Annotated in this window: 56 protein-coding genes, 1 other RNA gene and 1 pseudogene (2 of these 58 cut by a window edge); 17 read left to right on the plus strand and 41 right to left on the minus strand. The window is 33.2% G+C overall.

Annotated features, from left to right (window positions below; all coding sequences use genetic code 11):
- The 3 genes in view from greA to carA are tightly spaced (at most 6 nt apart) and all read right to left on the minus strand, a layout consistent with a single transcriptional unit that may run on beyond the window.
- A protein-coding gene (greA, locus tag M9C82_04400; GenBank protein URQ73200.1) for a transcription elongation factor GreA crosses the window boundary here: on the minus strand, nt 1–414 show its 5' portion. Its footprint begins 63 nt before the window's first position; the window shows 414 of its 477 coding nt (coding positions 1–414); the start codon lies at nt 412–414; the stop codon falls past the left edge of the window.
- Nucleotides 415–420: 6 nt separating this feature from the next.
- Entirely contained in the window at nt 421–3,612 is a 3,192-nt protein-coding gene (carB, locus tag M9C82_04405) for a carbamoyl-phosphate synthase large subunit (protein ID URQ73201.1), read from the minus strand.
- Between the two features lie 5 nt (nt 3,613–3,617).
- On the minus strand, nt 3,618–4,739 hold the full coding sequence (carA, locus tag M9C82_04410; protein ID URQ73202.1) for a glutamine-hydrolyzing carbamoyl-phosphate synthase small subunit: 1,122 nt from the start codon (nt 4,737–4,739) through the stop codon (nt 3,618–3,620).
- A 132-nt stretch (nt 4,740–4,871) separates the two neighbouring features.
- Here carA and map point away from each other — a divergent pair, with 132 nt between their 5' ends.
- The 4 genes from map to M9C82_04430 are packed head-to-tail and all read left to right on the plus strand — an operon-like array spanning nt 4,872 to nt 8,140.
- Nucleotides 4,872–5,639, plus strand: coding sequence for a type I methionyl aminopeptidase (map, locus tag M9C82_04415; protein ID URQ74127.1), 768 nt, complete (start codon nt 4,872–4,874; stop codon nt 5,637–5,639).
- Nucleotides 5,636–6,802, plus strand: a complete 1,167-nt coding sequence (locus M9C82_04420) for an aminotransferase class I/II-fold pyridoxal phosphate-dependent enzyme (protein URQ73203.1) — start codon at nt 5,636–5,638, stop codon at nt 6,800–6,802. The genes map and M9C82_04420 overlap by 4 nt, the downstream gene beginning before the upstream one ends.
- Nucleotides 6,799–7,707, plus strand: coding sequence for a tetrahydrodipicolinate N-succinyltransferase N-terminal domain-containing protein (locus tag M9C82_04425; protein URQ73204.1), 909 nt, complete (start codon nt 6,799–6,801; stop codon nt 7,705–7,707). The genes M9C82_04420 and M9C82_04425 overlap by 4 nt, the downstream gene beginning before the upstream one ends.
- On the plus strand, nt 7,697–8,140 hold the full coding sequence (locus M9C82_04430) for an RDD family protein (protein URQ73205.1): 444 nt from the start codon (nt 7,697–7,699) through the stop codon (nt 8,138–8,140). The genes M9C82_04425 and M9C82_04430 overlap by 11 nt, the downstream gene beginning before the upstream one ends.
- Here the strand turns inward: M9C82_04430 and M9C82_04435 are convergent.
- Nucleotides 8,133–9,158, minus strand: a complete 1,026-nt coding sequence (locus M9C82_04435; protein ID URQ73206.1) for an LptF/LptG family permease — start codon at nt 9,156–9,158, stop codon at nt 8,133–8,135. The genes M9C82_04430 and M9C82_04435 overlap by 8 nt on opposite strands.
- Nucleotides 9,155–10,285 carry an LptF/LptG family permease gene (locus tag M9C82_04440; protein URQ73207.1) on the minus strand — a complete coding sequence of 377 codons (1,131 nt, stop codon included), beginning with the start codon at nt 10,283–10,285 and terminating at the stop codon, nt 9,155–9,157. Before M9C82_04440 ends, M9C82_04435 begins: the two co-directional genes overlap by 4 nt.
- A 90-nt stretch (nt 10,286–10,375) precedes the next feature.
- Between M9C82_04440 and M9C82_04445 the strand changes: the two genes are divergently transcribed.
- Genes M9C82_04445 through M9C82_04460 form a run of 4 tightly spaced genes read left to right on the plus strand, consistent with a single transcriptional unit; the run spans nt 10,376 to nt 15,447 of the window.
- Nucleotides 10,376–11,887, plus strand: coding sequence for a leucyl aminopeptidase (locus M9C82_04445; GenBank protein URQ73208.1), 1,512 nt, complete (start codon nt 10,376–10,378; stop codon nt 11,885–11,887).
- A complete protein-coding gene (locus M9C82_04450) occupies nt 11,888–12,349 on the plus strand; it encodes a DNA polymerase III subunit chi (GenBank protein ID URQ73209.1) in 462 nt (153 codons plus the stop codon).
- Nucleotides 12,333–15,068 carry a valine--tRNA ligase gene (locus M9C82_04455; protein ID URQ73210.1) on the plus strand — a complete coding sequence of 912 codons (2,736 nt, stop codon included), beginning with the start codon at nt 12,333–12,335 and terminating at the stop codon, nt 15,066–15,068. Before M9C82_04450 ends, M9C82_04455 begins: the two co-directional genes overlap by 17 nt.
- 7 nt (nt 15,069–15,075) lie before the next feature.
- Nucleotides 15,076–15,447 carry a cold shock domain-containing protein gene (locus M9C82_04460; GenBank protein ID URQ73211.1) on the plus strand — a complete coding sequence of 124 codons (372 nt, stop codon included), beginning with the start codon at nt 15,076–15,078 and terminating at the stop codon, nt 15,445–15,447.
- Here M9C82_04460 and M9C82_04465 read toward each other — a convergent pair.
- The 4 genes from M9C82_04465 to M9C82_04480 are packed head-to-tail and all read right to left on the minus strand — an operon-like array spanning nt 15,444 to nt 17,742.
- Nucleotides 15,444–15,887, minus strand: a complete 444-nt coding sequence (locus M9C82_04465) for a GNAT family N-acetyltransferase (GenBank protein URQ73212.1) — start codon at nt 15,885–15,887, stop codon at nt 15,444–15,446. The two genes, M9C82_04460 and M9C82_04465, sit on opposite strands and share 4 nt — an antisense overlap.
- Nucleotides 15,888–15,896: 9 nt before the next feature.
- Nucleotides 15,897–16,937: an aldo/keto reductase gene (locus M9C82_04470; protein URQ73213.1), complete on the minus strand. Its 1,041-nt coding sequence runs from the start codon at nt 16,935–16,937 to the stop codon at nt 15,897–15,899.
- A gap of 3 nt (nt 16,938–16,940) precedes the next feature.
- Nucleotides 16,941–17,471, minus strand: coding sequence for a ribosomal protein S18-alanine N-acetyltransferase (rimI, locus tag M9C82_04475; protein URQ73214.1), 531 nt, complete (start codon nt 17,469–17,471; stop codon nt 16,941–16,943).
- The gene (locus tag M9C82_04480; protein ID URQ73215.1) at nt 17,449–17,742 is read right to left on the minus strand and encodes a hypothetical protein; all 294 of its coding nucleotides are present in this window, start codon (nt 17,740–17,742) and stop codon (nt 17,449–17,451) included. The genes rimI and M9C82_04480 overlap by 23 nt, the downstream gene beginning before the upstream one ends.
- Before the next feature lie 58 nt (nt 17,743–17,800).
- Between M9C82_04480 and leuA the strand changes: the two genes are divergently transcribed.
- Nucleotides 17,801–19,471, plus strand: coding sequence for a 2-isopropylmalate synthase (leuA, locus tag M9C82_04485; GenBank protein URQ74128.1), 1,671 nt, complete (start codon nt 17,801–17,803; stop codon nt 19,469–19,471).
- Here leuA and tilS read toward each other — a convergent pair.
- The 23 genes and pseudogenes from tilS to fur form a co-directional block, all read right to left on the minus strand.
- Nucleotides 19,464–20,429, minus strand: a complete 966-nt coding sequence (tilS, locus tag M9C82_04490; GenBank protein URQ73216.1) for a tRNA lysidine(34) synthetase TilS — start codon at nt 20,427–20,429, stop codon at nt 19,464–19,466. The genes leuA and tilS overlap by 8 nt on opposite strands.
- Nucleotides 20,430–20,432: 3 nt before the next feature.
- The gene (locus M9C82_04495; GenBank protein URQ73217.1) at nt 20,433–21,380 is read right to left on the minus strand and encodes an acetyl-CoA carboxylase carboxyltransferase subunit alpha; all 948 of its coding nucleotides are present in this window, start codon (nt 21,378–21,380) and stop codon (nt 20,433–20,435) included.
- Complete coding sequence (gene dnaE / locus M9C82_04500) at nt 21,381–24,851, minus strand: DNA polymerase III subunit alpha (GenBank protein ID URQ73218.1); 3,471 nt, start codon at nt 24,849–24,851, stop codon at nt 21,381–21,383.
- Nucleotides 24,844–25,407, minus strand: a complete 564-nt coding sequence (locus M9C82_04505) for a ribonuclease HII (protein URQ73219.1) — start codon at nt 25,405–25,407, stop codon at nt 24,844–24,846. The genes dnaE and M9C82_04505 overlap by 8 nt, the downstream gene beginning before the upstream one ends.
- Nucleotides 25,404–26,525 carry a lipid-A-disaccharide synthase gene (gene lpxB / locus M9C82_04510; GenBank protein ID URQ73220.1) on the minus strand — a complete coding sequence of 374 codons (1,122 nt, stop codon included), beginning with the start codon at nt 26,523–26,525 and terminating at the stop codon, nt 25,404–25,406. Before lpxB ends, M9C82_04505 begins: the two co-directional genes overlap by 4 nt.
- A 7-nt stretch (nt 26,526–26,532) precedes the next feature.
- A complete protein-coding gene (lpxA, locus tag M9C82_04515; protein URQ73221.1) occupies nt 26,533–27,303 on the minus strand; it encodes an acyl-ACP--UDP-N-acetylglucosamine O-acyltransferase in 771 nt (256 codons plus the stop codon).
- Nucleotides 27,303–27,740: a 3-hydroxyacyl-ACP dehydratase FabZ gene (gene fabZ / locus M9C82_04520; protein URQ73222.1), complete on the minus strand. Its 438-nt coding sequence runs from the start codon at nt 27,738–27,740 to the stop codon at nt 27,303–27,305. The genes lpxA and fabZ overlap by 1 nt, the downstream gene beginning before the upstream one ends.
- Nucleotides 27,737–28,714 (minus strand): UDP-3-O-(3-hydroxymyristoyl)glucosamine N-acyltransferase, encoded by a 978-nt coding sequence (gene lpxD / locus M9C82_04525; protein ID URQ73223.1) that lies wholly within the window; start codon nt 28,712–28,714, stop codon nt 27,737–27,739. Before lpxD ends, fabZ begins: the two co-directional genes overlap by 4 nt.
- 9 nt (nt 28,715–28,723) lie before the next feature.
- Nucleotides 28,724–29,257 carry an OmpH family outer membrane protein gene (locus tag M9C82_04530; protein ID URQ73224.1) on the minus strand — a complete coding sequence of 178 codons (534 nt, stop codon included), beginning with the start codon at nt 29,255–29,257 and terminating at the stop codon, nt 28,724–28,726.
- A 71-nt stretch (nt 29,258–29,328) separates the two neighbouring features.
- Complete coding sequence (gene bamA, locus M9C82_04535) at nt 29,329–31,650, minus strand: outer membrane protein assembly factor BamA (protein URQ73225.1); 2,322 nt, start codon at nt 31,648–31,650, stop codon at nt 29,329–29,331.
- Nucleotides 31,651–31,654: 4 nt separating this feature from the next.
- Nucleotides 31,655–32,992, minus strand: a complete 1,338-nt coding sequence (rseP, locus tag M9C82_04540) for an RIP metalloprotease RseP (GenBank protein URQ73226.1) — start codon at nt 32,990–32,992, stop codon at nt 31,655–31,657.
- Nucleotides 32,989–34,134 carry a 1-deoxy-D-xylulose-5-phosphate reductoisomerase gene (dxr, locus tag M9C82_04545; protein URQ73227.1) on the minus strand — a complete coding sequence of 382 codons (1,146 nt, stop codon included), beginning with the start codon at nt 34,132–34,134 and terminating at the stop codon, nt 32,989–32,991. Before dxr ends, rseP begins: the two co-directional genes overlap by 4 nt.
- Entirely contained in the window at nt 34,131–34,757 is a 627-nt protein-coding gene (locus M9C82_04550) for a phosphatidate cytidylyltransferase (GenBank protein ID URQ73228.1), read from the minus strand. The genes dxr and M9C82_04550 overlap by 4 nt, the downstream gene beginning before the upstream one ends.
- Before the next feature lie 3 nt (nt 34,758–34,760).
- On the minus strand, nt 34,761–35,468 hold the full coding sequence (gene uppS / locus M9C82_04555) for a polyprenyl diphosphate synthase (protein ID URQ73229.1): 708 nt from the start codon (nt 35,466–35,468) through the stop codon (nt 34,761–34,763).
- Between the two features lie 2 nt (nt 35,469–35,470).
- Entirely contained in the window at nt 35,471–36,028 is a 558-nt protein-coding gene (gene frr / locus M9C82_04560; GenBank protein ID URQ73230.1) for a ribosome recycling factor, read from the minus strand.
- Nucleotides 36,021–36,746 (minus strand): UMP kinase, encoded by a 726-nt coding sequence (gene pyrH, locus M9C82_04565; protein URQ73231.1) that lies wholly within the window; start codon nt 36,744–36,746, stop codon nt 36,021–36,023. Before pyrH ends, frr begins: the two co-directional genes overlap by 8 nt.
- Before the next feature lies 1 nt (nt 36,747).
- Nucleotides 36,748–37,605 carry a translation elongation factor Ts gene (gene tsf / locus M9C82_04570; protein ID URQ73232.1) on the minus strand — a complete coding sequence of 286 codons (858 nt, stop codon included), beginning with the start codon at nt 37,603–37,605 and terminating at the stop codon, nt 36,748–36,750.
- 20 nt (nt 37,606–37,625) lie between these two features.
- Nucleotides 37,626–38,501, minus strand: coding sequence for a 30S ribosomal protein S2 (gene rpsB, locus M9C82_04575; protein ID URQ73233.1), 876 nt, complete (start codon nt 38,499–38,501; stop codon nt 37,626–37,628).
- Nucleotides 38,502–38,678: 177 nt separating this feature from the next.
- Nucleotides 38,679–39,407: a hypothetical protein gene (locus tag M9C82_04580; protein ID URQ73234.1), complete on the minus strand. Its 729-nt coding sequence runs from the start codon at nt 39,405–39,407 to the stop codon at nt 38,679–38,681.
- A gap of 66 nt (nt 39,408–39,473) precedes the next feature.
- Nucleotides 39,474–40,484: pseudogene (gene dnaJ / locus M9C82_04585) on the minus strand (molecular chaperone DnaJ).
- A gap of 17 nt (nt 40,485–40,501) precedes the next feature.
- On the minus strand, nt 40,502–42,418 hold the full coding sequence (dnaK, locus tag M9C82_04590; protein ID URQ73235.1) for a molecular chaperone DnaK: 1,917 nt from the start codon (nt 42,416–42,418) through the stop codon (nt 40,502–40,504).
- Nucleotides 42,419–42,480: 62 nt separating this feature from the next.
- The gene (gene grpE, locus M9C82_04595; protein ID URQ73236.1) at nt 42,481–43,041 is read right to left on the minus strand and encodes a nucleotide exchange factor GrpE; all 561 of its coding nucleotides are present in this window, start codon (nt 43,039–43,041) and stop codon (nt 42,481–42,483) included.
- Entirely contained in the window at nt 43,034–43,444 is a 411-nt protein-coding gene (gene fur / locus M9C82_04600; protein URQ73237.1) for a ferric iron uptake transcriptional regulator, read from the minus strand. The genes grpE and fur overlap by 8 nt, the downstream gene beginning before the upstream one ends.
- A gap of 128 nt (nt 43,445–43,572) precedes the next feature.
- On the opposite strand from fur, the gene M9C82_04605 reads away from it, so the two are divergent.
- Nucleotides 43,573–43,890, plus strand: a complete 318-nt coding sequence (locus M9C82_04605) for an outer membrane protein assembly factor BamE (protein URQ73238.1) — start codon at nt 43,573–43,575, stop codon at nt 43,888–43,890.
- On the opposite strand, the gene M9C82_04610 is transcribed toward M9C82_04605, so the two are convergent.
- Nucleotides 43,887–44,588 (minus strand): DUF1295 domain-containing protein, encoded by a 702-nt coding sequence (locus M9C82_04610; protein URQ73239.1) that lies wholly within the window; start codon nt 44,586–44,588, stop codon nt 43,887–43,889. The genes M9C82_04605 and M9C82_04610 overlap by 4 nt on opposite strands.
- A gap of 41 nt (nt 44,589–44,629) precedes the next feature.
- The gene (locus tag M9C82_04615) at nt 44,630–45,967 is read right to left on the minus strand and encodes a sodium-dependent transporter (protein ID URQ73240.1); all 1,338 of its coding nucleotides are present in this window, start codon (nt 45,965–45,967) and stop codon (nt 44,630–44,632) included.
- Nucleotides 45,968–46,012: 45 nt separating this feature from the next.
- On the opposite strand from M9C82_04615, the gene smpB reads away from it, so the two are divergent.
- The 4 genes from smpB to rpsT all read left to right on the plus strand — a co-directional run bounded on the left by smpB (nt 46,013) and on the right by rpsT (nt 49,296).
- A complete protein-coding gene (smpB, locus tag M9C82_04620) occupies nt 46,013–46,489 on the plus strand; it encodes an SsrA-binding protein SmpB (protein ID URQ73241.1) in 477 nt (158 codons plus the stop codon).
- Nucleotides 46,490–46,511: 22 nt separating this feature from the next.
- Nucleotides 46,512–46,861, plus strand: a transfer-messenger RNA (tmRNA) gene (gene ssrA / locus M9C82_04625).
- Between the two features lie 81 nt (nt 46,862–46,942).
- Complete coding sequence (locus tag M9C82_04630) at nt 46,943–48,964, plus strand: M3 family metallopeptidase (protein URQ73242.1); 2,022 nt, start codon at nt 46,943–46,945, stop codon at nt 48,962–48,964.
- Nucleotides 48,965–49,026: 62 nt separating this feature from the next.
- The gene (rpsT, locus tag M9C82_04635; protein URQ73243.1) at nt 49,027–49,296 is read left to right on the plus strand and encodes a 30S ribosomal protein S20; all 270 of its coding nucleotides are present in this window, start codon (nt 49,027–49,029) and stop codon (nt 49,294–49,296) included.
- On the opposite strand, the gene proB is transcribed toward rpsT, so the two are convergent.
- From proB to rplU, 4 genes are read right to left on the minus strand one after another with little or no spacing between them, the layout of a single operon-like run.
- On the minus strand, nt 49,283–50,053 hold the full coding sequence (gene proB / locus M9C82_04640; protein ID URQ73244.1) for a glutamate 5-kinase: 771 nt from the start codon (nt 50,051–50,053) through the stop codon (nt 49,283–49,285). The genes rpsT and proB overlap by 14 nt on opposite strands.
- Nucleotides 50,046–51,056, minus strand: a complete 1,011-nt coding sequence (obgE, locus tag M9C82_04645; protein URQ73245.1) for a GTPase ObgE — start codon at nt 51,054–51,056, stop codon at nt 50,046–50,048. Before obgE ends, proB begins: the two co-directional genes overlap by 8 nt.
- A gap of 4 nt (nt 51,057–51,060) precedes the next feature.
- Complete coding sequence (gene rpmA, locus M9C82_04650) at nt 51,061–51,321, minus strand: 50S ribosomal protein L27 (GenBank protein URQ73246.1); 261 nt, start codon at nt 51,319–51,321, stop codon at nt 51,061–51,063.
- 2 nt (nt 51,322–51,323) lie between these two features.
- On the minus strand, nt 51,324–51,638 hold the full coding sequence (gene rplU, locus M9C82_04655; protein URQ73247.1) for a 50S ribosomal protein L21: 315 nt from the start codon (nt 51,636–51,638) through the stop codon (nt 51,324–51,326).
- A gap of 78 nt (nt 51,639–51,716) precedes the next feature.
- Here rplU and fabA point away from each other — a divergent pair, with 78 nt between their 5' ends.
- Nucleotides 51,717–52,244 carry a bifunctional 3-hydroxydecanoyl-ACP dehydratase/trans-2-decenoyl-ACP isomerase gene (gene fabA, locus M9C82_04660; protein URQ73248.1) on the plus strand — a complete coding sequence of 176 codons (528 nt, stop codon included), beginning with the start codon at nt 51,717–51,719 and terminating at the stop codon, nt 52,242–52,244.
- Nucleotides 52,245–53,465 carry a beta-ketoacyl-ACP synthase I gene (locus M9C82_04665; GenBank protein URQ73249.1) on the plus strand — a complete coding sequence of 407 codons (1,221 nt, stop codon included), beginning with the start codon at nt 52,245–52,247 and terminating at the stop codon, nt 53,463–53,465. It abuts the gene before it with no gap.
- On the opposite strand, the gene ssb is transcribed toward M9C82_04665, so the two are convergent.
- Nucleotides 53,462–53,881 (minus strand): single-stranded DNA-binding protein, encoded by a 420-nt coding sequence (ssb, locus tag M9C82_04670; protein URQ73250.1) that lies wholly within the window; start codon nt 53,879–53,881, stop codon nt 53,462–53,464. The two genes, M9C82_04665 and ssb, sit on opposite strands and share 4 nt — an antisense overlap.
- 71 nt (nt 53,882–53,952) lie before the next feature.
- Here ssb and uvrA point away from each other — a divergent pair, with 71 nt between their 5' ends.
- On the plus strand, nt 53,953–56,754 hold the full coding sequence (gene uvrA / locus M9C82_04675) for an excinuclease ABC subunit UvrA (protein ID URQ73251.1): 2,802 nt from the start codon (nt 53,953–53,955) through the stop codon (nt 56,752–56,754).
- A 5-nt stretch (nt 56,755–56,759) separates the two neighbouring features.
- Here the strand turns inward: uvrA and rplQ are convergent, their stop codons facing one another.
- The gene (rplQ, locus tag M9C82_04680) at nt 56,760–57,146 is read right to left on the minus strand and encodes a 50S ribosomal protein L17 (protein URQ73252.1); all 387 of its coding nucleotides are present in this window, start codon (nt 57,144–57,146) and stop codon (nt 56,760–56,762) included.
- On the minus strand, nt 57,146–57,671 hold the 3' portion of the coding sequence (rpoA, locus tag M9C82_04685; GenBank protein URQ73253.1) for a DNA-directed RNA polymerase subunit alpha. Its footprint extends 467 nt past the window's final position; the window shows 526 of its 993 coding nt (coding positions 468–993); its start codon lies beyond the right edge, outside the window — the gene reads right to left on this strand; its stop codon occupies nt 57,146–57,148. Before rpoA ends, rplQ begins: the two co-directional genes overlap by 1 nt.

The following is a 57,671-nucleotide window of genomic DNA, read 5'->3' on the forward strand; positions in this document are numbered from 1 at the left end:
GATTTCGCCTTCTTCTTTGCCTATAAGAGCTTTAGATATGGGAGATGAATAAGATATTTTCCCCTTTTTTACATCGGCTTCATCCTCACCAACAATTATATAGGTCACCTTTTTTTCTGAGCTCATTTCAAAAAGTGTAACAGTCGCTCCAAATATAACTCTTCCAGATTCAGGGATATTCTTTACCTCTATTATTTGAGATCTGGATAGTTTTGATTCTATTTCTCTAATCCTTGCCTCTGCTAAGCCTTGTTGCTCCTTTGCTGCATGGTATTCAGCATTTTCTTTAAGATCCCCAAATTCTCTGGCTTCTGCGATGGCTTTTGATATTTTTGGCCTTTCAGTTAAAAGTTTTTGAAGCTCTTCTTGCAAAGCAACCTCTCCTTCTTTTGTCATGGGTTCTCTGTCATGCATAATTAACTATATATCTTGTAATTTTCTATAAGACCAATCAACCTTTTTTGTAATTACTTCACAAATAGCTTTCGCACCTTTAATTGTTGTAGTGCAACAAATTTTTTCATCTAATGCAGTCCTTCTTATTGAAGCAGAATCTAAAATTGATTCTCTACCCTCTGTTGTGTTTATAACAAGATTGACTTCTTTATTTTTCATCAAATCTACTATATTTGGCCTACCTTCTATAACTTTTTTTATTTGGCTTACTTTAAAGCCCATATTTTTTATAACACTCGCGGTTCCTTTAGTTGCAAACAAGTTGAAATCTTGTTCAACCAGCGAAGGTACTATTTCTGATAAAAATTGTTTATCCGTATCTCTTACACTTATAAAAACTGATCCTTTTTTTGGAATTTCTACTCCTGCACCAACCTCAGCTTTTTCAAAAGCCTCTGCAAATGAATTCCCTATCCCCATTACTTCGCCCGTAGATCTCATTTCCGGGCCAAGTATAGGATCTACGTTTTGAAACTTATTGAATGGCATCACTGCTTCTTTTACAAAAAAACCTTCTAAGCTAGGTATCTCTTGAAATTTTAAATCTTTCAGACTTTTTCCGGCCATTATTTTTGCGGCTATCCTTGCGAGAGGAATTCCTAATGCCTTAGAAACAAAAGGAATGGTCCTAGAAGCTCTAGGATTTACTTCTAAAAGATAAACATTGTTATTGACATATGCCAACTGGACATTAACCAAGCCAATTATTTTCATATTAGATATTACTTTTTCAACTTCAATTTCAATCTTATTGATCGCATCTTTTGAAATATCATAGGGAGGAATTGAGCAAGCTGAATCACCAGAATGGACCCCGGCTTGTTCAATATGTTGTAGGATTCCGCAAATGACAAATTCTTTTCCATCGCTAATTGCTTCGACGTCAAATTCAATTGCTACATCTAAAAATTTATCCAATAGGACTGGATTGGAATCATTCACTTGAAAAGCGCTGCTTAAATATTTTTTAAGATCTTCGTCATCGTATACTATTTCCATTGCTCTTCCTCCCAAAACATAAGAAGGTCTTACAACTAATGGGAATCCTATTAAATTTGCAACTTCGATAGCCTCTGTTTCATTTGAAGCCATTCCATTTGGTGGTTGAGACAGATCATATTTTTCTACAAAATTTAAAAATCTTTCTCTATCTTCAGCTAAATCTATCTGATCCGGAGATGTTCCTAGTATAGGAATGCCCAAATTATCAAGTTCATTTGCAAGCTTTAAAGGAGTTTGTCCACCATATTGAACAATCAAACCTTTTGGTTTCTCAAGTTCAACTATTTCGATAACGTCTTCAAGTGTAATTGGCTCAAAATATAAACGGTCGGAAGTGTCATAATCGGTTGAAACTGTTTCGGGGTTACAATTAACCATTATAGTTTCGTAACCATCTTCTTTGAGAGCTTGTGCGGCATGAACGCAACAATAATCAAATTCTATACCTTGCCCTATCCTATTTGGCCCTCCCCCCAAAACCATAATTTTTTTATTTTTAGAGGGTTCTGCCTCGCACTCATCTTGATAAGTAGAATACATATAAGCAGTAGATGTTCTAAATTCAGCTCCACATGTATCAACCCTTTTGAAGACTGGATTTATATTCAAACTTTTTCGAGCTTTTCTTACTTCTGCCTCATTAATATTTAATAATTGAGATATTCGTTGATCAGAAAAACCTCTTTTTTTAGCACCAAGAAAATCAGATTCATTTGCCAAAAATCCTTTTTTCATTATTAGGTTTTCATAGCTAACTAATTCTTGTAATTCACTTAAAAACCAAGGATCAATTCCTGATGCATCATAAATTTCCTCAACTTCATAACCTCTTCTGAAAGCTTCAGCGATATAAAAAATTCTTTCAGGAGAAGGAGAAATTAATTTAGATCTAATTTCAGTTTTTGTCGGCTTAGCGTCAAAACCCTCTAATCCACTCTTCCCAATTTCTAGACCCCTAATTGCCTTTTGAAAAGATTCTTGAAAAGAAGAGCCAATAGCCATCACTTCGCCTACGGATTTCATCTGTGAAGTTAAAACTTCATCTGCGCCAGGAAACTTTTCGAAATTAAACCTTGGAATTTTTGTGACCACATAATCTATGGTGGGCTCAAAAGAAGCGGGAATTCCATCGCCACTGATATCATTTTTTAACTCATCTAAAGTAAATCCTACAGCCAACTTCGCCGCTATTTTAGCTATTGGAAATCCTGTAGCTTTTGAAGCAAGAGCTGATGATCTTGAAACTCTTGGATTCATTTCAATGATAACCATCTCGCCATTTTTAGGGTTTACAGAAAATTGAACATTCGAACCTCCTGTTTCAACGCCTATTTCTCTTAAAATTGCCATAGAAGCATTTCGCATTTTTTGATATTCCTTATCAGTTAAAGTTTGAGCTGGTGCTACAGTAATTGAATCGCCAGTGTGAACTCCCATTGGATCAAAATTTTCTATGCTGCATATTATTATGCAGTTGTCTGCTTTATCCCTTACTACTTCCATTTCGTATTCTTTCCAGCCAGATAAATATTGGTCAATATAAAGTTCAGATGTTGGAGAAAGATCAAGTCCCCTTTCGCAAATTTCTTCAAATTCGTCCGGATTATAGGCAATACCACTTCCAGAACCGCCCATAGTAAAATTTGGACGAATAATGCAAGGAAAGCCGACATCTTCTAAAATTTTTTGCGCTTCCGATAAATCATGAGCGAGCCCAGCTTTTGGTGTTTTAAGCCCTATTTTTTTCATGCATGAAGCAAAAAGTTCTCTATCCTCAGCTTTGTCGATTGCTTCTTTTGTAGCGCCTATTAACTCAACATTAAATTCCTTTAAGACTCCATGTTTGTTTAGATCGAGAGCTGCATTGAGTCCTGTTTGTCCACCCATAGTAGGTAATATTGCATCTGGTCTTTCTTGAGCGATTATTTGTTTTAATGATTTCCAGTTTATAGGTTCAATATAAGTCGAATTGGCTAATTCAGGATCAGTCATAATAGTAGCGGGATTAGAGTTAACTAAGATAACTCTGAAACCTTCCTCTCTCAAAGCTTTGCAAGCTTGAACGCCCGAGTAATCAAATTCACAGGCTTGACCTATTACAATTGGACCGGCTCCAATTATCAATATCGAGTTAATATCTTTTCTTCTTGGCATATTTTTTAAATACCCATGTTTTGAATAAACTTATCAAACAATTTTCTAATATCCTGTGGTCCTGGGCTAGCTTCTGGATGCCCTTGAAACCCAAATACTTTGCCTTCATCATAAGATATTCCCTGTATTGTGTTGTCAAATAATGACCTATGGGTAACCTCAACATTATTATTGTTTTTAATGCTGCTATCACTAATTGTAAAACCATGATTTTGACTAGTTATAAAAACTTCATTTGTTTTTAAATCTTTCACTGGATGGTTAGCTCCATGATGTCCAAATTTCATTTTTTCTGTCTTTAACCCAAGAGCAAGTCCGAGCAATTGATGCCCTAAACAGATTCCAAAAATTGGTATCTTTTTTTCCAAGAAAACCTTTATTGCATCTATAGCGTATCTACAAGGATCTGGGTCTCCTGGACCATTTGATAAAAAAATACCATCGGGCTTCATTTTCAAAACTTCTTTAGCCGAGGTCTTTGCTGAAACTACAACTACCTCGCAACCTCTATCTACCAAAAGACGCAAAATGTTATGTTTCACTCCAAAATCATAAGCAACTACTTTGAGAATATTTTTTTTTGAATTTTCATTTTCTGTTCCTTCTTTCCAAACATATTTATTGGAGCAAGTTACTTTTTGCGCTAGATCCTTTCCTTTTAGATCTCCAAAAGAATCAAACATCGAGTCAATTTTAGTGTTAGGGAGATTCTCTTTCGAAATCACTGCGGGTTGTGAGCCCTCCTCTCTTAAAATTCTTGTAAGTTTTCTGGTATCTATTCCAGCAATACCAATAATTTTTTTCTTTTTTAAAAAACTATTCAGACTTTCTTCATTCCGCCAGTTACTTGTAAATTTTGTCTGCTCTCTTATGACGATCCCTTTACACCCTCCAGTAAAAGATTCTAGATCTAGGTTATTTGTACCTACATTGCCAATATGTGGGTAAGTAAAACAAACAATCTGATCTGTATAAGAAAGGTCTGTTATTACCTCTTGGTACCCCGACATAGAAGTATTGAAAATTATCTCTCCGACTTGAGGTTCATCTGAACCAAAAATCTCCCCAAAAAAAACATTCCCAGATTTTAAAGTGAGTTTTGCTTCTTTATTTTTTTTATTATTCAAAGCTATTGATTAAAAAAAATCGCGACATAGAAGAAAATCTAAGTATCGCGATAGTTACGTCTAATGCCGATTGCATTAAAAAACGACTATAATGAAATATATACGTTTAGTCCATGGATATCTCAAAAGAAAATGATAAAAAGTTCAGAAGACATAAAAAAAATGAGAGAAGCAGGCAAAATAGCTGCTAAAACTCTTGAAATGATCGAAGAATTCATCAAGCCTGGTGTAAGTACAGGAGAACTTGATAGCATTTGTCATAAATTCATCACGGAAGACCAAAAATGTATTCCAGCACCGCTCAATTATAAAGGCTTCCCTAAGTCTATTTGCACTTCTGTCAATCAAGTGGTGTGTCATGGAATTCCAAGTGAAACAAAAATTTTGAAAAACGGTGACATAATGAATATCGACGTTACCGTTATCAAAGATGGGTTCCATGGAGATACGAGTAAAATGTTTTTTGTTGGAAAAGAAAAGCCCCATACTAAAAAATTAGTAGAAACGACTCAAAAATGCATGTACGAAGCCATCAAAATTGTTCGTCCGGGAGTAAGACTAGGAGACATTGGACACAAAATCCAGACAATTGCAGAAAATAATCATTATTCTGTCGTAAGAGACTATTGTGGTCACGGAATTGGAAGAGTCTTTCACGAAGATCCTCAAATACTTCATTATGGCCAGCCAAATACTGGTTTAGCATTAAAAGAAGGAATGTGTTTTACGATAGAGCCAATGATAAATATCGGAACATACAAAACTAAATTATCTAAACAAGATGGATGGACAGTTGAAACACTCGATGGGAGGCTGTCCGCTCAATGGGAGCACACAATATTAGTTACTCCTGATGGATTCGAAGTTCTAACAATTCGTGAAGAAGAATTAATACAATGAACCCTCTTATTTCTGAAGTAAATTCTTATCCATTTGATAGATTGCGAAAACTTTTGAGTAAATCATCGCCAAAAAGATATAAAAACAACTTCATAAATTTATCTATAGGAGAACCTAAGCAAGATTCAAACAAAGAAATCTTAAAAATTTTAAAAAAAAATGAAAAACTTTTTTCTCAGTACCCTCCAATTGAAAGTATTCGAGATCTAACCAATAGTTATAAAACGTATTTGAATAAAAGATTTGGTGTTTCAAATATCGAAAATGAAAATATTCTAAATTTAGGTGGAACTAGAGAAGGCACCTTTTCAGTTATTCAATCTTTGTTTAACAGATCTTTAAAATTAAAAAAGCCGTTTATTTATATGCCGAATCCTTTCTATCAAATTTATGGAGGTGCATCTTTATTTGCTGGTGCAATTTCTAAATATATAAATTTAAATGAAGAAAAAGATTTTATCCTTGACCTAGATTCTGTTAGTGAAAACCAGTGGCGAAAGTGTCAAATTCTAATAATGTGCTCCCCTTCCAACCCCACAGGAAGCGTCATGAAGAGAGAAGAAATTTTAAAAGTTATTAAACTTTCTAGGAAATATAATTTTTATATTGTCAGTGATGAATGTTACATAGATATCTATCGTAAAAAACCTCCAGAAAGTTTTATTCAAGTATCCATTGAAAAGTACGGAAACATGAGGAATATTGTTTCTCTCCATAGTTTATCCAAAAGATCAAACCTACCGGGATTTAGGTCTGGAATGATTTGTGGAGACAAAAAACTCATAAACAATTTTAAAAAGTATAGAGCCTTTCATGGGGTAAGCATTCCTTTGCCAATTCAGATGGCGAGTTCAGCTGCTTGGAAGGATGAAAAAACAGTATTTAAGAATCGAGATTTTTACAAAAAAAATTTTGAACTTGCAAAGAAAATTCTTAATTATGACGCTCCTGAAGGAGCCTTTTATATGTGGTTAAAAACTGAAGATGGTGAAAAATTTTCTAAAACTTTGTTTATTGAAAAGAATATTGTTACTCTTCCTGGAAAATACCTTGCTGTTTCCAAAAATGGTAAGAATCCAGCTGAGAACTATGTAAGAATTGCTTTAGTTCACAACAAAAAAATAGTTAAAGAGGCTTTGGAAAAAATTTCAGAAATTTTATGACAAATAAGACTTGGCGAGGTTATGGCTTGGGTACCAAAAACAAGAAAGGTGCCTTTATTGAAATGTATTTTGCACCAGAAAATATTGCAGAAACAACGAAAGTAGTCGTTGATCCCGATGATGAAATTATTAAAAAATTTGAAATAGTTTTTGTATCGGACGATAAGCCGCCTGAAACAGTCAGCGAGGCTTATCTAAAACTTCATTTATTATCTTTAAGAAAGGTTAAGCCAAATGAGACAAACTTGGATGGTATTTTTAACATTCTTCCAAATGTTGCCTGGACATCTCTTGGACCTGTTGATGCTGAAGAGCTTTCTAATTTTCTCTTTAAAAACAAAGAAAAAGGTATTCCGGTTAAAGTTTTCTCTATAGATAAATTCCCTTGTTTGACCGACTATGTTTCTTTGAGTGATGTTAGAATTGCAGATGCAAGTCGTGTAAGGCTAGGAGCATATCTTGGTCCAGGGACTACCGTAATGCATGAAGGATTCGTCAACTTTAATTCCGGAACACTTGGTGAAGCTATGGTTGAAGGAAGAATTTCTCAAGGAGTTGTAGTAGCTGAAAATTCTGACATTGGAGGAGGTGCCTCTACTATGGGTACTCTTTCAGGAGGAAATGAAATCAAAATTTCTGTTGGAAAAAATTGTCTTTTAGGAGCAAATTCCGGATTGGGTATTCCTTTAGGCGATAGGTGCACTATAGAAGCAGGATTGTATTTAACAAGTGGTTCAAAAGTTGAAATTCTTGGCGAAAATGGTGATGTAGAAACTTCTTCAAAAGCCAGCGACTTAGCAAATAAACCTGACCTTTTATTTTTTAGAAATTCATTGACTGGTGCTATCCAGTGTAAAAGAAATAAAAATGTAAATAAGCTTAATAAAGATCTGCATGACAATTGAAGAGTCTTATGAAGAAGAATATAAGCCAGCTAGCTTTTTAAGAAGAATATTAGCTCTTTTCTACGATACTCTGTTACTGACCGGAATCATATTGGGGTACTTGCTGGTAGTTACTCTAATGTTTGGTGATACTTTTGAAAGCATTTCAGAAAGAATATTTTTACAATTTTCTTACTTAATCTTAGGCGTAATTTTTTTTACTTATTTTTGGAAAGTTAACAAAGGACAAACGTTGGGAATGCAAGTCTGGAAAATAAGAATAGTTGGAGATGAGAATAAAGAACCCTCTACAAAAAATCTAATTTATAGAAGCTTATTTGGTTTGGTTTTCAATCTAGCTTTTGGGTCAAATTATTTGTTTATTTTTTTTAATAAAGATAAAAAATCCATCAACGATTTGCTGTCAAAAACAAAAACAATAAAAATTAATTAATTTTTAACATTCTTATACCGATCAGAGCTACTAAAAGCGAAGGAAGAAGTATCGCCAAAGATGGTGAAATATTGTTGATGATTGCCACGTTTCCAAAAATCTTTAATATCAAATTGAAACCAAAAGCCATCAAAGAACCGAAAAGGAGTCTTTCGAGATTTTTATTTTTTGTGAATAAGATAAGCGATAGAGATAAAGATAATAAAATTATTGCAATAGCAGAAAATGGTTCAAGAAGTTTTTTCCAAAATTCATATGAAATTTTTTTTCTTTCTCTTTCCGGTCCAGTTTGCGTGAGAATTTTAAATACCTGAGAGAGAGATAGTTCTTTGAGTCCTAATTTTTCATTAATCCCGACGACAGGAGCATTTTTCCAATTAAAGACCTCATACCCTTCCCTATTTATATTTTCAAAAGCGTTATTTAATTGCCAACTATTATCTTGAATTTCAAAAGATTCAGCTTCGACTATAGTTGAAAGTTTTTTATCTGGGCCTAAAAAATAAAGAACAACGTTAGAGCCGCGATTTTTTTCAAAAGAAAAATTAGCCATGACATTGTCCTTTTGTAGCCATTGAGAGGTTTTATCAATGTCTTCTTTTTTATACTTCAAGTTATTTGCTGCACTTTCTAAAGTTGGCGTCAAAAATTCAAAACTTAATAATGTTAAAAGTAAAACAATTATGATGGGTTTCAATATATTCAAAACACTAATACTTAATGATTTTCCTAAAATTTGTGCTGCAACTAATTCTCCTGAGTCGCTTAAAAATCCAAAAGTTAAAATGGCCGAAATTACAGCACACAGAGGTAGAATTTCACATAATCTTCCCAATGAAATTAAAAAAAGATATTCAAAAATTTTAGCGAAACTGTAATCGTTATTTAAATCTTCTAACTCTTTTACAAAATTTAAAAGTAAATCTAACGAAAGAACTAAAAAACACACAAAAAAAAGAATTTTGAGAGATTCCCAAAAGAATATCTTGTCTATAGTGTCTCCAAAAATTGTTTTCAACTTATAACCTCATAAAAAATGATATTGAAAATTACCGAAACTAAAATGACAAGCAACAAAAGTTGTAAAAACCACCTCTTAGAATATTTTTTCGCGATGAGTGAATTGAAATTGAAAATAAATTTGTCAAATCCAAAGAGAAATATTGCGAGCATTGCAAATAAGCTGTGAATGATTAAAAAAATTTGCGTAGGTGTAAAAATATTCTCCTCAATAAAGGCTTTTTGGCCTATCACTAGGCCATAGTATGATAAAAAAATTACCAAACCAGAAAAGACCAAAATAAATCTACCGTTTTCCTGCATTCTTAAGCTGAGAGGCGAGGCAATCAACACAGATATAATTAACATCAAACTTAATGAAAATCTTTCTAAAATTTCTGTTACATAAATTTGATTATCGGTCTCTTTTGATAATTCATTCCAAGTTTTAGTTTTAATTTCCTTACTGGTTTGTATTTCACTTTTTGGAAAAAGGAAAAAAAGACTTTCAAAATCTAAAAAAAAATTATTCTCTTCAAGGGGGATAAATAACTCCCCATTCTCGAATAAAATTTTGTTGTAAATTTGATCATTTGAATTAGCAGAAACCTCCTCGGAATTAAGTATGTAATTTAAATCTTCTGATTCAATTTTTGCAAAAATGTTTTGGAATCCAAGATCTGACGCGCCTTCAGCAAAAAAAATACCATTTAATTCTTCTATTTCGTTAATTTTGCCTTCTCCCATAAGTTTAAAATTATCAGCAAAAGATTGAGATTTAGACAAAAAGCTGAGCTGTTGATTTGATGTGGGAGCTAAAAAGAAAGAATTAAAAATAAGAAAAATGGATAGAAAAATTGATGGAACTAGGCAAATTAATACTATTCCTGATTCACCTAATCCAGCTTGGTTGGCAAAGGTTATTTCATTTGTTTTTTTTAAATTATAAATAGCAATTAAAGTGCCAATGAACAAAGACGTTGGGATAGCAATTTCTAGTAACGATGGTATTGAAAAAATTAAAACTAAACTTACAAGACTAGGATAAAGTTCACCATTTGATGCTTTCTCAAGAAATCCTATTGATTCATTAAAAAATAATATTCCAAAAAGTATAAAAAAAGTTATAAGTAACGTTTTTAGCAATTGGTTTAATATATAAAACGATATAATTTTTGGCATAATACTTTTAATTATCTTACACACATTATCTAACAAATTTAGATTGGAGCAAAAATGAAAAAATTAATTTCTATTTCAATGAACTTAAAAAAAATTGAGGCTTTGAAAAGTTTAAACTCAGAATGTTTAGTGATCGGCATATATGAGGACAAAAATTTAAATGAGATTACAAAAATATTAAATTCCGACTCCTCTGGTCTAATAAAAAAACTTTTAACTAGAAAAGAGCTTACCGGAGCCTTAAAAAATCAATTGTATTTACCCGACATGAGTGGTTTTAAAGCCAACAAGGTTTTTCTTGTGGGTCTTGGTAAGAAAAACAAGGAACTAAATGAAGACGAATTTTCCCAGTTGAGTAGCTCAATTTCTAAAATAACAATTTCTTCTAATGCTAGAAACGTTGATATTTTCCTTCCCGAAATAAAAGTCAAGTCAAAAAAACCTTCTTGGATTTATAAAATCTTATCCAGAGACCTAGAGTCTGGATGTTATCAATACTTTTTTGAAGGAAAAAAAACACAGCCAAAAAATAAATTAAAAAAAGTAAACTTTCTTAGTTTGGCAGGTAATGAGAGTAAAGCAAAAATACTTTCTTCTATTAAAATGGGACATGTTATTGGTGCCGGGATGAACACATCCAAAGATCTTGCTAATACTCCTGCAAATATATGCACACCAAGCCACTTAGCTAATCAAGCCAAACTCATAAGTAAGACTTTTCCTTCAATTAAAACAAAAGTTTTAGGTGAGAAGGAAATGAAAAAATTAGGAATGGATTGTTTACTATCTGTCGGTAACGGGAGTGCTCAAGAATCTAAATTTATTATCATGCAGTACTCTGGAGGAAAAAAAACCTCGAAACCTCATATCATAGTTGGCAAAGGAATCACTTTTGATACTGGAGGTATAAGCATTAAACCAAGCCCTAACATGGACGAAATGAAATATGATATGTCAGGTTCTGCTAGTGTTTTTGGAACTATGAGGGCGATAGCTGAAATTAAACCTAAACTTAATATTATTGGAGTAGTAGCTTCAGCTGAAAACATGCCAAGTAGCACAGCGACAAAGCCTGGGGATGTGGTGAATACCTTGTCTGGACAAACTGTTGAAATTTTAAATACTGACGCCGAAGGTAGATTGGTTCTATGTGATGCACTTACATATATTGAAAGGTTCAAACCAGCGAGTGTAATAGACATTGCAACTCTAACAGGTGCTTGCGTTGTTGCCTTAGGTCATCAAGCAACAGGGTTATTATCTAATGATCAAAATTTAGCCGATAATATTTTAGAAAGCGGATATTCTAGTTGCGACAAAGCTTGGCAACTCCCCCTATGGGATGAATATCAGAGTGATATAAATAGTAAATATGCAGACATCGCAAATATTGGTGGGAGAGCAGGAACGATTACCGCAGCTTGCTTCCTTTCAAGATTTACTCGATCTTATAAATGGGCTCATTTAGATATTGCTGGTACTGCTTATGGAGGGCGCGTAGGTAAAACTTCTAGCGGAAGACCAGTACCACTCTTAACGGAATATCTGTTGTCTAGAAAACAATAGATGAGTTCTGTAAGTTTTTTACAAGCCGGATTTTCAGAAGATTTAGCCATAGACTATGTCTGCGATCTCACTGGAAAGATAATTCAAAAAAATTTACATGATTCAACTTCAAAAAAAATTTTTATCAGATGTAACGATGCCGAACAAGCAATTAAGTTAGATGAAAGAATGTGGGGATATCCAAAACATATATTTATTCCTCATAAAATTTCTACCGAAAAAAACTCCAAAGATTGTGAAGTCTCAATTTCTTATCCAGGGATTAAAAACAATGAAGAATTTTATTATTTGGTAAACCTTAATCCTCAATTACCATCTAATTATAGCGAATACAAAGAAACTCTTCAGATAGTCATAAAAGATAATTCAACCAATCAAGAAATTGCAAGAGAGAGTTACAAAAAATGTCTTGGCGATGGGATAAAACCAAAATATATAGAAGAAAATGAAGAAAGTATTTGAACCAAAACAAATTGAGAGAAAATGGTACAAATTTTGGGAACAAAACAACCTCTTTAGTCCAAAGATATCTTCCAAGAAAAAACCCTTCAGCATGATGATCCCTCCTCCAAACGTTACAGGAAGTCTCCATATGGGTCATGGTTTTCAGAATACATTGATGGATACTATATGTAGATATAAAAGACAAAAAGGATTTGAAGTCCTTTGGCAACCTGGTACTGACCATGCAGGAATTGCTACTCAACTTGTTGTAGAAAGAAATTTAGAACAAAAGGGACTATCCAGAGAAGAAATTGGCAGAAAGAGATTTGAAGAAGAAGTTTGGAAATGGAAGTCAACTTCAGGAAATATAATCACAAAACAGCTAAGACGATTAGGAGCCTCTTTAGATTGGAATAGAGAAAAATTCACAATGGATAAGGATTTTAACAATGCAGTGATAAAAGTCTTCTGTTCTCTATATGATGAGGGCCTTATCTATAGAGGTTATAGATTAGTTAATTGGGACGTTAGCTTGCAATCTGCAATTTCAGATCTTGAAGTCATGAATGAAGAAGAGACAGCAAAAATTTGGTACATCTCTTATAAGAATAAAAATGACTCTGTTACTGTTGCCACCACGAGGCCCGAAACAATGTTCGGAGACGTTGCAATTGCAGTCAATCCAAAAGATAAGAGGTATAAAAAATTAGTAGGACAAGAATTTGAAATACCTCTTTCTGGAAAAAAAATTAAAGTGATAACTGATAGTTACGTTGATCCTGATTTTGGGACTGGATGTCTAAAAATTACTCCAGCCCATGACTTCAATGATTTTGAAATAGGCCTCAGAAATAAATTACCCATGGTAAATATCTTAAATAAAAATGGTACGCTCAATGAAAATGTCCCCAGTAAATTTCAAAGTCTTTCCACACTTGAGGCTAGAAGACAGATACTGATTGATCTAGAAAAAAACGGAAATCTTATCAATGAAAAAGAACATAAGGTTAGCGTTCCTAAAAGTGAAAGAACTGGAGAAATACTAGAACCGCTATTAACTAAACAGTGGTATCTCAAATCAACAAAACTATCCAAAAAAGCGATTAGTTTAGTCAAAACAAAAAAAATAAAATTTATTCCTAACAATTGGGATAAAACTTATTTTTCTTGGATGAACGAAATTAAAGATTGGTGTATCTCAAGGCAACTTTGGTGGGGTCATAGAATCCCAGCCTGGTATGATAAAAATTCTAATGTTTATATTGGCGCGTCTGAAAAAGAGGTCAGAAATAAATACAAATTAAGTAAAGGTATAAAATTAGAAAGAGATAATGACGTTTTAGACACTTGGTTTTCTTCTCAATTATGGACATTTGCTACCTTAGGATGGCCAAAAAAATCAACATTACTTGAAAAGTTTCACCCATCCTCGGTATTAGTGACAGGATTTGACATAATTTTTTTCTGGGTAGCCAGAATGATTATGATCTCTCAAAAGTTTTTAAATGAAGTGCCTTTTCGAGAAGTTTATATTCATGGATTAGTTAGAGACAGTGAGGGTCAAAAGATGTCTAAATCTAAAGGTAATATTTTAGATCCAATAGATATAATTGACGGGATAAGTCTAGATGAATTAATTTTGAAGAGAACTTCAAACCTCTTGAGTTCCAAGCAAGTACAAAAAGTTGTAAATTCTACAAAAAAAGATTTTCCTAAAGGAATATCTCCTTATGGAGCTGATGCAATAAGATTTACATTTTGTTCTCTTGCATCCGGTAGTAGGGATATTAACTTTGATTTGAATAGAGTTGAAGGTTACAGAAATTTTTGTAACAAGTTATGGAACGCATCAAGATTTATCATTTTGCAATGTAACGCTAAAAAAGTTTCAAAAAATAAATCTAATAACGAAGAAGATCAATGGTTATTAAACGAAATGAATAAAACCTTAAAAATTTATTCTGATCATATAGAAAACTACCGATTTGATTTAGCTGTTCAGTCTATTTATGAATTTGTTTGGGAGATTTACTGTGATTGGTATATTGAATTTTGTAAAATAAGACTTCAAGACGAAAATTTATCAATTTCTAAAAAGAGTGAAATTCTTAACTCTTTAGTAAATTCATTGGAGTCAATTTTGGTAGCTTTACATCCCATAATTCCATTTATTACTGAAGAAATATGGCAACAAACGAAAAGCTTACATAAGTACAAAGAAAAAAGTATTTCTCTCAGAAAATTTCCTAAAATATCAAGTTCAAAAGGATCTTTTCGAGACATTGAGTTTTTAAAAAATTCAATCGTAGGTATTAGAAATTTAAGGGCTGAAATGCAATTGTCTCCTAAAATAAAAATCGATTTAATTCTCATTAAAAAAAATAAAACTTATAAAATTCTAAATAAATACAGAAATTATTTAAGCAATCTTTGTGGTATCACAAATTTAATGGTTTTACCTTCGCCTCCTCCATCATCAATTGTCCTAGTTTCGGATGAGAAGCTTTTTGTTCCATTAAAGGGGTTAATAGATCCTTATAAAGAGATTGCAAGAAACTCAGAAAATCTTAGTAAGTTAAATAAAAACTTTGAAAATTTGAAATCACAATTGCAAAACAAAAAATTTCTAAAAAATGCGCCCAAACTTTTAGTAAAAGAAAGAAAACTACAATTAAAAGAATTAAGTCAAAAAATATCTAAAACTATAAAGCACCTTAAAGTACTAGAAAAAGTATAATAATTTTATGTGGTTAAGAGGAGCGACAGCAGGAATAATAGTAAGTCTTACTTCTGCTTTTTTATATAACTACTTTTTTCAAGAAGGATTTTTAAGAATTTTTTTCTTCATATTCTTTTCGACATATATCTCCAGCATGATAATTGTTTATGGTAGGCAAATTAAATATAGACTGAGAAGAGAGAAAGGAACTATAAAATGGTTCGATCCTAGCAAAGGTTATGGTTTCTTAGAAAGAGATAAAGGAGGAGATTTGTTCATCCATTTTGCCTCGGTTGCTGAAAAAGATAGAAAAAGTTTGAAAGAAAATACTCGGGTAAGTTACACGGTTATTAATAGCGTAAAGGGACCTCAAGCTAATGAAATAAGAGTTATTTAAAAATCTCTCTTCATATAAAATCTATCAAGACTATTTTCATTTTTTATATCGTATACTTCAAAATCATATTTTTCGTAGAATTCTTTTGTTTTAAGTCTTGAAGTTAAAATAAGCGAAGATTTATTAAAAATCTTTTTTGCGTTTAAAAAAATAAAATTCATAAGAATTTTTGATACACCAATATTTCTGTATTTCTCAGCAACGGAAAATCTTTGTAAAGACACTTCGTAATCTGAAGTTTGATATAAACGAGAGTAAGCAATCAAATCTGATTTCAAAAAGATTGTTAGATGGAAACTTTCTTTATCTATTTGATTATCATCATATACTTTGTCTCCCTTTACGGAATCCCTTAAATTTTTTATTTTTTGAAAAAGCTCTTTTTCAATATCTTCAAATTTTTTACACTCCTTAAAAAAAGAGTCTTCTGTTATCTTCATTCAGTCAAATTAAGGGCAGGGATTAGGGCATTCGGAATGAATCTTGTCTAATTCCCCTAAAACATCATCAGACAATTTAGTAAGCCCACTTTTAATTGCTATTTCAAGTTGTTCCATTGTGGTTGCCCCAATAATATTAGAAGTAACAAATTCTCTAGAGTTTACAAAAGCATTAGCCATCAAAGATGGATCTAAATTGGATTGATCAGCAAGATCAATGTATTTTCTAATTGCAGCTTCGGCGCTTGGTGTTTCGTATCTTTGACCTCTACCAAAAAGTTTTGTTCTGGATCCCTCTGGAAGTTTTCCATCTAAATATTTACCTGATAAATAACCTTGCGCTAAAGGAGAATAGGCTAATAATCCTACTGAGCTTCTATGAAAAAATTCTGACATACCCGATTCATAGGATCTGTTCAATAAATTATATGCGTTTTGAACCGACTGTACTCTTGGCAGATTATCTCTTTCAGATACATTTAAAAATTCAGATAGGCCCCATGGTGTTTCATTTGACAACCCTATGTGTCTAACCTTGCCTGTTTCAACAATTTGGTTTAAAACATCTAAAGTTTCTTCAATTGGGACAGACTCAAGATCATAATGTTTATAAAGTCCTAAGCCTCCACCAAATATATTTAAAGCTCTATCTGGCCAATGTAATTGATAAAGATCTATGTAATCTGTTTTCAATCTTTTTAAGCTTCCTTCAATCGCTTTTTCTATGTTTTCCTTGTTTAGTCTGGTCTCTCCGCCCCTAAACCATTTCATGCCACTTCTTCCGGCTACTTTAGTTGCAAGAATAATATCTTGCCTGCACCCTTTTTTCTCAAACCAAGAACCAATTATTCTTTCTGTGCTGCCCTGGGTTTCTTTTTTGGGAGGTATGGAATATAGCTCAGCTGTATCAAAAAAATTCACTCCATTTTCAACGGCGTAGTCCATTTGCTCATGACCTTCTTCTTCAGTATTTTGCTGGCCCCAAGTCATTGTCCCTAAACAAATTAAACTTACATCAATATCAGTATTCCCAAGTTTTTTATACTCCATAGACTAACCTCGATTGAAATTTAACATCTTTCTTAAAAAAAATAATGAAAATCTTGAAATACTTTCTAAGGAAGATAGGTTCATATGCTTGGTAAAAATTAATCCGTCTTCTCTCCCTTGAGATAATCTATAGTAATTTTTTCTTTTACCAACGTTTTTATAATTATTCTTTTTATAAAACTTAATTGCTCTATCATTACTATCTCTAACCTCCAAAAAAATATCGGAAACGCCCTTTTTTTTTGCATCTTGTTCGGATTTATTTAAAAGCAACTGACCCATACCTTGAGATCGAAACTGAGGATGCACAGATATATTTAGTAAATGAGATTCTGTAAAGTTAATAGTAGAAATGCAGAACCCTATTATTTCTTCTTGTTTAATTAATAATATATTTTGGTAGTTGGAATTTATACAATCTATAAAGCTTCCAATAGACCAAGGTGTAGGATTCGAAAGTCTTTCAATTTCCATTACTCTTTCAAGATCCTTAAAATCAAGAATTTTAAATTTAAAGCTTTCTTTCCCAGACATTTTTTCTTGCTTTTGAATCCGACATGAATTCACTAAGTTTATCTAATTGAATAAGATTTTGGTCTACGAAAAAGTTATAAATTTTTAATGAATCTTTTTCTTCAAAGTTTAGTCCAAATGCTGAAGACATAGAAAACAAGAAGGAAATCTCTTCTTTAGTAAATTTTTTCGTTTCGATTTTAAAAACCTTATTTTTTTCAAACGAATAACTCGAGTTTAATTCCCATTTATGTATTTTTAAATCTTCAAATATATAGTCGTTAAATTTCATTTAATTAATCCTATATAATATTTTAATTCAAATTTAAGAATAAAAATTGAAAGAAATTATAAATAGCTCTGCTTCAAAGTATTCACCATTCAAGAAGATTGAGTTGGCCAATAGAAAATGGCCTGAGAATCAGATTACACATCCGCCAATTTGGTGCAGTGTTGATTTAAGAGATGGTAATCAGGCATTAATAGAACCTATGGGTATAGATAAAAAGTTAAGGTTTTTTTCTATGCTAGTAGAACTAGGATTTAAACAAATTGAAATCGGCTTCCCTTCTGCTTCTGAAACCGAATTTAAGTTTGTGCGGGAACTTGTGAACCAAAATCTCATTCCGGATGATGTTCAAATTCAAGTTTTAACTCAATCAAGAGAGCACTTAATAGAAAAAACTTTTGAATCAGTTGCTGATTGTAAAAAAGTGATACTGCATTTATATAATTCAACATCAACTCTTCAAAGAAAGGTAGTTTTTAATAAAGACAAAAAAGGGATCACTAAAATAGCCACAGAAGGAGCAGCTTTAGTAAAGAAATTATCAGAAGAAGCGAAAAACACAAATTGGCAATTTCAATATAGCCCAGAAAGTTTTACGGGAACCGAATTAGAGTATGCTCTAGAAGTTTGCAACGAAGTAAATGAGATTTGGCAACCAACTAAAAATAGAAAATCAATCATGAACCTTCCGGCTACTGTTGAATTGTCTACTCCAAATATTTATGCAGATCAAATTGAATGGATGTCTGAAAACTTAAAAAATAGAGAAAGTATAATTTTGAGTCTTCATCCTCATAATGATAGAGGAACTGCTGTTGCAGCTGCAGAGCTTGGTTTAATGGCAGGCGCAGACAGAATAGAAGGAACTTTATTTGGTAATGGAGAAAGAACTGGAAATGTTGATATAGTCTCGCTTGCCTTAAATCAACTGACTCAAGGAGTTGATCCTAAACTTGATTTTTCTAACATCAATAAAATTATGAGAGAAGTTGAGTATTGTAATCAACTACCCGTTCATCCTAGGCACCCTTATGCTGGAGACTTGGTTTTCACTGCATTTTCAGGTTCACATCAAGATGCAATAAAAAAAGGTTTTGATGCAATGAGAGAATCTAACGATCCCAAATGGGCGGTTCCGTACCTCCCGATAGATCCAGAAGATGTCGGAAGATCTTATGAGGCAGTAATAAGAATTAATAGTCAATCAGGAAAAGGAGGAGTTGCATATTTGCTTGAGAAAGATCATGGTTTGTCCTTGCCAAGAAGATTACAAATTGACTTCTCTAGGGTAATTCAAAAAATCACAGATTCCACGGGACAGGAAATAGAAGCGGAGGAGATTTGGAAAGTTTTCAAAGAGAACTATGTTGAATTAGGCGATGACATGAAGTACTTAAGTCATAGTATCAATTCAAAGAGCTCCCCTAATGGAGAAAACTTAGATTTATTAAAATTAAAAATTCATTACAAAGATAAAGAAATTTTAGTCGAAGGAGAAGGAAATGGACCCATTGATGCATGCATTAAAGCTTTAAGCAAGTTACTTGGAATTTCACTTAAAATTTCAGATTACCAGCAACATGCCATATCATCGGGAGCAGACGCTTCTGCAGCAGCTTATATTGAAATTACGATCGATAATAAAAGCTTTTGGGGGATTGGAATAAACTCAAACACAGTTGCTGCGTCCTTTGAAGCAATTATGAATGGTATAAAAAAATCATTTAGCTAGCCTCAACTGACATTATTCCCTTTTTTATCATCAGGCAAACCTCATTCCCTTTATTTTTAGATCCCCAAATATGCTTAGGACAACTTGTCTTTTCTGAATGGATAAACTTATTTATTATTTCTTCTAAAACAGAACTATTTGGTAAATTGCATTTTTTATTTTCCAGCCAACTGAGAATTAAAATTTTTTGAAAATTTACATCATATTTTTTCAACTCATTGATTTTAATATCTTCTCCCTTAACAATTTTAGCCAACTCTTTCTTTGAAATTTCAGTTAAAAATTCGAATGAGTTTTTTTGATTATCTATAGACTTAGAGATACTCTTTCTATAATTTGGCCACCTCTCAGAAATTTTCGGAATCACTATATTTCTCAAATAATTTCTATCGAAATCGTTATTGTTGTTTGAATCGTCCTCTACGTAACTTAAATTATTATGGATAGCATTTTGAATAATTTCCTCTTTTGCAACTTTTAAAAATGGTCTTACAATGAATCCATTCCCTAAATTACGTTTAAGCGGTATTGAAGAGGCACCTTTTAAACCTGTGCCCCGAATCAATCTAAAAAATAAGGTTTCTATTTGATCGTCCAAGTGATGGCCCATAAACAATAGAGAAGTTTTATCTATAAGAATTTTTTGAAAAATTTCGTATCTTCTCTCTCTCATCAAGGATTCCAAGCTTGCTCCCCGTAAATTTTTTGAATCCATTTGAAATGATTTGAAGGAAAAACCTTTTTTTTTACAAAAAACTTTACAATGTTCTTCCCAAGATTCTGAAGATTTAGAATATCCATGATTCACATGTACTGCTTCTACTTCAGAATTTAATTCATTGGCAGCCTTTCCAACTTCATTAAGTAAAACAGTAGAATCTACTCCTCCGCTATATGCAACGAAACACTTCTTGCCCTTAATTAGATGTGGAGTAATTAGAGATTTTAGATTGAACAAGATTTAAACCAATCCATAGGACATAATTTTTTGATATCTTTGATTTAATATTTCCTCAATATCCTTGTCCTTAAGAGATTCTAAAGACTTCTCAATTGAATCAGAAATAATATTACAAGCACCTTTTACGTCTCTATGTGCTCCTCCAAGGGGCTCGCTTATAACCTCATCTATAAGACCGAAATTAATTAAATTTTCTGCATCAACTTTCATTGCTTTTGCAGCCTCATTTGCCTTGGATTTATCTCTCCAAACAATTGAAGCGCATGCTTCTGGAGAGGCAACCGCGTAGATGGAATATTCAAGCATACAAATACGATCCCCTATTCCAATTGCAAGAGCTCCTCCCGATCCACCTTCTCCGGTGATAATAACAATAATAGGTGTTTTTAATTTTGCTAAAACGCTTAAATTTTTTGCAATCGCTTCACTCATTCCTCTTTCTTCACTTTCTATTCCTGGGTATGCCCCTGGCGTATCCACAAAAGTTATCAAAGGTAAATTAAAATCTTCTGCTAGTTTCATCAGCCTTTCAGCTTTTCTATAACCCTCTGGCTGAGCCATACCAAAATTTCTCAAGATCTTATCATCCGTACTAGCGCCTTTTTCATGACCGATAAGAACAACTGGCATTTTTTTAAACATTGCTAGCCCCCCAATAATGGCTCTATCATCGCCAAATGTTCTGTCGCCATGAAGCTCATCAAAGTTAGTAAAAATATTTTCTATGTAATCTGAAAAATGAGGTCTATGTGGATGCCTTGCTACTTGAACTTTCTGCCAAATGTCTAAGTTGCCATAAATTTCTTTTGTAATAGACTCTATTTGGTTACTAATTTTTGAAATCTCTTCCGATACTTGGTTATCTTCTTTAGAAGAGGTTTTAAGGTTTTCGATTTTACTTTCTAAATCGCTAATTGGTTTTTCAAATTCTAAGTATGTATAAGCCATTTACTGCCTCGAATAATAATGCAAATCAATATTTTTCATACCACAAGCTTTCTTCAAGGATTCAAAATTATCATTAGTTAAAGAAATATTAAAGTTTTCTTTAAGTTCCATGCCAACTTTTCCATCTTTAGTATGATAATTAATTTCAACGGGGCATCCATTAGTACTTTCTTCTTTAGAAAAATCTTGAAGTTGCTCTATCAATTGTTCTATTTTCTTCGTTTGATTTTCCGAAATGTTTATAGATAATTTTCTAGCAAATTTTATTCTTAATTCTTCGAGAGTATTTAATTGGGTTACTCTCATTTTTTTTGATAAGCCAAATTCTTTGTTCCCTTTTCCGTCTTCCTCAATGACCTCTCCATCAGCAATAATTATTTCTTGGCCGTTAAAAGATAAGTTGGAATCTTCTAAAACCTCTTGATTAATGATTAATTCGATCCTTCCAGAATTATCATCTAGGGTTGCAAATACTATTGTTCCCCTTCGAGTTTGAATTCGATTATGAGAAATGATGACTCCGCTACATCTCTGATTATTATTACTTAATGAAAGATCTTTTATTTTTATTGGAGAGATTTTTTTTAATTCCCAGTAATTCTCTTCCACTGGATGGTGTTGCAGATGATATCCCAAAGATTCAAATTCTAAAGTTGAGAGACCAGATGAAGGGAAAGACTCTTTTAAAACTGACTTACTTTCTACTGAAAATTCTTGAACTCCGAACATATCGGATTGACCGTTTTCTTTATTTTCTATTTCTTGTCTTGCTAACTTTAATATATCTTCAACTTGATCCAATAGTTGAAATCTATCTATGTTAAATGCATCCATTGATCCACTTTTTATTAAGGGCTCGATACACCTCTTATCAACTTTTGAAAGATCAACTCTAAAACAAAAGTCTTTAAGACTCTCAAAATCGCCTTTTTTTCTTTGTTCTACAATATTTTCTATAGCATTTTCTCCAACTCCTTTTATCGATCCAAGGCCAAATAAAATAGTTTCTTCATTAAGAGAGATAAAGTCTCTGAAACTTTTATTTATGTCTGGAGGTTCTATTTTTAATCCTAAAGAAGACGCATCATCAATCAAAACTTTAATTTTATCTGTGTCGTCTAATTCTGATGATAAAGCTGAAGCCATAAATTGAGATGGATAATGAGATTTAAGCCATGCAGTCTGATAGGAAATTAAGGCATAAGCAGCAGAATGAGATTTATTAAATCCATACCCAGCAAAAGTTTCAATTTGATCCCATAAATCTTCGGCTACTCTGCTTATCTTTTGATTTTTTTTTGCACCGTCAATAAAGGCTTGTCTTTGACCCTCCATTACTTCAGGAATCTTTTTTCCCATTGCTTTTCTCAAAATATCAGCCTGACCTAAGGTAAATTCCGAAAATTCTTGAGCTAATTGCATTACCTGTTCTTGGTAAACAATTACTCCATAAGTACTTTTTAAAATTTTCTCTATATCTTGATCTTTAGAGTAATCAATTTTTTCTATTCCATTTTTCCTGTTGATATAAGTATCGACCATCTTCATTTCTAAAGGGCCAGGTCTATAAAGAGCAATCATCGCAATAATGTCTTCAAAAGTATTGGGTTTTAGTTTGATTAGGTACTCTCTCATACCTCGCGATTCCATTTGAAAAACTGCCGTAGTAATACCTTTCTGAAGCAACTCAAATACTCCTTTATCGTCTAATTTAAGCTCATCAAGATTGATTGGTTCTAATTTTATGGATTCTCTATATTTATTTATTTCAATCAGAGCTTTATTGATAACGGTTAAAGTTTTTAAACCTAAAAAATCAAATTTTTGTAGTCCTACTGCTTCAATATCTTCCATACTATATTGAGTTGCATAACTTTGAGGAACAGATTCATCATAAGTATCGGCATCTAAATACAAAGGAGAATAATCATTAATTTTTGAAGGAGCTATAACTACTCCAGCTGCATGTTTTCCCACACTTCTAGCAGTACCTTCTAACTTAAGTGCCATATCAAATATTTCTGAAGCATCCTCATCTAATTTTAAAATCTGTTTTAATTCTTTATTTTCATTAAGGGCTTTTTCCAGAGTCATTTCAGGACTAAAAGGAATTAGTTTTGCTATTCTATCTCCCAAACTGTAAGACTTGCCTTGAGCTCTGGCAACATCTCTAACTACAGCCCTAGCCGCCATGGTTCCGAATGTGCAAATTTGTGCTACTGCTTGGTTACCATACTTATTTGTTACATAGTCTATGACTTTCTCTCTTCCATCTCTGCAAAAGTCAATATCAAAGTCAGGGTTACTTATTCTGTCCGGATTCAAGAAACGTTCAAATAATAAATCGTATTTCATTGGGTCTAATCCAGTAATGCCCAAAGAATAAGCAATTAAAGACCCTGCTCCGGAGCCCCGTCCAGGTCCCACAGGAACCTGATTTTTTTTAGCCCAATTAACAAAGTCAGCTACTATTAAAAAATATCCCTCATAGCCCATTTTTAAAATTGTCTCTAATTCGTAATTGAATCTTTGTAAATACAATGAAGGCAGTTGATCAAAGTTTTTTAACTTCATTTTTTCCAAAATACCTTCGACTGCTAATTTTCTAAGGTAATCCGATTCTTTTAAATTATTAGGTGTTTCGAAATCAGGTAGAACATAAATACCCGTTTTTATTTCCAAATTACATTTCTTTGAAACTTCATAAGCGTTTTCTATTGCTTCAGGAATATCAGCGAAGTCATCCAACATCTCTTCGGCTGATTTAAAATATTGAGCTTCTTTGTAATCTCTTTTTCTTCTTGGATCGCTTAGTACATAACCCGATTGGATGCTTACTCTAGTTTCGTGAGATTCATAATCATTTTCATTTAAAAATCTAACTCGATTTGAAGCAATTACAGGGATCTCTAAAGATTTTGATAAGTCTAAAAGAGCGCTATTGCTCCTACTTTCATCTTCAAAACCTAATCTAGTAATTTCAAAGAAAAAATCTTCTTTAAAAATTTCTTTAAAAAATTTAGCTTGCTTCTCAGCCAGTTCAAATTTATCCGACAATATGGAGTCTGAAATTTGACTTCCTAAACCCCCCGAAAACATTATGAGTCCTTCATAGTTATCCTTTAGTATTTTTGTATTAATTAAGCATTCTTTATTTTTTTTTCCTTTTGTATTCGCATGAGATATTAACCTCATCAAATTTTTATATCCTTTGTGATTTTTAGCTAAAAATGTCAAATTACCTCTAGAATTTTCCCCTTCTAAAATCATTTCAGAGCCACAAATAGGTTTTAACCCTTTCTTCCTCATGTTTTCGTAAAAATTAACAAACCCGAAAAGATTAGAACAATCCGTTAATGCAACAGAATCAAATCCTAATTCTGAACTTTTATCTGCCAAATCTTTCATATTAATTAAACCGTCATTAATGGAAAATTCTGAGTGAAGACTAAGATGACAAAATTTATTCATTTATATTTTTTACAATTCCAAAGCTTTTTCTATGTTCTTTTATTATTCCATATGAATTTATAGCGTCTATATGTTTTTTAGTTGCATAGCCTTTATGAGAGCCAAAAGAATATTTAGGATATTTGCAATCTAAAAGCATCATTAATTCATCTCGGAAAACCTTTGCAATTATTGAAGCAGCCATAACTTCGGGTACTAAGTTATCAGCTTTCACTAAAGTACTTACTGGATGTTTTGAGTTTAAAGAATCCCTTCCATCTACAATTATTTTTCTAGGCGAATGTTTTAGACCGTCTATAGCTTTTTCCATGGCTAGAATAGATGCGTTTCTAATGTTAACTTTGTCGATTATCCTGGCAGAGACTGTAGCGATAGAAAAGGCATGAGCCTTTAGTTTTATTATGTTTGAAAGTTCAGTCCTTTTTTTTTGGGATAATTTTTTTGAGTCTGATAATCCTTTTACGTTATTTTCACCAAGAATTACTGCTGCTGCAACAACTGGCCCTGCAAGACTACCCCTTCCGACTTCGTCAACTCCGGCTAAAAACCTTTTCAATTTTTTTTTATTGAGTGGATTACTTCGTAAAATTTTGTTTTTTTTGAATTTATTAAAGAACTATGGATTTTCTTATAATCATTGAATAAATTATGATGATCTATATTCATCAAAGCCTCTAATCCATAAATAAGATTTTTTTTAGTAACCTTTGATTGAATAAGTTCCTGAACAATTTTTTTCTTTTTCAATATATTTGGTAAAGAAATAAATTCTGTCTTGATGAATCTTGATAAAATCAAATAACTTAAAAAGTTCGTTTTATAAATAACAATCATTGGAATTTTACAAAGTGCCGCCTCCAAAGAAGCCGTTCCAGAGGTTATAACAGCATAGTCACAGGCGCGAAGAATATTTCTAGAATTGCTATAATGAATCTCTAAATTCGAATTTCCCTTTATTTTTTTCTCCAAATTCATTGACTTGCTACCTTCAGTTAAAGCAAATATAAAGCGAAGCTTTGAATTTACTTTTAAATAATGATTTGAAAGAGAAGCTAAAACATTGAAGTGTCTGGTAACTTCAGATTTTCTACTACCAGGCATTAAAACAACGTACTTGAAATTTTCATCTAGATTTAGTTTTTGTTTGTACTCCTTTCTATTTATTTCAAACTCAATTTTTTCTGCAATGGGGTGACCAACAAAACTTGAATTAATATTATGTTGACTTAAAATTTTTTTTTCAAAATCATATAAACAAAAAATATGATCTAAAAATTTAGAAAAACTTTTTATTCGATTTTCACGCCAGGCCCAAAATTGAGGACAAACATATTGAATTGTTGAGATGTCTGTCTTTTGTTTTAATTTTTTTGATATTCCAAGATTAAAGGAAGGACTGTCTATCCCGATAAAGATATCTGGTTTTTTTGATTCAAAAAAACTTATTAATTGCTTTCTTCTTTTTAATATGGTGTTTAATGAGAGCAAAGGATCTATGATTCCCATTTTTGAAATTTCTTTAATTGGAAACAAGGATTCTAGCCCCTCTTGCTTCATCCTTTCTCCGCCAATTCCTATGAATTCAATCTTATCGTCATGAGCTTTAAGAGAACGCATTAAATCTGAGCCTAAAATATCACCTGATTCCTCTCCCGCTGATAAAGCTATTTTCATTACTAGCTTACCTAACGATTCCTCTTTCAGAATTCTTCAAAGAATTAAGAAGAGTTTTAATCTCGGGTAAGTGGCCAAAATTAGCTTCTATTTCCTTTTTAGAATTTTCTAACGTATTTTTTCTCAAATAAATAATTTTATAAGCTTCTTTAAGTGCGTGAGTACCCTCTTTATTAATATTGAGTCTAGAGATTCCAGTGACGTTAAGCCCCCTTGCTTTTGCAGTATTACCGCTTACCCTAACAAAGGCTGGAATATCTTTCGATACCGCGCTTCCCATGGCAGAAAAGCTGTAAGCTCCAATATTGCAAAACTGATGAACTAAACTAAAACCGCCTAAAATCGCTCCTCTTTCTAATTTTACACAGCCAGCAATTGATGAATTGTTTACTAAAACAACGTCATCTTCTATTTCACAATCATGAGCCACGTGTACATAAGCCATAAATAAGTTTCTTGAGCCTATCAGAGTTTTTGAATTTTCTTGGATTGTACCTCTATTTATTGTGACTCCTTCTCTAAAAATATTATTGTCTCCAATTTCTAAAAAAGTTTTTTCTCCTTTATATTTTTTATCTTGTGGATCTCCTCCAATTGAAGCAAACGAAAAAATTTTATTATTTTTTCCTATAGTCGTTGGACCTTCTAGAACAACATGAGATCCTATATTTGAACCAGAATTAATTTCTACTTCAGGTCCAATAACCGCAAATGGCCCAACGTTTACAGTGGTATCAAGTTTTGCTGATTTATGAACAATTGCAGATTTATGAATCATTATTTAGGTCTATCTGCGCATAAAATTGTAGCTGAGCAGACGAATTCATCTTCTACAGAGGCTTTACATTCAAATTTCCAAATTCCTCTTTTGTCTGAAATTTTTGTTGATTCTAGAATTAATTTATCTCCAGGAATTACAGGTCTTTTAAATCTTAAATTGTCTGCTCCAACAAAATAATACATTGAACCTTCATCAGGAGTTTTACCCATAGTTTTGAAACCCAATATGCCTGAAGCTTGAGCCATAGCCTCTAAAATTAAAACTCCTGGAACCACACTTTTCTCAGGAAAGTGTCCTATAAAATAAGGCTCATTATTGGTTATGTTTTTATAAGCCTTTATATATTTATTCAACTCAATCTCGATTACTCTGTCCACAAGCAAAAAAGGATATCTATGAGGTAAATATTTTCTAATTTCTTCTATATCAATCATTTTTTTCTTAAAGTTGCTGACTTTTTTAACCAGTTTTTATGTTCCATTAATATAGGCCCTCCTGAATAGGCTCCTTTATTTTTGACACTATTTGTCACAAATGTCATTGGGTAGATAGTTACCTCGTCAGTAATTTGAATATTATCCACTATCCCACAAAGACCGCCAATTACGCAGTTATTACCTATCTTTACACTTCCAGCTATTGAAGTATTTGCACCAATAATAGTATTTTCTCCGATATAACAATTATGGGCTAAATGTATTTGGTTATCTAATTTTACTCCGTTGCAAATTTCAGTAGATCCAGAAGAGGCTTTATCAATTGTGCAGCCAGCGCCGATTTCAACATTATCGCCGATAATCACCTTTCCGGAATGAATTATCTTTTCCCATTTTTTTCCATTTTTTGCAAAACCTAATCCATCCGAACCTATAACGGTACCTGAATGGATAATGCAATTTTTCCCAATCATTGAATCTGGATAAAGCGAGACATTTGAGTATATTTTAGAATTTTTTTTGATTATGGTTCCCGCCCCTATATGAACTCCAGAGTTGATAAAAACACCTTCTTCTATTTGAACCTCTTTTTCTATAACACTGTAAGCTCCAATAAAAGAACTAGAATTGACTTTTGCACTTTCATGAATCTTAGAGAACTCATCTTTTAAAGAAGGTATAGAAATTTCAGGTTCAAATAATTGACTGCATTTAGCATAAACTAGATGAACTTGATCTGTATAAAGTTTGCTTCCAGGGAAATCAAAATCATCTTCTTTAGATAAAATAATTGCCCCTGCTTTTGTATTATTTAAATCCTTTTTAAATTTTTTTGAATAGTAAAAGGACAATTCAGAGGGTTTTGCATCCTTAAGATTATTTATTGATACAATTCTTTTTTCTCCATCTCCATCTAAGGATAAATCTAAAAGTTCAGCAATTTCGCTAAGCTTGTATACTTTTTTGGACAAAACAAATAATTAATCTTTATTATTTGCCTGATTTAATAATTCAATTACCTCAGGAGTAATGTTTATTAAAGGATTCGCTTGGTCATAGGCTAACAAAGCTTGACTGTTAAACAACAAAGTAATTTTTTTTGCCACAATCAGATCATTTACAACTTTTTGTACAGTAGGTCCTTGGTTAGCTTGAAGTTTTTGAACTACCTCATTTTCAAGAGTTTGCATCTTCTGTGTGAGAAACTGAATATCTTGATATAGGGATTGAGCTTTTTTTAATTTATCAGCTTGTTCTTCATCTGACATTGTCGATGCATCTTTATTAAGTTCCTCAGCTAACGCCAATCTATCTGAATCCTTAAGCTGAGCCTCTTCCATTAACTCTTTATAATCGTTTGATTCTCTTAGTTCCTCAAAACTTGTTCTCGCAAGATCAGTGCCTAAAAATATAGCTTGATAATCTATTACTGCGACGCCTTCTAGGTTTGCAATCGATGGAAGCGAAAAAATAGAAAATAAAACTGAAGTTAAATAAATTGAAAAATTTCTCATGATGATCTCCCTAAGAGGATTTATATAAACGAAGTTTACCTTCTGTACGGGGTCTTTTTCCAGAAGAATTTTTAAAATTGATTTCCTATCTCAAATTGAAAAGTTTCAGTTTCATCTAAGATATCATCTCCAAAAACAGAAGAAATAGCGAAAGACATTGGTCCAAGTGCGGTAATCCAAGTTACGCCAAGACCTACAGAGTATCTCAATTCTGATAAATCAAATTCACTACAATTGGTTTCATATGATTTACAGCCATCATTAAATACGTTTCCAAAATCAAAGAATAGCGAGCTTCTTACTGATCTGCTGTCTTCTAAAAAAGGAATAGGAAAAATTAAATCCATTCCTCCTTCAAACGAATAAGTTCCACCTGTTGGCCTGTTGTAATAGGAATAAAATCCTGAATATACTGCTCTGGGACCAAGAGAATTTTGTTCAAAACCTCTAACAGAATTTAAGCCTCCGGCATAAAAATTTTCATATGGAGGCGGTGTTTCGGTGTCTCCATATGCAAAAAGTCCACCAACTTCAGTCCTTATTGAAAAAACAAAATCACTTGGCAAAGGTCTATAAAACTTGAATCTATGTGATAACTTTCCATAAGTTAAAGAACTCCCAGGCACGGCAACTGAACCTGACAGAACATTTAAAGTTCCTGCAGTAGGAAATAAGCCTCTATTAAGAGAATTTCTTGACCAAGTTACTCCTAGAGTCAAAGATTCAAACTTAGAACCCTCAGTAGAAATGAAATCTAAAAGTTGTCTAGAAGATAGAGCGCTTGATGACAGATCTGTTTGATCAATTGAAGCGGACAAACTTAATTGTTCAATTTCGTTAATCGGTAAAACAAATTGAACTGAACCACCAAAAGATTCTGTGTTGTATGCAGAAATATTAAAATTTGAATAATCTGAAGATCTAATATAAGCGCCATAACCTAAACCAACACCATCCGCGTTAAAATAAGGATCAAAAAAATTAAAAGACACATCGGTTTGCCAATCACTATAATTTAGTCCTACCCCAATACTATTTCCAGTTCCAAAAGCATTACTCTCTGAATAATTTGCTCCTATACTGAAGCCATAAGCGCCGTAACCTAAACTTCCCGCAATAGAGCCAGAAAATTCCTCTTCAACGTTGAAATCTATATCTACTTTGTCTTTTTCTCCTGGAACAGGAATTGTTTCAAAATTTACTTCTTTAAAAAAACCTAACCTATCTAACCTCAATTTAGAGCGCTCAAGAAGTGAGTTTGATGCCCATGCACCTTCCATTTGTCTCATTTCTCTTCTTAAGACAACGTCATGAGTTCTTTTATTGCCGTAGAAATTAATGTTTCTAACATAAGTCCTCTGTCCAGGTTCGACAAAAAAAACTATATCTACAAGATTGTCATCAACTCTCTTGATATTTCCCGACACTTCAGAAAATAAAAATCCTTCGTTGTTTAAAAGATTATTTATACTTTCTTCAGAAAAGGTAATGAGTTCTTGAGAAAAAGTTGAATCATCAACAACATATATAAGACTTCTGATAATTTCTTCTTTTACTGGAAAGTCACCTGCTAAAGAAACATTATTGATTTTGTAAAGATCTCCTTCAGAGATATTTACAGTTATAAATACTTTCTGCTTGTCCTCAGAGATAGTTATTATCGAATTATTTACAGAAAAATTTAGGTATCCTCTATTTTTATAAAAAGACTCTAAGCTTTCTAGATCACCTTTAAGATTTTCTTTTGAATAAGGAGTATTTCTTCTAAATATTGATAACCAGGATCTTGGTCTAAGCTTAAAAACTTTCTTTAGCTCGTCCTCAGAAAATAGATTATTCCCGACAATATTAATGCTCTGTAACTTTGCAGTTTCGCCTTCTTGTATTTCAACGTTTAGTTTTACCCGATTACGAGGCAAAGGATCGGATGAGACTTCTACATTCGCAGCATATTTTCCTTGAGAAACGTATTGCCTTTCCAACTCGGAACTTAAATTTTCGAAAACTGATCTTCTAAATAAAGCGCCCTCAAAAATTCCTGAATTTTTCAGCCCATCCATTAAATTATCTGTTTTAATCGCTTGATTCCCTTCGATGACTATTTCGTCGATTGTTGGTCTTTCGACTAAATTTATTAATAATGCGTTTCCTTCTCTTCCAATTTGGATGTCGTCAAATTGACCAGTAGAAAATATTGATTTGGAGATTTCAATAATTTCGTCTTGTTCTATAGAATCTCCAATGGTCACAGGTATTTCAGCGAAAATGCTACCTGCAGAAACTCTTTGCAAACCACTAATCCTTATATCTTCAATAATCCACGATGATGAAAAAACTAGATTTGAGAAACAAAAAGTTGCCAAAAATAAAAAATTAAAAAAATTTAATTTCATTTTCTTAAAGCACAGAAAGCCTTGATAAGTCATTGATGAAAACAAATATCATCAAAAAAATAACCATGGAGAGTCCCACTCTATAAACAAAATCTAACGTCCTGGGTGAAATAGGAGATCCTTTTAATCGTTCTAATGTCAACAAACAAATTTGGCCCCCATCTAGAATTGGAATCGGTACTAAATTTATTACTCCTAATCCTATGCTTACAAAACTCATAAGTAATAGAAAAGAATAAAATCCTCCATAAATTAAAGATTCCCCTGCAACCTGACCTATCATGACAGGGCCGCCAAGATTTTTTGGAGAAACATAACCTGCAATCATTTTGTATAGAAAAATAAACGAATCAACTATAGTGGAATATGTTTTTTCCAAAGCATTTGTGAAAGCATTTAATGGAGAGTATGACTTATAAATATAAGAATTCTCCGAAAATTTATTAGCTGAAGTAATGCCTAAAATCCATCTAGATTCAGAAAAAGTTGGAGTTACTTGAAAAAATATTTCTTCGTTATCTCTTAAGATTTTTATTTTTAACGGCATGCCTAGCGACTTATCTACAACATCTTTAATTTGCCCCCAACTTGAAATTTTTTGAGCTTCGATTTCCAAAACTTTATCTCCAGAAATGAGGCCTGCTTTATTTGCAGGGCTATTATCTAAAACCGCACCAATTTCTGAGCTTACTGGAATCCCAATACCTAAATTTGAGAGGAGGTCTTTTGGCTCCTCACCTATTAGCCAATCTTTAACATCAATTTTTGTTTCTTTTAAAGCTCCATTTGAGTCTAGCTTAAATTTTATTTCTCCTGACTCTCCTAGTCTTCTTGACAATGCCATTTGAGCGTCGGCTCTCGAGGAGATGTTTTTGTCGTCTATCTCAATAATTAATTCGCCTTCAATAATATTTGCCTTGCTTGCAGCGCTTTCTGGCAAAACGTATCCGACTTGAGATGAAAGGACTGTTGACCCTAACAAATTTAAAATCGTGAATAAAAAAATAGCTAATAAAAAATTAGCAAAAGGCCCTGCAAAAAGAATCAATACCTTTTGATAATATTTTTTTGAAGCAAAGGAATCATCTATATCTTTCGAATTTTTATCCATGACATCTTCTCCAAGCATTTTTACGTATCCACCAACAGGAAAGAGTCTTAAGTTATAAGATGTGCCGTCCTTACCAATATAATTTTTTATGGACTTTCCCATTCCGATTGAAAAATCAAGAATTTTTACATTGAAAAATCTAGCAACATAAAAATGTCCGGCTTCATGAATTGCTGTAATGACCATAATTAATGTTAAAAAACCTAAAATGTATGAAAATATTTCTATCATGATTTACCTAGAAAATCGGCAGCAATCTTTTTTGCTTCTTTGTCTACCTCCAAAAGATCTTGTAAATTTAAATCAAATTGTGAAGGCCTACCTTCAAATATGCCCATAGTATAATCTACTGAATCAAAAATTGAATTGAACTTAACTTTATTATTAAGAAAATAACTAACGGCTATTTCATTCGCAGCATTCATAGCAGCTGGAATAGTGTCGTCTCCCTCTAGCGATCTGTAAGCAAACTCCAAAGAAGGAAAATCAGTATCTTTTGGATCGAAAAATTCTAGTTTCTCTTGTTCAAGTAAATTTAAAAATTTAGCGCTTGAGTCTATTTTATCTGGGTAACCTAGACCATAAGCGATACAGATTTTCATATCAGGTGCAGACATCGAAGCTAGAGATGAGCCATCAATATTTTCTACTATTCCATGAATTATGCTTTGAGGATGAATCAATACTTTTATTTTTTCTGGGTTTATGTCAAATAACCACCTTGCTTCTATTATTTCTAGGGCTTTGTTCATAAGCGTTGCGGAATCAATAAGATTTTTTTCTCCCATGTTCCAAACAGGGTGTTTTTTTGCTTCTTTGTAAGAGATTTTATCCAGGTCATTTCTCGATTGACCCCAAAAAGGTCCACCTGAGCAGGTTAAAGTAATTGATTTAATATCTTTTTTCTCAAGTTTGCTTAAACATTGATGAATTGCGCAATGTTCTGAATCGATTGGAATAATCTCTGCTCCAGATTTTTTTGCCTCAGACATTAAGATTTTTCCTGCTACAACGATGGGCTCTTTATTGGCAATTAATATTTTTTTACCTGCTCGGATTGCCTTTAAGATTGAGTCAACGCCAATTAACCCTGAAATGGCCGCAACGACTATTTCTACATCTTTGTCTTCAATTAATGCATCTAAATCTTTGAAAAAATTAAGATTAGGATGCTTGCTTTGTTCCACGTTTGAAAAACTTTCATTTGAAAGATAAACATTGGAAGCATTAAATTTATTAGCTTGTTCAAGAAGGAGGTCTTTTTGGTTTTTTGCAACTAAAGAAATGACATTAAAATTATCATTATTATTAATTACTTCCAAAGTTGATTTTCCAATTGATCCAGTAGATCCTAAAATTAAGACATTTTTCATAATTTAAAAAATTCAAGCAACCCAAAGAATACTGGCAAAGTAGTCAAATGACTATCCAACCTATCTGATATGCCGCCATGTCCTGGTAAAATTTTTCCTGAATCCTTTATATTTTGAATTCTTTTAAATCTACTTTGTAAATAATCACCAAAAATTGCTGCTAGGGAAGATACCCATACAATCAAAATTAACAGAAGATAGTTTAAATCAAAAAAAGTTGGTGTAGAAAATATAATAAAGGTTATCAAAAGAGTTGTAATAAGATTTCCAAAAATTAAACCTTCTAAGGTTTTATTTGGACTAGTTTTTGGAAATATTTTAATTTTTCCTAATTTCTTACCAAAGTAATATGCGATTGAATCAGTTAAAACAGCAATTAGGATTGCAACAAAGAATAGCTCTCTATTAATTTCATATGTTGGGAGAAATAAAACAGAACTAAATATTAGAAATATCTGAATCCAAAAAAAGGAATCGAAGTATTTAGTTATTTTGAGAAGTTCAAAAAGCAAGAAAAATAAAATTAAAATAAAAAAAGTATTAAAAAAAAATTTGTCTGAAGTAAAGATAAGGATTGTCGAAGCTAAAGCCAATGCGATACCGGTTAACTCTCTTAGGAACATGAATTATTTCCTCTTTCCAAAATTCCGCTTTCTTTCTTTAAATTGATTTAAGGCCCTTCGTAAATCAACATTACTGAAATCAGGCCATAATTTTTTGCTGAAAATTAATTCAGAGTAAGCGGCTTGCCAAATTAAAAAATTACTTAGTCTTTTTTCATTGCCAGTTCTTATGATTAAATCTGGATCTGGAATTTTAGAGGTGTCTAGATAGTAAGAAAATAGCTTTTCGTCTAACTGATTGATTTTGATTTTTCTTTCTAAGATTTCTTCATGAATTTTTTTTGCGGCATTAACTATGTCCCATTTTCCCCCATAACTTATTGCTATGTTCAAGTTTAATTTAGGCTGATAGTTGCTCGTTAGCCCTTTTGTCTCGATAATTTTTTTGATTATTACTTCATTTAATTTCGATATATCTCCAATGAAATTCACTTTAACCGAATTCTTTATAAGCTCTGGCGTTTCTTCTCTTAATGCTTCAACAAAAAGATCCATGATGGAATTTACTTCAAATTTGGATCTTCCCCAATTTTCTGTACTAAATGCAAAAAGGGTTAAATGATCTAAATGTCTCTTCGCAGCGTACTCAATTATATTTTTCGCAGCTTTAACACCTGCTCTATGCCCTTCTTTTTTTGTTAGTTTATTTTTTTTTGCCCACCTAGAATTTCCATCCATGATGATCGCGACGTGAGATGGGGCATCACTCATTTTTAAATCTCTAACAAGTCTTTTTCTTTTTCCTTGAGCAAATTGTCTACACTTTCTATATATTGATCAGTGACTTCTTGAATTAATACTTCGCCTCTTTTCAAATCATCTTCGGAAATCTCTTTTTCATTCAGATACTCTTTTAACAAACCATTGGCATCTCGTCTTTGGTTCCTAATCGATACTTTAGAATTTTCAGCTTCAGCCTTAGCAACCTTAATCAAGTCTCTTCTGGTTTCCTCCGTAAGATCCGGAAGAATAACTCTTATTGTCTCTCCCGAGGTGATTGGCTGCAGTCCTAACTCTGATTGTTGGATAGACTTTTCTATCAAAGGAACATTATCTTTTTCCCAAGGAACAATCGCCAAAGTCTTAGCATCCTCTATAGAGATATTTGAAACTTGGTTAAGAGGTGTTTTGTTTCCATAATAGTCAATCTCTATAGTATCGAGTAGAGAAATATTTGCCCTACCAGTCCTTATTCTTTTAAAAGAAGATTCGAGAGCTTCAAGAGTTTTGGCCATGCCTTCTTTGGCGTCTAGTTGAATATCTTCAATCATTTTTAACTTTTACTAAAGTACCTAAATCTGTTTTTTTATTAATTAGCGCTTCCAATAATGCACCATTCGAATTAGCGTTAAAAACTCTCACATCCAAATTGTTATCACGACAAAAACATAAAGAAGTTTGATCCATAACTTTTAAATTCTTTTGAATTGCTTCATCAAAGGTTATGTAATCAAATTTCTGGGCATTTTTATTTTTTTTTGGATCATCTGAGTAAATTCCATCAACATTTGTAGCTTTTAACATTACATCTGATTTTAATTCTACCGCTCTTACGCTTGCCGTAGAGTCAGTAGTAAAAAGCGGATTGCCAAGGCCGCCAACTAAAATTACTATTTTGTTTGATAACAAAGATTTTTCAGCATCTTCTTTGCTATAGGCTTTTATGAAATTACCAATTGCAAATGAGGAAAATAGGCTGTTATCGCAATTTTTAGAAGTTAAGAAATTCGACAAAGCAATTCCATTCATTATTGTCGAAAGCATTCCAATATAATCTGCTGAAACCTGATCAATATTGAGTGATACCAATTCTCTCCCTCTATAAATATTTCCCCCTCCGAGTACTAAAGCAATTTGAATATTTTGATTATTGGCTTCGATCAAAGACTCTGTGAGGCTAGCAAACGTCTTTTCATCAAAACCTTTTTCTTTGTCTCCAGAAAACCATTCTCCGCTAACTTTTAAGAGAACTCTTCTGGAATCGGTCATTTTAATTTTCGAGCTGAGACTTTACTTCTTCCGCAAAATCAATTTTATTAACTTCTATTCCTTCGCCCAATTCATATCTATGAAAATTTAAAACGTTTAAATTTTGTTCTTCAAGTAAAGTTTTAATATTTTTTGAAGGATCTTTTACAAAAGGTTGGTTTAAAAGGGAAACCTCTGATTTAAACTTTTCCAATCTTCCTTTAACCATTTTTTCAACTATATTCTCTGGTTTATCAGAATTCGCAACCTGAGCTTTTATTATTTCCTCTTCTTTGGATACTAAATTTTCATCTAAATCATTAGGATCAATTACCAAAGGAGATGAAGCGGCTATATGCATAGCAATATCCTCTCCAGCGTTTTTATTTTCTTGATTAATAGATACTATAGACCCGATTTTATTGTTTCCATGTACGTATGAATACAAATTATCAGATTTAATTATTTCTCTTCTTCTAACGACAATATTTTCTCCAATTTTTTGAATTAAAGCCTGTCTCTTTTCTTCTAATTTTTCTTCGGAAAGTTGAGCCAAAGAAGAATCTGGATTTTGTAGGCAAGAATCCAATACCTCTTCGCAGAATTCAATAAAGCTATCATCCTTTGCAACAAAGTCGGTTTCACAATTTACTTCTAAAATAACAGCCAAATTCTCAGAAGAGTCTATTTTGGAGATAATACGTCCCTCGGCAGCGGTTCTAGAAGATTTTTTTTCAGCTTTAAGAGCACTATTTTTTCTTAGATTAGTAATTGCTAATTCTAGATCTCCTTTTGATTCAACAAGAGCATTTTTACATTCCATCATACCTAAACCAGTTTTTTCTCTTAATAATTTAACTTCGCTTGCTTTAATTGTCATAACTAACCTCAATAAACTTACTATTCTGAAGTTTTACTTTCGTCTAAGTTCTCTTTACTTTCTTCTTGAGTATCTAAAGACTCAGGAGAATCCATATTTAGTTCTTTTTCAACATTCTTAGGTGAAACAGATTTTTTCTCTTCTTTGGTCACTGTTTTTTTATTTTCTTCTCCCTTTCTAACGATCACAGGTCCATCGCCGGAAACAATGCCAGTAGCTTTTGAGGCCCCTTCAAGACAAGCATTAGAGATTATTCTTGTTAATAAAGAAACAGATCGAATCGCATCGTCATTTCCAGGGATAACATAATCTACGCTATCGGGGTCAGAATTCGTATCTACTATACCAATGATAGGTATGCCCATCTTTCGAGCCTCAGAGACAGCAATTTTTTCATTTTTTACATCAACCACAAATAAGGCTTCTGGCAAACCTCCCATATTTTTTATTCCGCCAATAGATCTTTCTAGCTTATCCATTTCTCTTTTGATACCCAATACTTCCTTCTTAGTCAAAGGATCAAACTTGCCTTCCTCTTCCTGAGTTTTCAGAATTTCTAACCTTCTTATTGAAGCTCTGACAGTTTTATAATTAGTGAGCATCCCCCCAAGCCAACGGTAATTGACGTAAGGCATATTGCATCTTTCTGCTTCTTCCTTTATCACCCTGCTTGCTGATCGTTTGGTCCCTACAAAAAGAATTCTATTATTTGATGCGGCTAACTGACTGCAAAAATCAATTGAAGGCTTAAGAAGTTCTAAAGTCTTTTCTAAATTTATTATGTGAACTTTATTTCGTGACCCAAAGATATAGTTATCCATTTTTGGATTCCAAAACCTTGTTTGATGTCCGAAGTGCACTCCGGCTTTAAGCATTTGATCTATGGAAATGTCCATTTCCGCTCCTTTATGATGTAAGCCCTAAGGCTTGGGTTAAACTTCCTTGAGCCAAAATATCAAACTAGATTTGAGCTAAACCTAGCACCCAAATATTTATTTAACTCAAGTGCGAATTGAATTTTTTAAAATTCGAAGAGGATTTAAACACAAATGTTTAAATCGAGAAAGAAAAATTTATAAATCTGAAAGTGAATATATCCCAGGTGTTTTACCTGCAATCCAATTGATAGCAGAAATGGCTCCTTGAGCAAAAATATCTCTTGATTTAGCTTCATGCTTCAATTCGATAGATTCATTTTCCATAATAATTTTTATTGAATGAACTCCTACTGAGTCCTCATCTCTAGTTGAATTAATAGAAATTTTTATTTCTTTATTTTTTTCTTCAATAATTTTTTCTAATTCAAGTGCAGTACCAGATGGAGAATCTTTTTTATTCTTGTGATGAATTTCATTTATTTTGACTTTTTTTGAGAAAGCGCTTAAGTCGTTATCGGACAAAAGTTTCTTAATAAAATTAATTCCTCTACTTAAGTTTGGAACCATCATTATGGGTATAGAATTTGAGAGAAGTTTCAAAGACTCTAATTGCTCATTTGAATGCCCAGTGGAGGCGATGATCAATGCAGATTTATTGAGTTCAGAAAATTTTACAATATCTTCAAATGCTTCAGGAGAAGAAACGTCTATAACCACATCTGGTTTTGAAATTTCTTCAAAAGAATCTTTAAGTTCTAACTCACAATTCGATTCAATAAAGGTCGATATTTTTTTGCCAAAATTTTTGTTATTTTTTGAAGCAAGACAACCTATTAGGTTAATATTATTTTGATTTTCTACTTCAATTAATATTTCTTTTCCTAATCTCCCAGTGGCGCCGCATAATACCAAGTCTATAGTCATCTAAAGGCCTCTTAAAAAATTCTTAGCACTTTTATACCATTTCTCAGTTAAAGGTTGATTATCATTTTTTGAAATAGATTTTTTGAATTGTTCAAGCAAGTTTTTCTGATCTGAATTTAACTTGATTGGTACTTCAACCAACACACGAACGAGTATATCTCCTTTTGAACCACCTCTTAAAGGTTTTATGCCCTTACCATTTAATCTAAATAACTTATGACTTTGTGTTCCCTCAGGAATCTTAAATTTAACTTTACCCTCCAAGGTAGGAACTTCAATTTCAGCTCCTAAAGATGCATCAACAAAGTCTATTGGGACTTCACAATATAAGTGCTTACCGTCTCTTTCAAAAATTTCATGGCTTTTTACATTAATTTCAATGTAAAGATCTCCATTTCCACTCTTTCCAGAATCTCCTTCTCCAGACAATCTAATTCTATCTCCAGTATCAACTCCTTGAGGAATGTTGACTGACAAAGTCTTGTTTTCTTTTTTATAACCTGATCCCCCACACTTATTACAGGATGGATCATGGATTTCTCCCTCGCCTTGGCAGTGCGGACAGGTTTGTTGCATTGAGAAAAACCCTTGCTGTGCTCTAATTACTCCTTGGCCTTGACAATGACTACAAACCTGCCAATGTCCATCGCATCTTTGCGTAGAAGGGATATCTAAGTTAATCTTTTTACCAGTTACAGCATCTTCCAAAGAGACTTCTAAACTGTAACTTAAATCTGAACCTCTCCTATTCCTGGAGCCTCTACTTGAACTTCCTCCAAAAATGTCCGAAAAGATATCTCCGAATATATCGCTGAAACCCTCAGCAGCGCTTTGGGCATTATTAAAAGAAGAATTTACACCTTGATGACCAAATTGGTCATAAGCTTGTCTTTTTTGATCATCTGACAATATTTCATATGCCTCGGAAAGTTCTTTAAATTTTTCATCTGCCTTTTCATCACCCTGATTTCTATCTGGATGATATTTCATGGCTAGCTTTCTATAAGACTTTTTTAAATGTTCCTTTGTTGCAGATCTATCTACCCCTAGCACCTCATAGTAATCTCTTTTACTCATGGAAGTGGGGACTATGATTAGCTTTTATTTTCTTCTTTTACTTCTTCAAAATCTGCATCTACTGCTGAATCGTCTGAGTCTTGAGGAGTATCGGAATTCTCTTCAGAGGAATTAGTTTGCTGTTCCTGATAAAGTCTTTGTGCAAGTGAAGATGACGCTTCTGCTAAAGCTTTTGTCTTTTCTTCTATACTATCTTTGTCATCGCCTTTAAGAGCTTCTTCTAAAGCGGAAATTGCTTCTTCAATCTGACTCTTTTCTTGATCTTCTACTTTGTCAGCAGATTCTTCTAAGGTTTTTTTACAACCGTGAATAAGTGTATCAGCAGCATTTCTAGCTTGAACCATTTCTTCAAATTTTTTGTCCTCATCGGCGTTAGCCTCAGCTTCTGCAACCATTTTTTCAATGTCGTCTTCAGAAAGACCTCCAGAGGCTTGAATGGTAATGGATTGTTCTTTGTTGGTAGCTTTATCTTTAGCTGAAACATTTAGAATACCATTTGCATCGATATCAAAGGAAACTTCGATTTGGGGCATACCTCTAGGAGCTGCAGGAATGCCATCTAAATTGAAAAGACCTAGTTGTTTGTTTTCCTTCGCCTGTTTTCTTTCTCCCTGCACAACATTAACAGTAACGGCTGTTTGATTATCCTCTGCAGTAGAAAATATTTGAGATTTATTGGTTGGAATGGTTGTATTTTTTTCTATTAAAGGAGTCATTACTCCACCCATTGTCTCAATTCCTAAAGTAAGAGGTGTGACATCAAGTAATAAGATATCAGTCACATCGCCTGACAATACTGCTCCTTGAACAGCTGCGCCTACAGCGACAGCTTCGTCTGGATTTACATCTTTTCTCGGTTCTTTTCCAAAAAATTCTTTTACCTTTTCTTGAACCAAAGGCATCCTAGTTTGCCCTCCAACTAAAATAACATCATTGATATCTGAAGGCTTAAGATTTGCATCTTTCAACGCTACTTCTACTGGTTTTAGGCTTCTTTTAACTAAACCCTCAACCAAAGATTCCAGCTTTGATCTAGTAATCTTGATAAGCAAATGCTTAGGACCAGATGCATCAGCAGTTATGTAAGGAATGTTGATTTCCGTTTGCTGATTTGAAGAAAGTTCAATTTTTGCTTTTTCGGCAGCTTCTTTTAATCTTTGCAAAGCAGCAGGATCTTTTCTTAAATCAAAATCTTGCTCACTTTTAAACTCATCTACAAGAAAATCTATTAATGCAAGATCAAAATCTTCCCCACCTAAAAAGGTATCCCCATTGGTAGATAAAACCTCAAATTGTTTTTCGCCATCTATTTCAGCTAGTTCAATAATTGAAATATCAAATGTGCCTCCACCTAAATCGAATACGGCAATTTTTTGATCTCCTGTCTTTTTATCAAGACCAAATGCTAAAGCAGCAGCAGTTGGTTCGTTTATAATTCTTTTGACGTCTAAGCCAGCAATTTTTCCAGCATCCTTAGTAGCTTGCCTTTGAGAATCATTGAAGTAAGCAGGTACTGTAATTACTGCTTCTTTAACCTCATGACCTAAATAGTCCTCTGCTGATTTCTTCATTTTTGAAAGAATTTGCGCAGAAACTTGTTGAGGTGCTAAATCTTCACCATTAGCGTTAACCCATGCGTCACCGTTTTTAGCTTTTACAATTTTAAACGGACAAATTTCAGAATCTTTTTTAACTACGTCGTCATCGAATTTTCTTCCTATCAGCCTTTTAATGGCATATAAAGTATTTTCTGGATTGGTAACAGATTGTCTTTTGGCGCTTTGGCCGACAAGGGTTTCTCCGTCGGTATATGCAACTATAGACGGTGTGGTTCTTCCACCTTCGCTATTTTCAATTACCTTCGCTTGATCACCTTCCATTATTGCAAGGCAAGAATTAGTTGTTCCTAAGTCAATTCCTATAATTTTGGCCATATGTACCTCTTTTTAGTTACATACGTTAATTAAGGGCGATTAAATTTATTTCAAGTCTTTTTTTACTTTTTATTCACTACAACCATGGCAGGTCTTACAACTCTCTCGTTAAATTTGAATCCTTTTTGAAAAACCTCTAAGACAATGTTTGGTTTTTCTTTGTCGTCATCGCTAACAGATAAAGCTTCATGTTCTTTTGGATCGAATTCTTCACCTTTCGGGTCAATCACTGAGATTCCATTTTTTTCAAGGGCTGAGATAATTTCCCTGACGATAAGAGATATGCCTTCAGCAGGAACAGTTTTGGCTTCTATGTCTTGATGTTCTAAAGTTCTAAAAAGGTTATCTATTGAAGGAATTAGATCCTTAACGAGATTTTCATTTCCATACAGGCGAGCTTTTGTAACTTCATTTTGAGAAATTCTGCGTAAATTTTGAATTTCTGCTTGATATCTTAAAAGTTGTTCCTTTAATTCTTCAATTTTTGGATCCTCTGTTGATGATTCCTCAGATGATTCACTCGAATTTTCATCAATATTTGATTCTTGAGAATTTTCTTCTTGAAGAGCTTCCTCATGTTCTATTTTTTCTTTAGCTTGGTCTTCTGTATCTTTTTTATTCATCAGCAATAGGTTCTACATACAAAACTAATCTATGATCAACTATCTTATAACCTCTCTCTTCGGCCAATTTTTCTTGCTGTTCTTCAATAATTTCATTGGTAAATTCTATGACTTTACCAGTTTTGAGACAGACCATATGATCGTGATGATCGTTAGGAGTCAGCTCATATACGGAGTGGCCGTTTTCGAAATTCTGTTTCATCAAAATGCCTGCTGATTCAAACTGAGTTAGCACTCGATAAACAGTTGCTAGGCCGACTTCGTCGCCTGCTTCAAATAACTTTTTATAAACTTCATCTGCGCTTAAATGTTTTGTTTCAGATTCTTCAAAAATTTCTAAGATCCTGATTCTAGGCAAAGTTACTTTTAGCCCAGCCTCTCTTAAGTTTTTATCTTCAGCCATATTTAATTAAGATTCTTCAAAAATTTCTAAGATCCTGATTCTAGGCAAAGTTACTTTTAGCCCAGCCTCTCTTAAGTTTTTATCTTCAGCCATATTTAATTAATAGTATAATTTAGAAAAATTTCAAGATGTTTAAAAAACTTATTTTATATTTTTTAATAGCTATTTGCATTATCGCCTGTGCCAATAGGTTTTACAGAGTTCCAATTTCACAGGGAAATATTGTTACTGACGAAATGATAGATCAGCTTGAAATAGGACTAACTTCTGCTCAAGTACAATTTATTATGGGCTCTCCATCATTTACCAGTGTCTTTAATTCAGATCGATGGGAATATATTGGCACTTTTAGTGTTGGTGAAAATAAAATTACAAATGTTCATTATGTTTTAACTTTTGATAATGGAAAATTAAAGACTTGGAATAATTTACTTGACGAAACTTAAATAATTCCGGGAATCACTGCCTTTCTTTCTTTAGGGTATTCTTCAAAATTTGCTTGTAACCATTTGTGATTTGAAATCGCTCTTGGCAGTAAATTTGCAAGAGTCCAAAAAAAGAAAACAAATCCAGCTAGATTCATAGTCATCAAAGCCCAGCCAAACCATTCTAAAAATTCTCCTAAATAATTTGGACAACTAACCTTTGAATAAAGAAAGCCTTTTGGAATCGAATATTGACCATTATTTTTTTTCTTTAGGGATATCATAATTTCGTCAGCTATTACATTCACTGTCATGCCTATAAAAAAAATAATTATTCCGATAACAAAATAAAAACTCAAAATCCATTCATTGGAATAATCAATAAGAACAAAAATCCATGTTCCTTGGAAAAAAACATTTATTAAATTAAAACTAAATGCTGAAGCCATGACGTTAACAGGCATTTTTTTTGAATTATTCTGAGCTCTTAATGGCCAAACAAAGCTTCTATTAAAATAATGGAGGCAGTATAGAGAAGTCAAAACTACATGAATTAAGTTATTAGAGTCACCATATAATAAAAAAAAGATGATCATTAAGTAGAAGGCAGGAGATTCCATAACAATCCAACCTGTCCTAGCTCCCACAGAATACTTTGAATGTTTTATGTGCTTTCCATAAGGTGCTGGCTGCCTGATTAAATAAAAAAAAGCCGTCAAGCCAAGCAAAGCCCAACAACAAAGGAAGAAATAGTAAACCATCAAGTTAAAGCGTAAATAAAAATCAACAGCACCGATAGAGGAGCAATAATTTTTAAGCAACTTTTAAAGGTATTTTTAAAGATTTTTGAAATATTTAAATCGTTTTCAATATCTAAATTCGGAATAAAGAATCCAACCATCAAACATATTAACAAACCGCCTAAAGGCAACATGAATTGGTCTGTTATTGTGGCAGTCCATTCAAAAAAATTAAGCCCGTTAAGCTCATACTCTGACCAAATATTGTCAGAGAAAACCGTTCCAAGGCCTATCACCCAAGCTATAAAGCCTAAAAAAACAACTCCTTTTGCTCGTGAAAAAATTTTTTCTTCTTCAATCCATGCGGTAAAAGGTTCAATTAAGGAAACTGAGGAACTTAAAGCTGCAATCGAAACTAAAATAAAAAATATTGAATGAAAAATACTTCCCAATGGCATAGCGTGAAATGCTACGGGAAGGGATTCAAACAACAATCCTTTTCCTACAAATGCTGAAAGCTCTGGGTTACTAAATACGATAGGAAAGATAGTAAATCCAGCCAGTAGAGCCACTAAAGTATCCAAAAAAATAACAATTAATACAGTTTTACCTATCATTTGTTCCTGCGGCATATATGCCCCATAAGCCATAATAGATCCCATTCCAATGCTAAGAGTAAAAAAAGCTTGCCCCATTGCGGTAATTACTACTCCTGGAGTGATTTTTGAAAAGTCTGGATTAAATAAAAAGGTAAAGGTTTTAAGAAATTCACCAGTAACTGAAGAGTAAATACAAAGAACAATTACTAAAAAGAAGAGTATGGGCATCAAAATATTAATCGCTTTCCCAATACCATCCACAACACCCTTGCCCACTACATAGCAAGTTATTCCGATGAATAAGGTATGCCAAAAAATCATGAGCAGTGGGGATTCTTTGAAATCTGAATAATATTGAACCGAATACTCTGCTGGATTCAACTCAGATACAGGTATTGAGCTAAAAATATATGAAGCGGCTATTCCCGCAATCACGCTATAGTATGAAAGAATCAAAAGCCCTGCCAAGGCTCCTAACCATCCCAAGACTAACCAAAATTTACTTAGGTTAAAATCTGAGATAATCTTTGTGACTGAATTTATTGGGCTCTTACGTCCATACCTTCCGATATAAATTTCAGCAATCATTATGGGAAGTCCAAGAAGTAAAATGCAGAGCAAGTAAACTATTACAAATGCTCCACCCCCACTTTCTCCAGCTAGGTAAGGAAACTTCCAGATATTTCCTAAACCTACTGCTGCACCAGCTGCTGCGAGGACAAAAGTCCAGTTCCCTTTCCATATTTTTGCTTGGTTCATTTCTTTTCTAATGATTAGTAATTATTTAATATTTATACTCAACTAATGTCAAAAAACAAAAAAATAAATTCAAGGCCTGTAATTGAGAACAGACAAGCTAGATTCAATTTTGAGCTCTCCGAAGAATTTGAAGCAGGTATTTCTTTGAACGGCTGGGAAGTAAAAGGTATTCGCGCGAGTCAGGCAGACATGAAAGATAGTTACGTTCTTATGAAACAGGGCGAAGCCTGGTTGATAGGAATGAACATTAGACCTCTCAATGAAGTTACTCATAAAGTAGACCCAATTAGGACAAGAAAGCTTTTATTGACTAAATCAGAACTTGCGAAAATCTATAAAGCTACACAAGAAAAAGGTCTGACTTGTGTGCCTACTAAACTTTTTTGGAAAGAAAATTTAATAAAAATAAAAGTTTCTTTAGGAAAAGGAAAAACAAAATATGACAAAAGGCAGTCTTTGAAAAAAAAGGAATGGGATAGAGAAAAATTAAAAATTACCAATCTTCCTAGTAACTTGAAATAAATTCATTAAAATATCGGCCCACGGGGGCGAAATGGATTAGACATTTATTTGAGAACCTGAAAGGCATGTCGAGATGGTAACAATCTCGTTAAATTTAGTTACGAAACATTTAGTTGGCAATAAAGCAAACTACGCACTAGCCGCATAATTCGGCTAGCTTTCTTGGCCTGACACCTATTAAGGTTAAAGAAAGTCACTAAATAGGTTGCTTGAGAGAATTTTTCTGGAGTTTTCTCAAAAAGAATTTACAGAATATATTTTATTTATCCTGCTCATCGGAGAAATAAAAAAGAAACAATAGATGAAACTAAACATGTAGAACTGAAGGGGATGAATCGATGGACGCGGGTTCGATACCCGCCGCCTCCACCATATTATTTCTGAATGATATATATAAATCTTATTTTTGAAAATAGATTAGATATGAGTTTAAAAATCTCTTAACATTGATTTATGAATAATCCTCTCACTGAAAACTTTAAATCTAAATTTGGACTTCCTCCATTCGAAAAAATTAAACCAAAACATTATTTACCAGCTTTCAAAAAAGCAATTGCCGATCATAAAACTGAGATAGAACTTATTTTAAAAAATAAGGAAAAACCAACCTTCAGAAATACTATTAATGCCCTAGAAAATGCTGGCTCACTTTTATCAAAAGTTAGTAGAGTTTTTTTTAACGTTTTATCTGCTGATTCATCTGATGAGCTCCAAAAAATAGCTGCCAAAGTAACTCCGTTATTATCAAAACATAGAGACAGTATTTCTTTAAATGTGTCTTTATTTAAAAAAGTAAAAAAAGTCTATGAATCTAATGAAGACTTGAACGAAGAACAACGCAGGTTAGTAAAAATTACTTACGATAATTTTAAGCTCAATGGTTCTGATCTTGACTCGAAGAAAAGAGCTTTGTTAAAAAAAATTAATCAAAAACTATCATCTCTATCATTAATTTTTGGGCAGAATACTCTTAAAGAAACGAATGCATTTGAACTGATTATAAACAACAAGTCTGATTTAGATGGCTTACCGAAAGACCTAGTCAGTCAAGCTAAACTTCAAGCAGAAAAAGAGAATTACAAAGGCGCCTGGTTATTTAAAGCAACTAGAGAAAATCTTTACCCTTTTCTAACTTTTTCAAAAAATAGAAATCTTAGAGAAGAAATTTACAAAGGTTATGTTAACAAAGGAAAAAATAACAACCAGAACAACAATGAAAAAATTCTTATAGAGATGTCTAATTTAAGAGAAAAAAAAGCTAATCTTCTTGGCTTTAGATCACACACTGATTTAGCTTTACAAAATTCGATGGCGGAAAACAAAAAGAATGTTTTAAATCTTTTAGACAATGTTTGGAAGCCAGCAAAATTAAGAGCGAAAGAAGAAATAGATGAGATTCAAAATCTTATTCAAGCTGAAGGGAATAACTTTAAATTGAAACCTTGGGATTGGTGGTTCTATGCTGAAAAAGTAAGAGAATCCAAGTTTAACTATTCTGAAGAAGAAATGCGCCCTTATTTGTCTTTAGAAAATATTCAAAAAGCGGCATTTGCAGTTGCTGAAAGGTTATTTGAGATAATGTTCGTGCCTTTGAATAACTATCCCAAGTACCATAAGGATGTCAAAGCATATAAAGTTTTGAATAAATCCAAAAAAATTGTCGGAATCTTTCTTACTGACTATCACGCAAGACCTTCAAAGCAAGGTGGCGCGTGGATGACTAGCTATCAGGATCAGAGTAAAAACAATGGTTCAAAGTTTCCAATCATAATAAATGTATGTAATTTTCCAAAATCAAAATCTGCTAAAACCACATTGTTAAGCTTTGAACAAGCAATTACGCTTTTCCACGAATTTGGTCATGGATTGCATGGATTGTTGTCTGATGTAACTTATCCTTCTTTGTCAGGAACTTCTGTGCCAAGAGATTATGTAGAATTTCCCTCTCAAATGATGGAAAACTGGATAAGATCGCCAAAGGTTCTCGAAGAGTTTGCATTGCATTATAAAACTGGAAAAAAAATACCCAAAAGCCTTCTAAAAAAATATGAAAAGTGCCAAAAATTCAATCAGGGTTTTGCAACAACCGAGTATCTTGTTGCTTCCTATCTTGATCTTGCATGGCATTCAGAAAAAAAGAAGTTATCTAATGTTGAGAAATTCGAAAAAAATCTATTTAAATCGCTAGGCAAGCCAGATGCTATAGATAGCAGATACGGAAGTACGTATTTCAATCATATTTTTTCTGGAGGATATTCCTCAAATTATTACAGTTACATGTGGTCTGAGGTTCTCGATTCTTCTGCTTTTGAAGTTTTCGAAAAAAAAGGTCTTTTTAATAAAGCCTCTGGAAAAAAACTCAAAGAATTTGTCTATTCGTCAGGAAATTCAAAAAATCTTATGGATCAATTCGTTAAATTTTATGGAAAAAAACCTGATCCAAATAGGTTGCTTCAAAAAAGAGGATTAATGTAATTTATTTAAAAAAATTTTAAATAAATTGACAAAATATACTAAAAACCTCATCATTTCCCGCCATGGCAAACATTCAATCAGCTAAAAAAAGAGCAAGACAGACGATTGTCAAAAACGAACTGAAAAGTTCACAAAGGGCTTCCGTTAGAACAGCTATTAAGTCAGTTGAACAAGCAATTGAGGCAAAAGACCAAGAGCAAGCAAAAAGTTTGTTTTTAAAGGCTCAAAAACTAATTGACAAAATGGCAAATAAAAAAGTTATTACAAAAAATAGTGCTTCTAGGCAAAAATCAAAACTCAACAGAAATATAAAACTTATTAATTCAAATTAATTTCAGTTCCACTTTCTTTTTTCTCAATGATTTTTAAAAGAATCTGCTTTTCTCTTCCATTAGCTATCCACACTTGATTTGTTGATGTTAAAAAGTTTTTAGCAGCATAGAATTTGGTTTTCATTCCCCCTCTGCCAAATTTTCCAGATTCTCCAAGTTCGACATCAAGTTTTTCTAAGTTATTGAAACTAATCTTGTTGATGAGTTTTGCATCATCGCTTGTATTTGGATCTTTATCGAAAACTCCATTTTGATCTGTAAGAATTATTAAAAGTTGGCTTTCGATTAACTTTGCCACATCTCCACTTAATTGATCATTGTCTCCAAATTCTATTTCTTCTGTAGATACAGAATCATTTTCGTTGATAATAGGAATTGCTCCAAGAGCTAAGATATTTATGATACTTTTTTTAATATTGTTTGATCTATTACTGTCTTTAAAGTCTTCATGGCTGAGGAGTACTTGTGCTGCAAATAGGCCATGTGATTTCAATTCGTTTTGGTATGCATTAATCAGATCAATTTGCCCAACAGCAGACAATGCTTGAAGTTTTTCTATTTGTTGCGGCCTTTGATCAAGATTCCAAAGCTTCATCCCACATGCAATTGCGCCAGACGAGACCAAAATTACTTCATATCCTAAATTTGTGAGTTCTTTGATTTGGGACGATATTTTTCTGATGAAATTTACCTCGACTACATTTGACTCAGATGCAACTAAACTAGATCCGATTTTTATTACAATTTTTTTATTCACTTTCTTTTTGTATTATGAAATTTTTAGATATCTCATTTAATAGTTCAGCAATGCCGGTGTTCGTAACAGATGATATGCTAAAGAGTCTTCTATCAGGATATTTATTTACCAAATCACTATAAACGTCTTTTGCTTTTTCTTCACATAAATCAATTTTATTTAAAACTATCCATCTTTCCATTTTGAAAAGATTAGAATCATAAAGTTCAAGTTCTTTTTCAATGTTTGAAATATCTTCTATAAGATCCTGATGGTTAAAAGAACTAACATCGACTATATGTAAAAGTAATCTAACTCTCGATAAATGCTTTAAAAACTTTATGCCCAAACCAATGCCTTCTGATGCTCCCGGAATTAAACCAGGTATGTCTGCTACAACAAATGATGAGTAATTATTTTTTACAACACCTAAGTTGGGCTTTAAGGTTGTAAAGGGATAGTCTGCAATTTTAGGTTTTGCGGAAGAAATTACTGATATAAAAGTAGACTTTCCTGCATTTGGCAAGCCTAATAAACCCACATCTGCCAATACTTTCAATTCTAGTTTGATAGAGAGCTTTTCTCCATTCTTTCCTTCTGTAGTTTTCCTTGGCGCCCTATTGGTTGAAGATTTGAAACGCGCGTTTCCTAACCCTCCTTTGCCTCCAATAGCAATTTCAATTGCTTCATCATAGGTAGTCAAATCACAAATGATTTCATCTGTGTCTTCATTGACTATCTGAGTACCGATTGGAACCTTTAAAATGAGATTTTGAGCATCTTTTCCGTGCTTGTCTCTTCCCTGTCCATTTGAACCATTCTTTGCTTGATACCTAGTTTGTAATTTAAAATCTTGCAAAGTAGTTAAGGACTTTTCAGCTTTAAAGTAAATACTTCCACCATGGCCTCCGTCACCTCCATCAGGCCCTCCGCGAGGAATGAATTTTTCTCGTCTAAAACTAAGGCAGCCATTCCCACCTTTTCCTGCAACTATTTCAATGGATGCTTCATCGATGAAGCTCATGGGATTACTCAGAAATTATAATATTTACGTATTGTCTGGGATTTTTTCCTTTTTTTTCAAAAGCTACTTCGCCTGCACATTTTGCGAACAATGTGTGATCCTTTCCAATCCCAACATTTTTTCCTGGATGAAATTTTGTGCCTCTTTGTCTTACTATAATCGACCCAGCTGTTACCTTTTGACCCCCATAGGTCTTAACTCCAAGAAATTTTGGATTAGAATCTCTACCATTTCTGGTGCTTCCACCTGCTTTTTTATGAGCCATAATTAAATTTTAATTGAATCTATTTTTACTTTTGTTAATTTTTGTCGATGCCCTTGCTTGCTTCTATAATCTTGTCTTCTTCTCATCTTAATAATAACTATCTTTTTATCTTTCACTTGAGATAAAACAGTACCAGTGACCTTAGCTCCATCAAGAAATGGAGTGCCAACTTCAAGTTTGTCCTTATTTTTTACAGCTAAAACATCAATGAATTCAACTTTTTCTCCTTCATCTAAATCGAGCTTCTCGATAGTGATAATCTCACCCTCTTCCACTTTATGCTGTTTACCACCTGTTTCTATTACCGCGTAAGTCATATCAATTTATAAAAAGTAGTGAATAATATCTAATTAATACAATACTCGCAATCTTTTCAAATGTTGTAATATACAAATATGGGGAGTAATTTCACTCAAGAAAATAGCTATGATAATGAAAAGCTTTTGCTTTGTTCAGAAGGGAATCTATTTGGTGACGATAATGGGAAGCTTCCTAATAGCGAAATGCTTATGATAAACAGAATTTTGAAGATAAATTCTAATGAAGGAGATTATGAGAATGGGCTTTTGATTGGAGAGTTAGATATCAATCCTGATTTATGGTTCTTTAAGTGCCACTTTAAAGGAGACCCAGTAATGCCTGGGTGCTTAGGTTTGGATGCAATGTGGCAACTCTTAGGATTTTACTTGCTTTGGGATGGAAATCCTGGAATTGGCAGAGCCCTTGGAGCAGGAGAGGTAAAATTTTTCGGTCAAGTGCTGCCTAAAGCGCAGTTAGTAAGATATGAAATCAGTATTAAAAAAATTAGAAAGCAAAAATTAGTTGTTGGCTTTGCTGACGGGAAAATGTTCGTTGATAACAAAGAAATTTACACAGCAAAAAATCTAAGGGTTGGATTATTTAAAGATCCTTCAAATTTTTAAATGGAACTAAGAAGAGTTGTCATAACTGGTATTGGCGCTGTTTCTCCAATAGGTTTGAACGTTAAAGAAGTTAATAGCTCTCTCAAAGAGGGTAAATCAGGTATTTCTTTTAATGAAGAATATAAAGAACTTGGCATGCGCTCCCACATTGCTGGTTCAATTGACATTTCATTACCAGAACTAATTGATAGAAAATTATTGAGATTTATGGGAGAAACAGCAGCTTATTCTTTTGTTAGCGCTGAAGAAGCTATTAATGATGCTGATTTGAAAAAAGAAAATTTTAATACAAGACTAGGAATTATTGCTGGATCTGGTGGAGCTTCATCTAGAAGTCAAGTCGAAGCAGCCGACATTTCAAGAAACAAAGGCGTTAAGAGAATAGGTCCTTACCGAGTAACACAAACTATGGGAAGTACTGTCTCGGCTTGCCTAGCTACTTTTTTAGGAATAAAAGGAATAAATTATTCTATTTCCTCAGCTTGTTCAACTAGTGCACATTGTATAGGAAACGCATACGAGCAAATAATCCTTAATAATCAGGACATAGTCTTGGCCGGCGGGGGTGAAGACGAACATTGGACCCAATCTATGATGTTTGACGCGATGGGAGCTCTTTCAAGCAAATATAACGAGAGTCCAGAAAAATCTTCAAGACCATTTGATGAAAGTAGAGATGGTTTTGTTATCGCGGGTGGAGGTGGGATGGTAATTTTAGAAGAGCTAAGTCATGCTTTATCTAGAGATGCAAAGATTTATGGAGAAATAGTGGGATATTCTGCTACCTCTGATGGTGGCGACATGGTTGCTCCTTCAGGTGAAGGAGCGATTAATTGCATGCGAAATGCATTAACAATGAGTAGTTTAGAAAGTGTTGATTATTTAAATGCTCATGGAACGTCTACTCCAACCGGAGACCCTGTTGAGCTAGAATCAATCAAGCAAGTTTTTAAAAGGGCTCTTCCAGTTGTAGGATCTACTAAATCTCAAACAGGACATGCTCTTGGTGCAGCTGGTGTTTTGGAATGCATATATAGTCTTTTGATGATGAAAGATAACTATATTGCCGAATCCATAAACATTGATTCTCCTATAGCCGAATCTTCAGGCATAGAGCTTGCAAGGGAGTATACTAAAAAAAATGACTTCAAAGCTTTTATGTCGAACAGTTTTGGATTTGGCGGAACAAATGCAAGCTTAATAGTTAAGAAATACTCTTAAAATGGAATTTCATCATCAAAAGTTGGGGGCTCTTGCGACTGCATTTCTTGAGAAGGCTCTTGTAGCCCATCAACATTGTTTCTAGATCCAAGCATCTGCATTTCTCTAGCAACAATTTGAGTAGAAAATTTTCTTTCTCCAGTATTTTTATCCTCATAAGAATTTGTTTGTAATTGACCTTCAACATATATTGAAGATCCTTTTTTCATATACTCTCCAACCACTTCAGCCAATCTTCGAAAAAATACAACTCTATGCCATTCGGTTTTTTCTCTTTTTTCCCCAGATTGTTTGTCGTTCCAAGAACTTGATGTAGCAATGGATATTGTAGCTACTGCATCTCCGCCAGCCGTATATCTCATTTCTGGATCTGCCCCAAGATTACCAAGTAATATAACCTTATTTATACTTGCCATATTTTTCCCAACATTAATGTCATAATAATTACTGTTTGATTAAATACTAAGTTTAAAGAAGATTCAATTAAATGAAATACATAAATGTAAAAGGCGCTAGGCAACACAACCTCAAGAATATCGATATTTCAATTCCGAGAGACAAACTTACTGTAATAACTGGCCTTTCTGGGTCCGGAAAATCTTCTTTAGCTTTTGACACTTTATATGCCGAAGGCCAAAGAAGGTATGTTGAGTCTTTATCAGCTTACGCAAGACAATTTCTTTCAGTGATGGATAAACCGGACGTTGATACCGTTGAAGGTTTATCGCCAGCTATTTCAATAGAACAAAAATCAACTTCCCATAATCCAAGATCAACAGTTGGAACAGTTACTGAGATTCACGATTATTTAAGATTGCTTTTTGCAAGAACTGGAACTCCTAAGTGTCCTGATCATGGTATTTCACTAGAAGGTCAAAGCATAGACCAAATCTCAAAAAATATTCTAGATAACTTTAAAGACGAAAAAATCTTAATCTTGGCTCCGTTAATAAAAGAGCAAAAAGGAGAACACTTAAACTTATTTGAGGAACTTAAAATTAAGGGATTTGTTCGTCTTAGCGTTGATGGAAAAATCTTTGATATCCAAGATTTGCCAACTCTCGAAAAAAATAAAAAACATAACATAAGCATTATCGTTGATAGAACTTCTGGGAAGCTTGAAAATAAATCAAGAATTGTTCAGTCTATTGAAACTTGTTTAGCAGAAACAAACGGTCTTGTTGAAGTTGTCTCTGCTGAAAATTCGGACAAAAAGAAATCTTACTCAACTAAAATGGCATGTTCTATATGTGGGTATAGCATTCCTGAATTAGAACCAAGATTATTTTCGTTTAATAGCCCTTCTGGAGCATGCATGGCATGCGATGGATTGGGAACAAAAGCAGAGATAGATCTTCTTAAAGTTGTATCGCAGCCAGAATTTAGTTTAAATCAGGGAGCAATAAGGGGCTGGGATATAAATCACATGTATAGACATTACCTTCTTAGGTGCGTAAGTAATCATTATGATTTTTCATTGGACGATCCTTTCGAGGACTTACCAGAAAATATAAAAAAGATAGTTTTGGAGGGAAGTGGTAATGAAGATGTAGATTTTAGTTACACTTCAAAAAGAGGAAGACGGATCGAAATAATAAGACCTTTTGAAGGCGTGTTAAAAAGAATTTTAAGAAAGTATCAGGAATCTGACTCTTCACTTATCAGAGAAGATATGGCAAAGTTCATGACGTTAAAGCCTTGTTCTTCTTGTAATGGAACTAGACTGAACGAAGCCGCAAGAAATGTATTTATTGAAGATTTTTCTCTTCCTGATATTTCTGAATTAACAATAGAAGAGGCTTTCATTTTTTTTAAGAAACTAAAACTCAAGGGAGCTAAAGGAAAAATTGCTGAAAAGATTGTCAAAGAAATTATTGAAAGATTAAATTTTTTAGTTGATGTCGGATTAAATTATTTAAATTTGTCGAGAAGTGCAGAGTCTTTGAGTGGAGGAGAAGCACAAAGAATAAGACTTGCTAGCCAAATTGGAGCGGGACTCGTTGGTGTAACTTACATTTTAGATGAGCCATCTATTGGGCTGCATCAAAGAGATAATTCTAAGCTGTTAGCCACGCTAAAAAGACTGAGAGATTTAGGTAACACTGTGGTGGTGGTTGAACACGATCAAGAAACAATTGAAGCAGCCGATCACATAATTGATATTGGTCCTGGAGCAGGAATACATGGTGGAGATGTGTGTTTTTCTGGGACTTTTAATAAATTAATTAAAAGTAAAGATTCTTTAACTGGTGAATATATCTCTGGAAAAAAGAAAATAGAAATCAAGAAAAATGGTTCAATTGATTCAAATGAATCAATTAAAATTTCTGGATGTTCAGGTAATAATCTCAAAGACGTAGATTTAAAACTGCCTTTAGGAAAATTAATATGTGTAACTGGCGTTTCTGGCTCTGGAAAATCTACCTTAATTAATCAAACTTTGTATCCAGCAATAAATAATAATTTAAATAAATCTAATCATCCTACACAGCCGTTTAGAAAAATAGAAGGGCTTGAAAATATTGATAAAATTATTGATATTAGTCAAAGTCCCATAGGTAGAACCCCCAGATCTAATCCAGTTACCTATACTGGAATTTTTACGCCGATAAGAGAAATCTTTGCCGAAACTCAAGAATCAAGATCAAGGGGGTACAAACCTGGACGTTTTAGTTTTAACGTAAAGGGAGGTAGATGTGAAGCCTGTGAGGGAGATGGAATGATAAAAGTAGAAATGCATTTCCTTCCAGATGTTTATGTAAAGTGTGATGTTTGTAATGGAGCTAGGTATAACGAGGAAACTTTAAGTGTAAAATTCAAAGGAAAAAATATTTCTGAAGTTCTAGATCTTACGGTTGAACAAGCGCTTAAATTTTTTGATGCAGTTCCTATTATTAAACGAAAACTTGCCACTTTGAACGATGTAGGGCTTGGATATATTAAACTTGGTCAATCAGCTACAACCTTATCGGGAGGTGAGGCTCAAAGAGTAAAATTGGCTAAAGAATTGTCAAAGGTAGCAACTGGCAGAACTCTATATCTTCTTGACGAACCGACAACAGGATTGCATTTTCATGACGTATCTCTTCTTTTGAAAGTTTTAGAAAAACTGAAGTCTCAAGGTAATACAATCGTTGTAATAGAGCACAATCTGGATGTTATAAAAAATTCAGATTGGATAATAGATATCGGACCTGAAGGTGGTAAGGGAGGTGGAAAAATAATCGCTGAGGGAACTAAAAAAGACATTAAGAAATCTAAAATTTCTCATACCGCTAAATTCTTATAAAATAATTATTTGGCTTCCTCTTTGTTTTCTTGCTCAGTTCTACTTACTAATTCTATAAATGCCATTGGAGCTGCGTCTCCGGCTCTAGGCGTCATCTTGATAATTCGCAAATAACCTCCAGGACGTTCCTTAAACCTTGGGCCTATAACTGAAAAAAGCTTTCCAACGGCACTTTTATTTCTAATTTTAGAAAAAGCCAATCTTCTATTAGAAAGGGAATCAGTTTTCGCAAGAGTTATGAGAGGCTCTAAAAACCCTCTTAATTCTTTTGCTTTAGGTAAAGTCGTTTTTATTGCCTCATGTTCAATTAGAGAAATTGAAAGGTCTTTGAATAAGGCCTTCCTAGTAGCACTATTTCTTCCGAATTTTCGCCCGGTTTTAAGATGTCTCATTAATTTTCAATATTTGATGGTGGCCAATTATCTAGTTCTAATCCTAAGGCTAAACCTCTAGCTGCCAGAACGTCTTTAATCTCGTTCAAAGATTTTCTACCTAAATTAGGCGTTTTGAGTAAGTCAGATTCTCTCCTCGAAACCAAATCACCTATATAGTGTATTTTTTCTACTTTAAGACAGTTTGCTGATCTTACTGTTAATTCAAGTTCATCAACAGGTCTCAACATGATTGGATCTACAGGTGGAGTTTCGTCCTCCTCTTCTTCTTCCGTTTCGAAACCTAATTCCGCAAATGCCATTAGTTGTCGTTGAAGAATAGTTGCAGCTAACCTTAAAATTTCTTCAGGATCAATTGTGCCGTTTGTTTGAACGTCTAAAGTTAATTTATCTAAGTCGGTTCTGTTCTCAACCCTTGTGTTGTCTACTTCATATGAAACTGTTTTTATCGGTGAGTACGAGGCATCGAGTTTTAGCAAACCAATTTCTTTATTTTCTCCTGTGAGGGCTGCTGAATTATCTACT

The organism is SAR86 cluster bacterium, from assembly GCA_023703675.1.
GTDB lineage: Bacteria > Pseudomonadota > Gammaproteobacteria > Magnimaribacterales > AG-339-G14 > AG-339-G14.

What these genes read in the sequence shown, in the direction of transcription:
- M9C82_04420 (URQ73203.1), top strand. Translation starts at nt 5,636, where the DNA reads ATGAACCCTCTTATTTCTGAAGTAAATTCTTATCCATTTGATAGATTG.
- M9C82_04465 (URQ73212.1), bottom strand. Translation starts at nt 15,887, where the DNA reads ATGAAGATAACAGAAGACTCTTTTTTTAAGGAGTGTAAAAAATTTGAA.
- fabA (URQ73248.1), top strand. Translation starts at nt 51,717, where the DNA reads ATGGGGAGTAATTTCACTCAAGAAAATAGCTATGATAATGAAAAGCTT.
- M9C82_04630 (URQ73242.1), top strand. Translation starts at nt 46,943, where the DNA reads ATGAATAATCCTCTCACTGAAAACTTTAAATCTAAATTTGGACTTCCT.
- M9C82_04495 (URQ73217.1), bottom strand. Translation starts at nt 21,380, where the DNA reads ATGGCTTATACATACTTAGAATTTGAAAAACCAATTAGCGATTTAGAA.
- rplQ (URQ73252.1), bottom strand. Translation starts at nt 57,146, where the DNA reads ATGAGACATCTTAAAACCGGGCGAAAATTCGGAAGAAATAGTGCTACT.
- M9C82_04445 (URQ73208.1), top strand. Translation starts at nt 10,376, where the DNA reads ATGAAAAAATTAATTTCTATTTCAATGAACTTAAAAAAAATTGAGGCT.
- M9C82_04665 (URQ73249.1), top strand. Translation starts at nt 52,245, where the DNA reads ATGGAACTAAGAAGAGTTGTCATAACTGGTATTGGCGCTGTTTCTCCA.
- rplU (URQ73247.1), bottom strand. Translation starts at nt 51,638, where the DNA reads ATGACTTACGCGGTAATAGAAACAGGTGGTAAACAGCATAAAGTGGAA.
- M9C82_04470 (URQ73213.1), bottom strand. Translation starts at nt 16,937, where the DNA reads ATGGAGTATAAAAAACTTGGGAATACTGATATTGATGTAAGTTTAATT.
- dxr (URQ73227.1), bottom strand. Translation starts at nt 34,134, where the DNA reads ATGAAAAATGTCTTAATTTTAGGATCTACTGGATCAATTGGAAAATCA.
- M9C82_04425 (URQ73204.1), top strand. Translation starts at nt 6,799, where the DNA reads ATGACAAATAAGACTTGGCGAGGTTATGGCTTGGGTACCAAAAACAAG.
- carB (URQ73201.1), bottom strand. Translation starts at nt 3,612, where the DNA reads ATGCCAAGAAGAAAAGATATTAACTCGATATTGATAATTGGAGCCGGT.
- rpsT (URQ73243.1), top strand. Translation starts at nt 49,027, where the DNA reads ATGGCAAACATTCAATCAGCTAAAAAAAGAGCAAGACAGACGATTGTC.
- rpsB (URQ73233.1), bottom strand. Translation starts at nt 38,501, where the DNA reads ATGGACATTTCCATAGATCAAATGCTTAAAGCCGGAGTGCACTTCGGA.
- dnaE (URQ73218.1), bottom strand. Translation starts at nt 24,851, where the DNA reads ATGAATAAATTTTGTCATCTTAGTCTTCACTCAGAATTTTCCATTAAT.
- frr (URQ73230.1), bottom strand. Translation starts at nt 36,028, where the DNA reads ATGATTGAAGATATTCAACTAGACGCCAAAGAAGGCATGGCCAAAACT.
- M9C82_04580 (URQ73234.1), bottom strand. Translation starts at nt 39,407, where the DNA reads ATGACTATAGACTTGGTATTATGCGGCGCCACTGGGAGATTAGGAAAA.
- M9C82_04450 (URQ73209.1), top strand. Translation starts at nt 11,888, where the DNA reads ATGAGTTCTGTAAGTTTTTTACAAGCCGGATTTTCAGAAGATTTAGCC.
- pyrH (URQ73231.1), bottom strand. Translation starts at nt 36,746, where the DNA reads ATGACCGATTCCAGAAGAGTTCTCTTAAAAGTTAGCGGAGAATGGTTT.
- rpmA (URQ73246.1), bottom strand. Translation starts at nt 51,321, where the DNA reads ATGGCTCATAAAAAAGCAGGTGGAAGCACCAGAAATGGTAGAGATTCT.
- M9C82_04480 (URQ73215.1), bottom strand. Translation starts at nt 17,742, where the DNA reads ATGAAATTTAACGACTATATATTTGAAGATTTAAAAATACATAAATGG.
- M9C82_04605 (URQ73238.1), top strand. Translation starts at nt 43,573, where the DNA reads ATGTTTAAAAAACTTATTTTATATTTTTTAATAGCTATTTGCATTATC.
- M9C82_04615 (URQ73240.1), bottom strand. Translation starts at nt 45,967, where the DNA reads ATGAACCAAGCAAAAATATGGAAAGGGAACTGGACTTTTGTCCTCGCA.
- grpE (URQ73236.1), bottom strand. Translation starts at nt 43,041, where the DNA reads ATGAATAAAAAAGATACAGAAGACCAAGCTAAAGAAAAAATAGAACAT.
- rseP (URQ73226.1), bottom strand. Translation starts at nt 32,992, where the DNA reads ATGATAGAAATATTTTCATACATTTTAGGTTTTTTAACATTAATTATG.
- M9C82_04430 (URQ73205.1), top strand. Translation starts at nt 7,697, where the DNA reads ATGACAATTGAAGAGTCTTATGAAGAAGAATATAAGCCAGCTAGCTTT.
- M9C82_04530 (URQ73224.1), bottom strand. Translation starts at nt 29,257, where the DNA reads ATGAGAAATTTTTCAATTTATTTAACTTCAGTTTTATTTTCTATTTTT.
- fabZ (URQ73222.1), bottom strand. Translation starts at nt 27,740, where the DNA reads ATGATTGATATAGAAGAAATTAGAAAATATTTACCTCATAGATATCCT.
- uppS (URQ73229.1), bottom strand. Translation starts at nt 35,468, where the DNA reads ATGAGTGATGCCCCATCTCACGTCGCGATCATCATGGATGGAAATTCT.
- ssb (URQ73250.1), bottom strand. Translation starts at nt 53,881, where the DNA reads ATGGCAAGTATAAATAAGGTTATATTACTTGGTAATCTTGGGGCAGAT.
- obgE (URQ73245.1), bottom strand. Translation starts at nt 51,056, where the DNA reads ATGAGCTTCATCGATGAAGCATCCATTGAAATAGTTGCAGGAAAAGGT.
- M9C82_04455 (URQ73210.1), top strand. Translation starts at nt 12,333, where the DNA reads ATGAAGAAAGTATTTGAACCAAAACAAATTGAGAGAAAATGGTACAAA.
- uvrA (URQ73251.1), top strand. Translation starts at nt 53,953, where the DNA reads ATGAAATACATAAATGTAAAAGGCGCTAGGCAACACAACCTCAAGAAT.
- fur (URQ73237.1), bottom strand. Translation starts at nt 43,444, where the DNA reads ATGGCTGAAGATAAAAACTTAAGAGAGGCTGGGCTAAAAGTAACTTTG.
- lpxB (URQ73220.1), bottom strand. Translation starts at nt 26,525, where the DNA reads ATGAAAATAGCTTTATCAGCGGGAGAGGAATCAGGTGATATTTTAGGC.
- rimI (URQ73214.1), bottom strand. Translation starts at nt 17,471, where the DNA reads ATGTCTGGGAAAGAAAGCTTTAAATTTAAAATTCTTGATTTTAAGGAT.
- tsf (URQ73232.1), bottom strand. Translation starts at nt 37,605, where the DNA reads ATGACAATTAAAGCAAGCGAAGTTAAATTATTAAGAGAAAAAACTGGT.
- bamA (URQ73225.1), bottom strand. Translation starts at nt 31,650, where the DNA reads ATGAAATTAAATTTTTTTAATTTTTTATTTTTGGCAACTTTTTGTTTC.
- smpB (URQ73241.1), top strand. Translation starts at nt 46,013, where the DNA reads ATGTCAAAAAACAAAAAAATAAATTCAAGGCCTGTAATTGAGAACAGA.
- M9C82_04550 (URQ73228.1), bottom strand. Translation starts at nt 34,757, where the DNA reads ATGTTCCTAAGAGAGTTAACCGGTATCGCATTGGCTTTAGCTTCGACA.
- lpxA (URQ73221.1), bottom strand. Translation starts at nt 27,303, where the DNA reads ATGATTCATAAATCTGCAATTGTTCATAAATCAGCAAAACTTGATACC.
- map (URQ74127.1), top strand. Translation starts at nt 4,872, where the DNA reads ATGATAAAAAGTTCAGAAGACATAAAAAAAATGAGAGAAGCAGGCAAA.
- M9C82_04460 (URQ73211.1), top strand. Translation starts at nt 15,076, where the DNA reads ATGTGGTTAAGAGGAGCGACAGCAGGAATAATAGTAAGTCTTACTTCT.
- dnaK (URQ73235.1), bottom strand. Translation starts at nt 42,418, where the DNA reads ATGGCCAAAATTATAGGAATTGACTTAGGAACAACTAATTCTTGCCTT.